The sequence below is a fragment of the Chryseobacterium contaminans genome, assembly GCF_001684955.1.
Classification (GTDB): Bacteria; Bacteroidota; Bacteroidia; order Flavobacteriales; family Weeksellaceae; genus Chryseobacterium; species Chryseobacterium contaminans.
In genome coordinates, this window is the sequence record NZ_MAYF01000124.1 from 1 (window position 1) to 46,041 (window position 46,041).

Annotated in this window: 46 protein-coding genes and 5 tRNA genes; 8 read left to right on the forward strand and 43 right to left on the reverse strand. The window is 36.0% G+C overall.

Annotated features, from left to right (window positions below; translation table 11 throughout):
* Positions 1-1,414, forward strand: a 1,414-nt coding sequence (locus tag BBH99_RS08895) for a GH3 auxin-responsive promoter family protein (protein WP_066694761.1), incomplete at its 5' end; no start/stop codon positions are given.
* Between the two features lie 197 nt (positions 1,415-1,611).
* On the opposite strand, the gene BBH99_RS08900 is transcribed toward BBH99_RS08895, so the two are convergent.
* From BBH99_RS08900 to BBH99_RS08960, 13 genes are all read right to left on the reverse strand, one after another.
* Positions 1,612-2,058, reverse strand: coding sequence for a hypothetical protein (locus BBH99_RS08900; protein ID WP_066694763.1), 447 nt, complete (start codon positions 2,056-2,058; stop codon positions 1,612-1,614).
* Positions 2,059-2,087: 29 nt separating this feature from the next.
* A complete protein-coding gene (locus BBH99_RS08905; protein WP_066694765.1) occupies positions 2,088-2,453 on the reverse strand; it encodes a hypothetical protein in 366 nt (121 codons plus the stop codon).
* 4 nt (positions 2,454-2,457) lie between these two features.
* A complete protein-coding gene (locus BBH99_RS08910) occupies positions 2,458-3,429 on the reverse strand; it encodes an endonuclease/exonuclease/phosphatase family protein (RefSeq protein ID WP_066694834.1) in 972 nt (323 codons plus the stop codon).
* A 73-nt stretch (positions 3,430-3,502) separates the two neighbouring features.
* Complete coding sequence (locus BBH99_RS08915) at positions 3,503-4,504, reverse strand: endonuclease/exonuclease/phosphatase family protein (protein ID WP_066694767.1); 1,002 nt, start codon at positions 4,502-4,504, stop codon at positions 3,503-3,505.
* Positions 4,505-4,513: 9 nt separating this feature from the next.
* Positions 4,514-5,272 carry a rhomboid family intramembrane serine protease gene (locus BBH99_RS08920; protein ID WP_066694769.1) on the reverse strand — a complete coding sequence of 253 codons (759 nt, stop codon included), beginning with the start codon at positions 5,270-5,272 and terminating at the stop codon, positions 4,514-4,516.
* A 5-nt stretch (positions 5,273-5,277) separates the two neighbouring features.
* Positions 5,278-7,074: a DNA mismatch repair endonuclease MutL gene (gene mutL / locus BBH99_RS08925; protein WP_066694771.1), complete on the reverse strand. Its 1,797-nt coding sequence runs from the start codon at positions 7,072-7,074 to the stop codon at positions 5,278-5,280.
* A gap of 247 nt (positions 7,075-7,321) precedes the next feature.
* Positions 7,322-8,149 (reverse strand): YoaK family protein, encoded by an 828-nt coding sequence (locus BBH99_RS08930; RefSeq protein ID WP_066694772.1) that lies wholly within the window; start codon positions 8,147-8,149, stop codon positions 7,322-7,324.
* A 35-nt stretch (positions 8,150-8,184) separates the two neighbouring features.
* Positions 8,185-8,679: a hypothetical protein gene (locus tag BBH99_RS08935; protein WP_066694773.1), complete on the reverse strand. Its 495-nt coding sequence runs from the start codon at positions 8,677-8,679 to the stop codon at positions 8,185-8,187.
* Between the two features lie 204 nt (positions 8,680-8,883).
* Positions 8,884-10,284 (reverse strand): sensor histidine kinase, encoded by a 1,401-nt coding sequence (locus tag BBH99_RS08940; RefSeq protein WP_066694774.1) that lies wholly within the window; start codon positions 10,282-10,284, stop codon positions 8,884-8,886.
* A gap of 3 nt (positions 10,285-10,287) precedes the next feature.
* Positions 10,288-10,995, reverse strand: a complete 708-nt coding sequence (locus BBH99_RS08945) for a response regulator transcription factor (protein ID WP_066694776.1) — start codon at positions 10,993-10,995, stop codon at positions 10,288-10,290.
* 166 nt (positions 10,996-11,161) lie between these two features.
* The gene (locus BBH99_RS08950) at positions 11,162-11,641 is read right to left on the reverse strand and encodes a GNAT family N-acetyltransferase (protein ID WP_066694778.1); all 480 of its coding nucleotides are present in this window, start codon (positions 11,639-11,641) and stop codon (positions 11,162-11,164) included.
* Positions 11,642-11,654: 13 nt separating this feature from the next.
* Positions 11,655-13,070 (reverse strand): aminotransferase-like domain-containing protein, encoded by a 1,416-nt coding sequence (locus BBH99_RS08955; protein WP_066694779.1) that lies wholly within the window; start codon positions 13,068-13,070, stop codon positions 11,655-11,657.
* Between the two features lie 43 nt (positions 13,071-13,113).
* Positions 13,114-13,479 (reverse strand): hypothetical protein, encoded by a 366-nt coding sequence (locus BBH99_RS08960; RefSeq protein ID WP_066694783.1) that lies wholly within the window; start codon positions 13,477-13,479, stop codon positions 13,114-13,116.
* Positions 13,480-13,662: 183 nt separating this feature from the next.
* Here BBH99_RS08960 and BBH99_RS08965 point away from each other — a divergent pair, with 183 nt between their 5' ends.
* The gene (locus BBH99_RS08965; RefSeq protein WP_066694785.1) at positions 13,663-14,265 is read left to right on the forward strand and encodes a helix-turn-helix domain-containing protein; all 603 of its coding nucleotides are present in this window, start codon (positions 13,663-13,665) and stop codon (positions 14,263-14,265) included.
* A gap of 62 nt (positions 14,266-14,327) precedes the next feature.
* Here BBH99_RS08965 and BBH99_RS08970 read toward each other — a convergent pair whose 3' ends face one another.
* A complete protein-coding gene (locus BBH99_RS08970; protein ID WP_123873087.1) occupies positions 14,328-15,203 on the reverse strand; it encodes a hypothetical protein in 876 nt (291 codons plus the stop codon).
* A 328-nt stretch (positions 15,204-15,531) separates the two neighbouring features.
* Between BBH99_RS08970 and BBH99_RS08975 the strand changes: the two genes are divergently transcribed.
* A complete protein-coding gene (locus BBH99_RS08975; protein ID WP_066694789.1) occupies positions 15,532-17,235 on the forward strand; it encodes a tetratricopeptide repeat protein in 1,704 nt (567 codons plus the stop codon).
* Between the two features lie 110 nt (positions 17,236-17,345).
* On the opposite strand, the gene BBH99_RS08980 is transcribed toward BBH99_RS08975, so the two are convergent.
* The 5 genes from BBH99_RS08980 to BBH99_RS09000 form a co-directional block, all read right to left on the reverse strand.
* Positions 17,346-17,429, reverse strand: a tRNA-Leu gene (locus BBH99_RS08980).
* Positions 17,430-17,476: 47 nt separating this feature from the next.
* Positions 17,477-17,561: transfer RNA gene (locus BBH99_RS08985), tRNA-Leu, on the reverse strand.
* Positions 17,562-17,682: 121 nt separating this feature from the next.
* Positions 17,683-17,766, reverse strand: a tRNA-Leu gene (locus tag BBH99_RS08990).
* A gap of 6 nt (positions 17,767-17,772) precedes the next feature.
* Positions 17,773-17,848: transfer RNA gene (locus BBH99_RS08995), tRNA-Gly, on the reverse strand.
* 4 nt (positions 17,849-17,852) lie between these two features.
* Positions 17,853-17,934: transfer RNA gene (locus tag BBH99_RS09000), tRNA-Leu, on the reverse strand.
* A 178-nt stretch (positions 17,935-18,112) separates the two neighbouring features.
* On the opposite strand from BBH99_RS09000, the gene BBH99_RS09005 reads away from it, so the two are divergent.
* The 3 genes from BBH99_RS09005 (at position 18,113) to BBH99_RS09015 (ending at position 20,073) form a co-directional block, all read left to right on the forward strand.
* On the forward strand, positions 18,113-18,490 hold the full coding sequence (locus tag BBH99_RS09005) for a DUF3127 domain-containing protein (protein ID WP_066694836.1): 378 nt from the start codon (positions 18,113-18,115) through the stop codon (positions 18,488-18,490).
* A 64-nt stretch (positions 18,491-18,554) separates the two neighbouring features.
* Positions 18,555-19,208: a leucyl/phenylalanyl-tRNA--protein transferase gene (gene aat, locus BBH99_RS09010; RefSeq protein ID WP_066694791.1), complete on the forward strand. Its 654-nt coding sequence runs from the start codon at positions 18,555-18,557 to the stop codon at positions 19,206-19,208.
* Positions 19,195-20,073 (forward strand): DMT family transporter, encoded by an 879-nt coding sequence (locus BBH99_RS09015; protein ID WP_066694793.1) that lies wholly within the window; start codon positions 19,195-19,197, stop codon positions 20,071-20,073. Before aat ends, BBH99_RS09015 begins: the two co-directional genes overlap by 14 nt.
* 169 nt (positions 20,074-20,242) lie before the next feature.
* Here BBH99_RS09015 and BBH99_RS09020 read toward each other — a convergent pair whose 3' ends face one another.
* From BBH99_RS09020 to BBH99_RS09055, 8 genes are all read right to left on the reverse strand, one after another.
* The gene (locus tag BBH99_RS09020; protein WP_066694795.1) at positions 20,243-21,625 is read right to left on the reverse strand and encodes a tetratricopeptide repeat protein; all 1,383 of its coding nucleotides are present in this window, start codon (positions 21,623-21,625) and stop codon (positions 20,243-20,245) included.
* 209 nt (positions 21,626-21,834) lie between these two features.
* A complete protein-coding gene (locus BBH99_RS09025; RefSeq protein WP_066694797.1) occupies positions 21,835-22,806 on the reverse strand; it encodes a quinone oxidoreductase family protein in 972 nt (323 codons plus the stop codon).
* Between the two features lie 359 nt (positions 22,807-23,165).
* Entirely contained in the window at positions 23,166-23,747 is a 582-nt protein-coding gene (locus tag BBH99_RS09030; RefSeq protein WP_066694798.1) for a Crp/Fnr family transcriptional regulator, read from the reverse strand.
* A gap of 43 nt (positions 23,748-23,790) precedes the next feature.
* Positions 23,791-25,173: a phosphoglucosamine mutase gene (glmM, locus tag BBH99_RS09035; RefSeq protein WP_066694800.1), complete on the reverse strand. Its 1,383-nt coding sequence runs from the start codon at positions 25,171-25,173 to the stop codon at positions 23,791-23,793.
* Between the two features lie 70 nt (positions 25,174-25,243).
* The gene (locus BBH99_RS09040) at positions 25,244-26,257 is read right to left on the reverse strand and encodes a DUF4421 family protein (RefSeq protein WP_066694802.1); all 1,014 of its coding nucleotides are present in this window, start codon (positions 26,255-26,257) and stop codon (positions 25,244-25,246) included.
* A gap of 218 nt (positions 26,258-26,475) precedes the next feature.
* Entirely contained in the window at positions 26,476-28,509 is a 2,034-nt protein-coding gene (gene feoB, locus BBH99_RS09045) for a ferrous iron transport protein B (RefSeq protein ID WP_066694804.1), read from the reverse strand.
* Positions 28,509-28,763, reverse strand: coding sequence for a FeoA family protein (locus BBH99_RS09050; protein ID WP_073299998.1), 255 nt, complete (start codon positions 28,761-28,763; stop codon positions 28,509-28,511). The genes feoB and BBH99_RS09050 overlap by 1 nt, the downstream gene beginning before the upstream one ends.
* A gap of 134 nt (positions 28,764-28,897) precedes the next feature.
* Positions 28,898-29,797 (reverse strand): GLPGLI family protein, encoded by a 900-nt coding sequence (locus BBH99_RS09055; RefSeq protein WP_066694806.1) that lies wholly within the window; start codon positions 29,795-29,797, stop codon positions 28,898-28,900.
* A 168-nt stretch (positions 29,798-29,965) separates the two neighbouring features.
* Here BBH99_RS09055 and BBH99_RS09060 point away from each other — a divergent pair, with 168 nt between their 5' ends.
* The gene (locus BBH99_RS09060; protein WP_066694807.1) at positions 29,966-30,463 is read left to right on the forward strand and encodes a DinB family protein; all 498 of its coding nucleotides are present in this window, start codon (positions 29,966-29,968) and stop codon (positions 30,461-30,463) included.
* 52 nt (positions 30,464-30,515) lie between these two features.
* Here the strand turns inward: BBH99_RS09060 and BBH99_RS09065 are convergent, their stop codons facing one another.
* The gene (locus tag BBH99_RS09065; protein ID WP_066694808.1) at positions 30,516-33,227 is read right to left on the reverse strand and encodes a Plug and carboxypeptidase regulatory-like domain-containing protein; all 2,712 of its coding nucleotides are present in this window, start codon (positions 33,225-33,227) and stop codon (positions 30,516-30,518) included.
* Positions 33,228-33,866: 639 nt separating this feature from the next.
* Between BBH99_RS09065 and BBH99_RS09070 the strand changes: the two genes are divergently transcribed.
* A complete protein-coding gene (locus BBH99_RS09070; protein ID WP_066694809.1) occupies positions 33,867-34,748 on the forward strand; it encodes a cupin-like domain-containing protein in 882 nt (293 codons plus the stop codon).
* A 60-nt stretch (positions 34,749-34,808) separates the two neighbouring features.
* Here BBH99_RS09070 and BBH99_RS09075 read toward each other — a convergent pair whose 3' ends face one another.
* From BBH99_RS09075 to BBH99_RS09145, 15 genes are all read right to left on the reverse strand, one after another.
* On the reverse strand, positions 34,809-36,533 hold the full coding sequence (locus BBH99_RS09075; protein ID WP_066694810.1) for a M14 family metallopeptidase: 1,725 nt from the start codon (positions 36,531-36,533) through the stop codon (positions 34,809-34,811).
* A gap of 107 nt (positions 36,534-36,640) precedes the next feature.
* Positions 36,641-36,898 (reverse strand): hypothetical protein, encoded by a 258-nt coding sequence (locus BBH99_RS09080; protein ID WP_066694812.1) that lies wholly within the window; start codon positions 36,896-36,898, stop codon positions 36,641-36,643.
* 49 nt (positions 36,899-36,947) lie between these two features.
* Complete coding sequence (locus BBH99_RS09085) at positions 36,948-37,676, reverse strand: metallophosphoesterase (protein WP_066694814.1); 729 nt, start codon at positions 37,674-37,676, stop codon at positions 36,948-36,950.
* A gap of 77 nt (positions 37,677-37,753) precedes the next feature.
* Positions 37,754-38,296 carry an RNA 2'-phosphotransferase gene (locus tag BBH99_RS09090; protein WP_066694816.1) on the reverse strand — a complete coding sequence of 181 codons (543 nt, stop codon included), beginning with the start codon at positions 38,294-38,296 and terminating at the stop codon, positions 37,754-37,756.
* The gene (locus BBH99_RS09095) at positions 38,293-39,402 is read right to left on the reverse strand and encodes a hypothetical protein (RefSeq protein ID WP_066694817.1); all 1,110 of its coding nucleotides are present in this window, start codon (positions 39,400-39,402) and stop codon (positions 38,293-38,295) included. Before BBH99_RS09095 ends, BBH99_RS09090 begins: the two co-directional genes overlap by 4 nt.
* 18 nt (positions 39,403-39,420) lie before the next feature.
* The gene (locus BBH99_RS09100) at positions 39,421-39,900 is read right to left on the reverse strand and encodes a hypothetical protein (RefSeq protein WP_123873089.1); all 480 of its coding nucleotides are present in this window, start codon (positions 39,898-39,900) and stop codon (positions 39,421-39,423) included.
* A gap of 4 nt (positions 39,901-39,904) precedes the next feature.
* Positions 39,905-40,843 carry an ADP-ribosylglycohydrolase family protein gene (locus tag BBH99_RS09105; protein WP_066694820.1) on the reverse strand — a complete coding sequence of 313 codons (939 nt, stop codon included), beginning with the start codon at positions 40,841-40,843 and terminating at the stop codon, positions 39,905-39,907.
* Complete coding sequence (locus BBH99_RS09110; RefSeq protein ID WP_066694821.1) at positions 40,843-41,529, reverse strand: SIR2 family NAD-dependent protein deacylase; 687 nt, start codon at positions 41,527-41,529, stop codon at positions 40,843-40,845. The genes BBH99_RS09105 and BBH99_RS09110 overlap by 1 nt, the downstream gene beginning before the upstream one ends.
* Before the next feature lie 63 nt (positions 41,530-41,592).
* Positions 41,593-42,108, reverse strand: a complete 516-nt coding sequence (locus BBH99_RS09115) for an O-acetyl-ADP-ribose deacetylase (RefSeq protein ID WP_066694823.1) — start codon at positions 42,106-42,108, stop codon at positions 41,593-41,595.
* Between the two features lie 77 nt (positions 42,109-42,185).
* The gene (locus BBH99_RS09120; protein ID WP_066694842.1) at positions 42,186-42,596 is read right to left on the reverse strand and encodes an ADP-ribosylation/crystallin J1; all 411 of its coding nucleotides are present in this window, start codon (positions 42,594-42,596) and stop codon (positions 42,186-42,188) included.
* A 10-nt stretch (positions 42,597-42,606) separates the two neighbouring features.
* Complete coding sequence (locus BBH99_RS09125; RefSeq protein ID WP_066694825.1) at positions 42,607-43,200, reverse strand: DUF4291 domain-containing protein; 594 nt, start codon at positions 43,198-43,200, stop codon at positions 42,607-42,609.
* A gap of 6 nt (positions 43,201-43,206) precedes the next feature.
* The gene (locus BBH99_RS09130; RefSeq protein WP_066694843.1) at positions 43,207-43,683 is read right to left on the reverse strand and encodes a macro domain-containing protein; all 477 of its coding nucleotides are present in this window, start codon (positions 43,681-43,683) and stop codon (positions 43,207-43,209) included.
* 78 nt (positions 43,684-43,761) lie between these two features.
* Positions 43,762-44,832 (reverse strand): adenylosuccinate synthetase, encoded by a 1,071-nt coding sequence (locus tag BBH99_RS09135; protein ID WP_066694827.1) that lies wholly within the window; start codon positions 44,830-44,832, stop codon positions 43,762-43,764.
* A 45-nt stretch (positions 44,833-44,877) separates the two neighbouring features.
* Entirely contained in the window at positions 44,878-45,732 is an 855-nt protein-coding gene (locus BBH99_RS09140; protein ID WP_066694829.1) for a hypothetical protein, read from the reverse strand.
* Between the two features lie 2 nt (positions 45,733-45,734).
* Positions 45,735-46,041 (reverse strand): hypothetical protein (locus BBH99_RS09145; RefSeq protein ID WP_066694832.1); only part of this gene is annotated, 307 nt, incomplete at its 5' end.

Sequence of the window (46,041 nt, forward strand, 5' to 3'; positions counted from 1 at the left end):
AGGTATACTCTTTTCCCAGTTGTTTCATGCGGAGGATACGGAATATGGTAAACTGCATGGATTCAATTCTATTTCAAGTTATCAGGACTTTAAAAATAAAGTTCCTATTGTTACTTATGAAGAAATGGAACCTTATATTGAAAAAGCAAGACAGGGACAAAAGGATGTCAGCTGGCCGGGGCTTATCAGACATTTTGCCAAGTCTTCCGGAACAACTAATGCTAAAAGTAAATTCATTCCTATTTCTGCAGAAAGCCTCGAATACTGCCATATGAAGGCCGGAAAGGATATGGTTTCCATTTATGCCAATAATCACCCGGAAAACCAGCTTTTTAATTATAAAAATTTACGTTTAGGAGGAAGTTCTGAGCTATACGCGGATTTTAATACAAAATTTGGCGACTTATCCGCTATTTTAATTGATAACCTGCCGTTTTGGGTAGAAATCACCACCACTCCAAGCAAAAAGGTTTCTTTAATGGGAGAATGGGAAAGCAAGCTTAAAGCCATTACTTCAGAAGTAAAGAATGAAGATGTGGGAAGCATCCTTGGAGTTCCAAGCTGGATGATGGTTCTTCTACAAAAGGTATTGAATGAGACCAATGTTGAAAATATTTCAGAGCTATGGCCTAATCTGGAGGTATTTTTTCACGGTGGAATCAGTTTCAAACCCTACAGAGAGCAATACCGTAAGATCATCGGAAAAAGCATCAATTACTACGAAATATATAATGCTTCCGAAGGCTTCTTTGGGATACAGGACAGATCCAACAGTGATGAAATGCTTCTGATGCTTGATTATGGTATATTTTACGAATTTATACCAATGGATCAGTTCCATTTTTCAAATCCTAAAGTGGTAAGCCTTGAAGATGTGGAAATCGGAAAAAATTATGCTATGGTTATTACTACCAATGGCGGATTATGGAGATATCTGATTGGTGATACGGTAATATTTACATCTACCAATCCTTTCAGAATTAAGATAACGGGAAGAACGAAGCATTACATCAATGCTTTCGGGGAAGAATTAATGATTACCAATGTAGAATCTGCCTTGTCAAAAGCCTGTGAGCTCACCGGTGCTCAGATTACAGATTTTACCGGTGCTCCGGTCTTCATGAAAGAAAATGAAAGCGGCGCCCATGAATGGATTTTTGAATTCAGCCAGCATCCTGATAATCTGGACAGCTTTATTGATGCTTTTGACCAGCATTTAAAGAAAATTAATTCGGATTATGAAGCGAAAAGATACAATAATATAACGCTTAGGAGGCCAATTGTACATATTGCTAAAAACAATCTCTTTTATCACTGGCTTGAATCCAAAGGAAAGCTTGGCGGCCAGAATAAGGTTCCAAGATTAAGCAATGACCGGGAATATATTGACCCGTTATTAGAACTTAATAAATAGAAGAAAGGAAGCTAGAGGATGGAAGATGGAGGTTCTTGCAGTCTTTAGACAACTTATATTTTCTTTTGAAATGCGTGTAGAAGGATTTAAATTACAATGACTATAATTAGAAGGCGAGAAGGCACTTCCAGCTTCCCTCTTCTGACTTCCAACCATAAAACAAAAACCCGCAGTTGAAATCAACTACGGGTTTTATTTTATTTACTTAAATCTTCTTTTAATTTTTTAGCAGCGTCCTCTACTTTTGCGGCTCCTTTTCTGGCTGCATCTTTTGCATCTTTACCAGCTTCTTGAGCTCCCGCTTTAATATCTTTACCCACTTTATTAGCTTCGTTTTTAATATCCTGCCCTGCTTTGTTAAGATCCTGTTTTGTTTTATCTGCAGTAGCATCAATTTTATCTTTAGCCTTCTGAGCAGCATTGTCTATCTTATCTCCGGCCTGGTCTAATTTTTCATCAACTTTTGCCTTAGCGTCGTTAACTTTTGCAGAATCAACCATTTGAGGAGATGTTTCTGTAACAGTAGTTGTGGTAGTAGTTACAGATCCATCTGCATTTTCAACCTGTTCTGTTTTTGTTGTAGATTTTGTGCAGGCAACAGTAAATAGAGAGATCGCTATTGCCGCAAGAATTTGTTTTTTCATATTGTATATTTTTAAAAAATGTTTTGGCTTTATTCTGTTTTGGTTTCGGCAGAAGATACTGTTTCTACTGGTGTTTTCTTCTTCTTTTCAGCATCTGCGGCCTTCTTTTCTTCCTCTTCTTTCTTTTTCTTTTCTTTATCAAGCTCTGCTTTTATTTTCTGCTCTTCTTCCAGGGCTTTTTTAGCCTGTTTTACTGAGTCCAGATACTGAGGTGAAGACATTCTGATCTTACGGGCAATATCAACAGTAACAGCTCCATTAGAGAAAGAGTCAACAGCAGTTGTATCATAATGTACTTTCACGTCCTGTTCAGCTCCAAATCCCGGAGATTCCTTCTTGGAACAAGCCGTTAAAAGAAGTGCAAAAATGAAAATTGCAGACAATAAATTTTTCATGGAACTAATTTAGCAGAAATTCTGCAATTACAGGATAGTGATCCGATAATTTCACAGACTGATCAACTTTATAGCTTAATGGAATAATGGATTTTGAACTGAAAATATAATCAATTCTTAAAGGAATTTTATAATCGTGAAAACTGGAAGCACTTCCCTTTCCTGCAGTTAAAAAAGCATCCTGAAGGTCTTTTCCTAAGCTGTAATATTCATAAGAATTGGGTACAGAATTAAAATCTCCGGCTACAATAACGGGATAAGGTGAAAAGTCAATTGCTTTTCTGATTTTTTTAATCTGGTCTTCATGAGCCTGAAAAGTAGGAATCATATGAGAAAGAAGTGTAGATACATTTCCTATTCCCATTGCATCCAACTTTGTAAACATTGTTTTCTGAAGTCGGAAAGGCTCCAGATAAACATTTACTATTCTGATGATCTTTCCATTGATATCTACATCTGCATAGAAAGAATTTCCTCTAGAGTTGTCTTCTATGATCTCTGCCTGTCTTAGGATTTTATGCTTAGTTTTAAGAATTACGGAAGGGTATTTTACCAGATCCTGTCTTAAAGCACGGTTAGTGTCTTTTTCCTGTACCAGAATAATATCCGGATCCTGCTCTTTGATATAGTTTTTTACTTTATCCCATCCGTAATCACCATATTTTACATTAAAAGTCAGGACTTTAATATCCCGTATTGTTTTTTCTTTATCTGTTTTAGGGGAAAAATTAACCCATCTTCTGATTGGATTGTAAAAAAGTAATGTTCCCAACGCAAAAGCAATAGCGATTTTATTTTTTTTGAAAACCCATACTAAGGTAAGAAGAATGTGGGCGGATATCAGATAGGGGAAACCAAGAGAAAGTAAATTAAGGTTCCCTAAAATATTAGGGGGAACCCATGCATTTCCCAATGTGCAGAGCAATAAAACAGCAACAGCGATATGTATAAATAGTAATATCTGATTCGACTTCATGAAAAACATTCTTGGTACCCGTTTTTTTAAGCAAAAACCCTACCAAGCAGCCAAATTTTAACTATTTTTATGATTATTTATCCTTCAAAGAAAACTTTGTGATGACAGGATAATGATCTGAAATACTGACAGAACGGTCAACATCATAAGAAACAGCTTCCAATGATTTTGAGGAAAAAACATAATCGATTCTTATGGGGAATTTATAATCATGAAAACTGGTTGCGCTTCCTTTTCCGGTACTCATAAATGCATCTTCAAGATCTTCTGATAAATGATAATATTCGTAAGAATTGGGTACAGAGTTAAAATCTCCGGCAACAATAACAGGATATGGAGAATTTTCTAAACTCTCACGAATTTTCTTCACCTGATCCTGATGTATTTTGAACGTAGGAATTAATTTTTTTACAACACCTTTTACTTTTTGCTCATTAGCTTCAGAGTTTCCATCAAGCTTTATCATCTTCTTTTCGAACTGAAACGGATAAAGATAGATATCAACAAATCTGTAGGTTTTGCCTTTTATTTCAATATCTGCCTGAAGAGCACTCTGCAATTCCATACTTTCATCTTCAGAAAAAAATAATTTTTCATTGGATAGGTTATGTTTTGTCAGAATGGTTAAAATCCCATTTGATTTGGTTCTGTTATAGCCCTTAAGCATTGGATATTCCATACCGCCATCTTCCTGTAAAAGGATAACATCAGCATCCTGGGCTTTGAGGTAATTTTGAACCTCATCTTTGCCCATAAGCCCCGCTTTTATATTGAAAGACACAATCTTTATATCACTGGAACTTTCTTTCTTTTCAGAGGAAAAATTAACCCACCGCTTAACAGGATTAATAAATGCCAGCCCAATAAACATGAATACAAATGCTCTTTTCTTCCAGCTTAATACCCAAAATACCGTTAAAACAATATACAGGACAATAAGAACAGGAAACCCCAAAGAAAGCAGATTAAACCACGGAAATATTTTAGGTGGGATATAGGCATTCAATAGAGAACCCAATAATAGGAACAAAATTCCTACATGTAGGATCAGCAGTATAAGGCGGAAAATCTTCACAGAAAATGATTAATTGAATCTATATAAATGTTTTTTCCATATTCTTGCCAATAGCCATCCTACTAAGGCTCCACCAACATGAGCCAGATGAGCAACGCTTCCTCCATTTCCGGAAACCCCCAAATAAACAGAAATTACTACAATAATTGGTAACAAGTACTTTACTTTAATAGGAACCGGAATAAACATGATTCCAATTTTAGCATCAGGATATAAGGTTGCAAATGCCGCTACCACCCCAAAAATAGCACCAGAAGCACCCATCATCGGAGATTTTAATAATGCATAATACTGATTAGACAACTCAACTCCTTCTTGTGTCGTTGCGCTGATTCTCAAATCTCCTAAATAATCAATCCCTGCTTTTGAGTAAATTTCAGATGCGCTTAATCCTAAACTTTGTAAACCAGAAATGATTTGCTGTGCTTCCACAAAGTTCCATAGATTAAATAGGAAAAATGACCCTAATCCGCTGGCAAAATATAATAATATGTATTTTTTTTCACCTAAAACCTGTTCTAAAACCGGCCCAAAACTAAATAGCGTAAACATATTGAATAAAATATGCATAAACCCACCCGGTTCTCTGAACGGAGCATGCATAAACATATGTGTAATGATCTGCCACGATTTAAAGTTGGGAGAAAAAGGATAGAATCCTGAAAGTGTATTGTATAAACTTGGATAATATAAAAAATTAGCGATCAAGTAAACTACAATATTAATAATGATAATATTCCTTGTAATGGGTGGTATATTGTTAAACATATTTTTTAAAATTTGTTTTTAAAATCATTAAACGGAACTTCATAGAAACATCTTTTTCCATCTGGTAAAAATTCAGGGAAACCTAGTGCTGTAAAGTCTTTGATGACCTGTTCCGCATCTTTTTTATAAATAAAGTCAAATCTTGACTTCGATTGCATTTTACTCCATTGGTTATGATAGTACTGCATAAATTCGTCTTCTGTCTTATAATCCAGGATCTCAAAAAGGTTTTCCAGGAAATTCATCGCCTGTGTTTCTTTCAGTCCTTCCGGAAGTGAATCTATTCTCAACACGCTTTCATGAGCAATTTTCATGTCAAACCCAAGCTCAGGAAGATATTTTTTGATGGATTCATATTTACTTTTCTCAATCTCATTCATATGATACTCAAGAGAGAACAGTAAAGCATGGCTATTTGTGCTTGTATTTGATCTTCTGGTGGTTTTGTTGTTTTCTGCAACCAATAATCTGTGCATTCTTCCCAAATCAAGCATTAAGGTAACATCTCCTTTGTTGAACAGCCAGTATCCGTTGGGTAACCTCATTAGATCCTCATCAAAGTCTTCATCTTCAAACAGATTAATCTTCGAAGGCTCCGCAGTGATATTCTGATGATACATTTCTGTAAGATTCTGAATTTCTTCAGGATGTACTACATTTTTTTCTTCCAAAAACGGATTATAATCCCTGTCTACAATAATTTCAGGCATTTTGATAACGCCGCCTCCGCCACCATTGCTTTTGCTTGGGATGGGTTTGTTCATCATTTCATCCAATTCCGGATCTCTGTCAAAATCAAGACTTGGAGAAACATTATAGATTCCAAGTGATCTTTTGATGGTAGAACGGAGTAAAGCGAAAATAAGGTGTTCATCTTCAAACTTCACTTCTGTTTTCTGTGGATGAATATTGACATCTATTTTCCCCGGATCAAGTTCAAGATACAAGAAAAATGAGGGAACATATCCCGGTTGAAGCAGCCCTTCAAATGCCTCTTGTACTGCTTTATTGAAGTATGGGCTTTTAAAATATCTTCCGTTTACAAAAAGGAATTGCTCGCCTCTTGCTTTTTTGGCGCCTTCAGGTTTAGCAACAAATCCATGAAGTTTACACCAGATAATATCTTCTTTGATTGGAATCAGAAGCGGCTGTAATTTTCTTCCGAAAACATCTACAATACGCTGCATCTGGCTTCCCTTTCTTAATCTGAAAACGGCTTCATCATCATGAAATAGTGAGAATTCCAATCCTTCATGAGCTAATGCAACACGCTGAAATTCATCAATAACGTGTCTGAATTCAATATTGTTGTTTTTCAGGAATTTTCTTCTGGCAGGAACATTATAAAAAAGATTCTTCACCAGGAAGTTTGATCCTTCTGCAGTCTGAACCGGGTCCTGAAACTGAAAAACACCTCCTTCAATATAGATGTTCGTTCCAATGGAAGCCTCTTTTTGCTTTGTTCTCAGCTCAACCTGTGAAACGGCTGCAATAGAAGCCAATGCTTCCCCACGGAACCCTTTTGTTGCGATCTTAAAAATATCTTCTGTTCCTCTGATCTTAGAGGTAGCATGTCTTTCAAATGCCAGTCTGGCATCTGTTTCGGACATACCTTTTCCGTCATCTACTACCTGGATAAGGTTTTTGCCGGCATCCCTGATAATCAGTTCAATCTTCGTTGCATCTGCATCTATAGCGTTTTCCAAAAGTTCCTTCACGATGGACGCAGGTCTCTGCACCACCTCTCCTGCCGCAATTTGGTTGGCTACATGATCCGGTAAAAGCTGAATAATATCTGACATAAAAACGTAAATCAACTTACAAAAATAGTCAATGAAAACGGGAATTAAAACATTAAAAACGGGAATTAATATTTAATTATCAACATTTCAACAATACAGCTTTCTGCAAATTCTGCTCCAAACTGTTTGTGGTATCAGCTTTTAATAAAGAACAATCCCCCATTGTTTTTTTACCAATAGAGGATTGAACCAGCTAGTTTATACAAAAAATTAATAGTGATATTTACCCTGCAGCAGGTATCTAATCCTAGTCTTCAAAGACCAGTTTTCTATTCTTTTTACTTTTAGGAATCCCATGGATCTTTTCATACAGATAGGCCAAAAGATTCGGTTTTTTATAAATCCTGTTGTATCTGTATTTTGTATTAAAGTGTCTTACATGAATTTTATAGGCATCATATCCAATAACAATCATCAGACATACACTGATTACATAGAATACTCTAAATTCCAGATAATAGTAAGTTAATCCTGAGAATACAGCGCCTAACACATACGCCACCATAATACTCATGAGCAATTTTGCCCTTCCTATTAACTCCCCGTTTTTCCTGTATTTTTTTTGAGTAAACATGGAAACCAGGATTCCTAAATCGGTGGTTGTTCCCGTAAGATGGGTGGTTTTCACGGAGAAGTTGGAAATACTTGCCGTTAAACCATTCTGCAATCCTGTTGCGAAAAGCATTATGGCTACTAAAACTTCTGTTTCCGCCAACGTTTTCTGATAATACAATTGTCCGTATACTCCTACTCCAAACAAACATATTATTTCCAGAACAAGAGGCAATGCGTGAGCAAAATACTTGCTCTTCTTATTGAAATTAATCACAATGAAGTTAGACAGGAAGCTTCCGAAGAAGAACAGGAAGATCCAGCTGCCCATTACAGCTACCTGAGACCAGTTTCCTTTACTGATTTCTGCCGCTAAAATCGCATAGTGACCTGTTACATTGGATGTAAAAGAGAGAAATATAAGTAGGGATGCAATATTTATAGTACCTGCCGTGAAGGCAGTCAGCGTCCCCAACCTGATATTGTCTCCCAATGTTCTGCTGTTACTATAATTTCTTAACATTTTTAATCTTTTTTAAATTATGATGATGGTGATAATTAGACCTCAACAAAGATTTCCGCCAGTCTTCCTCTTTCCGGAAGCTTTTCTTTAATTTCAAGGGCAATTTCCCCGGATTGAAGCGCTTTGCATTTTTTGATATAAGGCACAAGGTCAAATTTTCCTTTTCCTTTACTTTTAATGGCTGTAGAATAGTAAGCCTCTTCAATATTATTCGCTTCTACATATTGGTTGAAGGTTCTCTGAAAACTTCCTGTAAAGATGTCGCAGATAATTTTATTAACTAAATGAGGATACTTGTTTTTAATGATTTCATAGCCATCGCAGAACTCTGCAGGTCTGATCTTGTTGAAAATAGTTGTCTTAGTATTAAATAAAAGATCTCTGATAGAATCTCCTGAATCATATCCTGAAACCAGAAGGATATTGTACTGATTCTGATCTTCGGAAGCATCTTTTTCTCTCAGTACTTTTTTCAATATGTTTAATGACTCAAGAGAATAATCTGTTGCAATTAAAATTGTTTTAGCCATGTTCTTATTATTTTGTATTGTGTTTATCTTTTTTGATGATACAAAATTAGAATGGCCAGATTAGAAGGTCTTTGGAACGGAATTAAAATGTCATTAAAGAGATTAAAATGAGATTAGAAAATTGTTAACGGATATTAATATTGAGAACAAAAGAGGTTCAAAAAGCCATTGAGAAGCAGCCACAGCACATTGAAAACTTAACAATTAAGCTTCTTTCTGCGTGCTGTAAAAGTTAGGAAAACGCATCTGCACTGTAGTTCCCTGATTTTCATTGGAGGTCACAATCAGTTCACCATGATGCATTCTTACGATATTTCTTGCTAATGGAAGCCCTATTCCGTAGCCTTCATAGTTATTGGTATTGGAAGCTCTGAAAAAAGGGTCATAGATTTTGTTCATTTCCTGCTGCGGAATTCCAATCCCGTTGTCTTTTACAATGATATAAACGTCCGCATCAGTAGCACCAAGGGAAACTTTCACCTGCTGAAAATTAGAATATTTACAGCCATTGCTGATGATATTGGCAACAGCCAGATGCAGAAGCTGCTCATTACCCTGAACTTTTAACTTTTTAGGATTATCAGGAAGCATACTGATATCAAGATAGATATTGTTTCTGGAATCAATTTTTCTCAGGGTTTCAATAACATCCCAGAGCAGCTGATCCATTCTTACTTTATCCATTTTCTGGATCTTGCCATCGAATCCGGTTTGGGCAATCATTAAAAGGGCTTTGATCTTTTTATCAAGCTTTTCAGCTTCATCCAGAATAATTTCCAGCGTTTCTTTATACTCATCCGGTGTTCTGCTGATGGAAAGGGCAACGTCCGCCTCTCCCATAATAGAAGTTAAGGGCGTTCTCAGCTCATGCGAAACATTTCCAATCAAATGATTCTGGGTCTCAAAAGAGGTTTCAATGCGGTTGAGCATATCATTGAAGGTATCTACCAGCTCATTCAATTCTTTATTGTCCGGCTGAGATTCTAATCGGAGGTGAAGATTTTCAGAACTGATCTCTTTTACCTTCCCTGTAATTTTAAGAATAGGTTTAAAGAGGGTCTTCGACAGGTAAAATGAGAAAATCATACTGAAGAATAACGAAAGCACAATACAGGTAAGCAATGTTCTTTTCAGGAAACCAAGGTAATAGATCACATAATGGTTTTTGGCTGAAGCAATGGCAATATAGTCTTTATCATCATACTTAAAGCTTTGACCAATATAATAGAATTCTTTATCGTTATAATTATCTTCTCCTTTTTTAAGAATATTTTTAAAGAAATAATCCGGGATATGAACTTCCTGAGAGATTTTTCTAAAGTTAGAATCTGTTGGAACGGCAAAAACATAGTCTTTTTCCATGGGAAGCTCTTCATCATTCAGACTGCTGAGAATATAATTTTCCGGAAGATCCAGATGATCTTTGCTTTTTTCTATCTGAACAATGGTAGCCGTACGGATCTTTAAAAGCTCATAGAACCTTTGGTGAGAAAAGTTAACAATTGAAAAATAAACCAAACCACTGAACAGCAATATAATGGCGGTAAAAACCAACATTAAAAGCACCATCGTTTTGGTCTGATTTGTAATCACTTTGTTAAACATTCATTATGCTTTTTTCAGAACGTATCCCATACCTATCACAGTGTGAATCAATTTATTATCATCTCTGTCATCCAGCTTCTTTCTGAGATAATTCACGTAAACATCTACCACATTGGTTCCCAATTCATAGTTTACTCCCCAGACTGCATCAAGAATTTCAGCTCTGGAAATCACTTTTTCAGGATTATTAAGGAAGTAAAGCAATAATTTGTATTCTGTAGAAGTAAGAGTAATTTCTTCTCCGGCTCTGGTTACTTTTTTAGTATAATCATTTACCATTAAATCCGAGAACTGAAATATATGTTCATTATCCGGCTCCGGCTCAATAATTTCCTGGGGAACATTATTGTGGCTTCTTCTCAGTAAAGACTTTACACGGGCTACCAATTCAATAAACTTGAAAGGTTTCACCAAGTAATCATCTCCACCACTTTCCAGCCCCAGAACAATATTTTCAGAAGTTCCCAAAGCTGTTAAGAACAAAATAGGAACACTCTGGTTGGTTTTCCTGATCTCCTTACAGACATCCAGTCCGTTCATTTCCGGAAGCATAATATCTAAAATCACCAAATCGAAATCATTGGCTTGCACCAATTGTACACCGGTACGACCGTCAAAGGCCACGGAAATTTCATACCCGTTTTCCTGAAGTCCTTTTTTAATGAAAGACACTACACTGGTTTCGTCTTCGATGAGAATTATTTTTTTCATACATGAAATAAGGAGTTTTACAAAAATAGGGAAATTTTATTGGGATGGGCAAACGTTGAATGTTGAAGAAGATTTCCTCTTATTTATTCAGTTTTTATTATCCTTTCTGTCCTTATCTTAATCGTACCGCTCTCTTATCCTAAAGTAATATTTCTTTATTATTCTCTTATAACTTCAATTCCATCTGTACATCCACACGATCGTAGCCCGGATTGGTAATAGGAATATGTTTAAACCCTAATTTTTCATATAGCTTTATAGCAGGAACCAATATGGAATTGGTCTCCAGAAATACTTTTTCTGCTTTCAGTTCTCTGGCTTTTTCAACAAGAGTATTACCCAACAGGTAACCGATCTTCTTTCCTTGTGCTTTAGGGCTTACCGCCATTTTTGACAGTTCAAAAGCAAGAGGTTCTTCGTGAGCCCTTACCAGAGCGCATGTTCCTACTGCTTCACCATTTAATAAAGCGAAAGCAATATACCCGCCTTTGTTAATAATCTCCTCCTCGGGATGGTCCAGCAACTTATAATCACTGGGTTCCATAACAAAAAATGTTTTGATCCATTCTTCATTTAAAGCCCTGAAGGCTTCTTTATACTGAGATTCGTAGGCTATAATTTGTACTTCATTATTCTTATCGTTCATCGCTTCAGGTTTATTATATTCTGTTTTTTATCATTTTCCCCAGTTTTTCCAGATCGCTTTCTACACGATCTGTCCATTCCAGGGCATAGTTTAATCGCATACAGTTTTGGTACTGATTATATTGTGAAAACATTCTTCCCGGAGCAAAATTTACTTTCTGGCTGACGGCTTCATCATACAAATCTTCAGTACAGATTCTTTTATCAAGTTCCAACCATAGCATAAATCCGCCTTTTGGTTCAGAAACTTTAGTGTTATCAGGAAAATATTGCGTTACAGATTTTTGAATCTGCAGATAATTGGCATACAGTTTCTTTCTGAACATTCTCAAATGATGATCATAACGGCCATGCTCAAGAAAATCAGCAATCACATCTGAAAATAAGGACGGGCTTGATACGGTCTGCACCAGTTTCTGTCGGATAATCTTTTCTTTAAATTTTCCAGGTGCTACCCAACCTACCCGATAACCAGGAGCTAACGTCTTGGATACTGAGCCTACCCACATTACAATTCCCGCTTCATCATAAAACTTACAAGGTTTTGGTCTTCCGGCCCCGAAATAGATATTTCCGTAGACATCATCTTCCACCAAAGGTACATTATGTTCAGTAAGCATCCTTACCAGCTCCTTCTTATTCTCATCCGGCATTTGAAAACCTAGCGGATTATTATAATTCACTACAAAACAGCAGGCAGAAAGCTTAGGAAGCACTTTTTTTAAGGCATCCAGATCTACTCCTGTAATAGGATGGGTAGGAATTTCCACAGCTTTCAAACCTAACAGCTGGATCGCCTGAAGAATCCCAAAATAAACCGGGCTTTCTACTGCTACAGAGTCTCCAGGCTTGGTAACTGCCATCAGGCAATTGTAAACCCCGTTCATAGCGCCGGAAGTAATCACCAGATCATCTTCAGTAATTTTCCCTTCCATTACTATAGACCACTTGGCAATTTCTCTACGGAGCTTTTCACTTCCCTGTACAGGTTCATAATTCGTTCCACTGTCATGTTTGCCTTTTATCACATTAATCATGCATTTCTTCATCTGGGCAACGGGAAGTAGGCTTTTCCCAGGAATTCCGAGGGCAAACTGAGTAACATCTGTTCCTGCAATGGAGCCAAATACTTTCCCTATAAGATCTTCCGGACTGTTTTTCCCTTCTGAAACTTTCATTTTTGCTACAGAGGGCAATGCTAATTTTCGTTGTGAGGTCTGGCTTACATAATATCCATATTTGGGCCTTGATTCTACCAGAGAACGGCTTTCAAGTTCCATATAAGCCTGTTTTACAGTATTTAAACTAACATTATATAGTTTTTGAGCGCTTCTTAATGATGGCAATCTGTCTCCAAACTGCAGCGTATCACTTTTGATCTGCTCCGTGACAGAATTGGCAATTTTAAGGTAAAGAACATCTTTAGACATCGATCACTGTTTTAAGTAAATGTACAACTTTATCCCTTTGGGGTTATTGGTTTAGCCAGCTAACCATCCTATAGATGCTATTCTTCAGCTGTTCCGGATTACGGAAGTTAGGAGTATTTTTATTTTTAAAATAATGTTCTGCCCGGGAAATAAAACATTTCTTTTCAGAATGCTGTACATCGGATTTATTATAAATATTAAAAGTAATTCCTCCATTTTCACTTATAACCAGACTTGCAAAGGCAATAACTTCAGATTTCTTTTTAGCCAGCAGGAAAGGAATACCAAAATCTGGGTTCACTTTACCTGTCTTCTGTATCTGCAGAAAGAGATTTTTTAGCACCAACATGTCTGAAATATAGACTTCTTCACATTGAAACTGTTCCTGATATTGAACTTTGGTTTCCATAGTATTCTTCTTAACAAAACAAAATTATGGAGTCTCTGAGTCTGGATACAGATACAGAAGTATAGAATATTACGGATACAGATATTCTTAACCTATTCTTTATAAATAGTATAAAATTCCGGCTGCTATTCCCTTTATCACTCTTTTCAAAACCTCTATCTTTGCATAAAAGACGAAAGGGAGATGAGTTTCTTTGGAACGAACATTAAGAAAATAAGACAGGTTAAAGGTTTGAGCCAAAAGACATTTGCTGATTTACTCGACTTAAACAGAGGAGTGATAAGCTCTTATGAAGAAGGTCGTGCAGAGCCAAAGATTGAGACCATACTCAAGGTGGCTAGCCATTTTAATCTTGAACTCGACCAGTTGCTAACTGAAGATCTTCATGAAAATCAATTAACTGGTATTTCAGGCGTTAACCAACTTATGCTTTTCCCTGAACCAGAGGAAGAAACAATGCCTCCAAAGACAAATAATGCTCAGAATAATGCTATCCTCCAAAAAATATTAGCGTCTGTAGATCTGGTCTATGAATTTACCACAGAAAAACGGCTGCTTTCCCCCTATCATTATGGTGATATCCTGTTTCTGAATAAAGCTGATCTTAAAAAGGACCCAAGTCATCATTTATTGGTATATACTCATGGAAATTTAGAATATGCAGCCAATACTGAAAGCCGGGACCTTTATAAAATTGTAGGGCACGTTTCCACTACAGAAAAGAATGTTTTCAACAATATTTTTGAAAGGCTGGAAAAGCTGGAAAGAGGATGCAATAAATTATAAAAACGAAAGTTCACTGCAAAGACTGCAGAGAACTTTGTTATAAAAATCTAAATCTGAGTTTACTAAAGTCTGGTAAAAACCATTCTTCGTACAAAAGAAGTCATTGTAGGAGTGCCACATCCGTTACACATCACCAAACTTCCTGTAATAGTATCCCCCTGTTTCAGATTAAGAACTACAGAATCATACGCTCCCGCTCTTTGGGATGCAGAAATATTCAGCAGTACCATTGTATAATACTGCTGGGATTGTGCTACTCCATTTTTAAGAATTGACATTAAGCGGTGTGCTGATACATTCGTGGCTGTATGGTACCCGCTTTCCATAAACTCAATCTTGTAATATCCCGATTTCGGGCAGGTCCATGTATCCGTTGTAAGATTAAAGTCTGCTCCACCGTTGGTACTGAAATCTACATTGGTAAAATTAGCCTTATATGTTGTTCCCTGATTATGTGTTTCTGCAGTTGAAGAAGATACAGCACAAATATAGCTGGTATCAGCTTTAGACAGCATAACCAGTTCATAAGTGACTCCTGTAGAAGTATTATTATCTGTTTTTACCAATAAAGCAGACTCTCCCGGCAATATTGACACATTCTGAACATTATCAATAAGTTCCGTTCCATTAGCATCAATGGTAAGCGTATACATCTGCGAAGTATTTTTAATATAATAGGTTCTGCCTTTTCTTTCTACCCCTGTAGTAGAATCAGGAAGTGTGGCTGTACCATCTGCTGTTCCGGCCCAGGAAACATAAAAATCGTTTTCACCAATATTATAGGTATTGGCGGTAATATTTCCATAAGCTGCAGCAAAAGAGCCATCCACTGTAAGTTTTGATCCCGGCACCGAAGTCCCAATCCCTACATTACCACTTTGAGCATATAAGTAGCCCATTCCACTTAGCATGCTAAGGGTTATCAAAATAGATTTCATACATTCTTATTTTTTTTAATTATTCATTTGCTTTCTCCATAATATCTTCAGGCAGTCCGAGAATAGTTATTGAATTTCCGGCTCCGGTAATTATGGATAATCAAAAGTAAATCGTCATTAAAAAAAATTATAAAAAGAAGGTATTAATTAACATTAATAAATTTCTTGATTTACAGATTAAATCATTAATTTTAAAAATACAAACAAATGATTTTCAATAAAATAAATATTTAAATATGTTAATTTATATTCAAAGAGAAATATTAAGTATTTTTTATTTCTTTAAAATAAAAATCAGATATAATGTTCCTTAAAAACGTCCTTGCCTATGAAATTAATTCTATTTTTTTTATTCTGTTCTACTATAATCACCTCCTGTGAAACATCAGAAAAGGGTAACGATTATCTTAATACTGTCGTTGATGAAATTTCTCTTCTTAAGAAGGAGAATCCTGAAAAAGTGAAAGAAGTGTATGAAAGGGAGTACAGGAAATATAACCAAAGTAATAAAAAGGTGTTCCTTTTAAGCAGCAAATATGCTGAACTCGCTTTATCAAGTGACGAAAGGCTTAAACAGATTCCTATGATATATGAGCTACTGCGGTTAAACAACAACAGGTATGAATTTATTGATGTCATAGGCAATTATAACCTGGCGCTGCAATTTGAGACCAGCTCTCCGGAATGGTCTTTAAAATGCGTTGATAATGCAATAGATTACAGTGAAAAAAGTAATAAAAAATATTTTCTACCCCATCTTTACCATTTTAAAGGACGGTTATTATATAATAAAAACGATACGAAGAATGCCCTGATCTATTTTAATAAGGCTCTGCACTCATATAATCCTCAAAAAGATATATTATACGTTTCTTCCATGTATAATAACATCGGAATGTGCTATGATAAAATGAAAAACCCCAACAGCGCTATCCGTGAAACTTATAAAGCCATCAATCTCCTGGAAAAAAACCGGATTCCCAATAATGCTGAACTGGTTTTTATAAACTATATGAAAGGCGGGCTTGCCGACTATTTCATGCAAATCAAAAATTATGAAAAAGCAGAAACTCTTTTAGCTGAAAAACTGAATTTCTCACTTCATAACGATAATTACCGCATGGCTCTTTATGCAGGAAAGGGACTTATTGATCTTTATAAAAATACCCTTCATCAACCTGAAAAAACAGCAAATATCATTTCGGCATTAAACCTTCTTGAACCCAATTTAAAAAAAGCAGCAGACAGAATTGAACTGTATGAACTTACACAGGAATACTATTCTGGTAAAAATGATATTGAAAATTTTAAAAAAGTTTCCAAAAAACTGGTTGAGGCAAATAAGGATCGCAATAACCAGATTAGCAAAGAGCTAAAGATCAATTTTGATATTGCAGATAATTATATCATCAAAAATGTAAATACTGAGAATAATTATTATAAAAGAAACAATTACTTACTGTTATTTTCTTTTATTCTTTTATGTCTTATCTTTTTGATTATCATTATAAATCTTATTAAATCCAGAAAGAAAAGAGAAGAACTTGCGAAAAAAGAAAAGGTAATTTCAGACACTCAGCATAAAATTCTGGAACAGGATATAGAACTTCAAAAAGAGAAAATCAGGAATCTTCATCTGAATCTGAATTTAAAAACAGAAACAGAGCGGGCATTTCTTGAAAATCTGAAGAAGATAAAAAAATCCAAAAATATTGATACTGAAGAGGTTTTAAAAGATCTTCAATTCAAAATCAATAATCTGATTATGATTGACAGGAAAAGCAACGACCTTGTTAATGAAAGTTCACTCGAAAACAAATTATTCATGGAAAGGCTCTCTGAAGAATTTCCTCTTCTTACTAATCAGGAGCTCAAACTGTGTGTTTATTTTAAACTGAACCTGGCTGCAAAGGAAATATCACTTCTTGAAAAATTCACCGTTGGCAGCATAAGGGTTTATAAGGCGAAGGTGAAGGCCAAACTTGGATTAGATAAGGAAACTGATCTTAGTGAGTTTTTAAACAGGTTTTAAAGCAAGAAATAAAGCAGGGGCTTTCTCGCCTGTGATACAAATCCTTTTTTAAGCCTTTGATAAAATATAAAAACAAAAAACCCTCCGTATTCAAAATACAGAGGGTTTTGTACCCCAGACGGGACTTGAACCCGTACGTCCTTGCGGACACAGGATTTTAAGTCCTGCGTGTCTACCAGTTCCACCACCAGGGCCGGTGTGTGGTACAAAAAAAGGATTTGCTTTCAAATCCTTTTTTGTATGGTGCGGATGAAGGGACTCGAACCCCCACGCCTCACGGCACCAGATCCTAAGTCTGGCGTGGCTACCAATTACACCACATCCGCTGGTTACATTGCTCTGCAAATGCAGATACAATCGATAATTCTTACAAATATAAAAAAATTATTTAAAAGATCTCTCTCTATTAAAACAAAAAACCCTCCGTAGCAAATACAGAGGGCTTTGTACCCCAGACGGGACTTGAACCCGTACGTCCTTGCGGACACAGGATTTTAAGTCCTGCGTGTCTACCAGTTCCACCACCAGGGCATGGTGTGGAGCGAAAAACGGGATTCGAACCCGCGACCCCAACCTTGGCAAGGTTGTGCTCTACCAGCTGAGCTATTTTCGCATAGTGCGGATGAAGGGACTCGAACCCCCACGCCTCACGGCACCAGATCCTAAGTCTGGCGTGGCTACCAATTACACCACATCCGCTGGTTTTTTGTATTGTAAGTTTTAAAGAGCTTGCTTCGTTTTTGTGAGTGCAAATATAGGACAATTTCCTTTATCTCCAAACTTTTTCTGGAAAAAAATTAAAATTTCCAGATTTTTTTTCAGCAGCACCTATTATTACATTTCATTTTCTTACTTTTACAACGTTAATAATTACGATATGGAATTACAAGGAACGGTAAAGAAACTTTTTGAAACTCAAACTTTTGCAAGTGGATTTCAAAAAAGAGAATTGGTTATTTTAACCCAGGAACAGTATCCACAGCCGATAAACATAGAATTTTTATCTGATAAAATTAGTTTGTTAGATAACCTTAAAGAAGGTGAAAATGTAAAGATAGGAATCAATATCAGAGGTAGAGAATGGGTTTCTCCACAAGGGGAAACTAAGTACTTCAACTCTATTACAGGATGGAGAGTAGAGAAAGTTTTTGATAACGGATCAGAACCTACTCAGGCTATGCCACAACAATCAGCAACTCCTGTTTCTAACGAGAATCCGTTTGCCGGAGACGATGATGACGATTTACCTTTCTAATTAAAGAGTTAAAATCATATATAAATCCTGCTTTCTTATAAAGTGGGATTTTTTTTCTAAAAAAATGGTCCGACTAGACGAAAACGAGATTTCATTCCCTGATCCTGAGGTATATGATGGACATGACGGGCTTATTGCCTATGGTGGAGATCTATCTATAGAACGCATTTGGTTCGCTTATCAATTGGGAATTTTCCCCTGGTATAATCCGGGAGAGGAGATTTTATGGTGGTGTCCTGATCCAAGATTTGTTTTGGTACCGGATGAAATAAAAGTTTCCAAATCAATGAGAAAGATATTAAACAGAAATGTTTTTACTTTTTCGGAGAACAAAAACTTCAGAGAGGTCATTAAAAACTGTCAGCAAACTGTGCGTAAAGGACAATCCGGAACCTGGCTTTCTGATGAACTGATGGAGTCTTTCATCAAACTTCATGAATATGGCCTGGCCAGAAGCATTGAAGTATGGCAGGATGAGAAACTTGTAGGTGGTTTTTACGGTTTGCAGATTGGAAATGTTTTCTGTGGTGAAAGTATGTTCGCGAAAGTCAGTAATGCCTCAAAAGCAGGATTTATTCACTTTGTGGAAAGCAACAAAAACAATATTGAACTAATTGACTGCCAATCTCATACAGAACACCTGGAAAGCCTTGGTGCCAAAATGATTCCTAAGAAAGAATTTTTAAAAATCTTACACGACAACAATGAACGCAGATAAAGAAAAATGGCTTCTTCTGGCAACTCTAAGCATTATTTGGGGGTCTTCTTTTATTTTGATCAAAAAATCTCTGGACCATTTCAATCCGTATCAGGTAGGATCATTAAGGGTTCTTATTGCCGGAATTATTTTACTTCCGATTGCTGTTTCCAATTATAAGCTTTTCCCGAAAAAACATATAAAGTGGCTTATTCTGGCTGCATTTACCGGAAATTTTATTCCTATGTTCCTTTTCCCGATTGCAGAAAAGGAAGTTTCCAGCAGTATTGCAGGAATTATCAACTCTATGATGCCTATATTCGTGATTATTGTAGGCGCTTTGGTATGGAAGTTTGAAACAACGAAAAAACAAATCATAGGAACCCTCATAAGCTTTACCGGAGTCTGTATACTTGCTTTGGGAGGTGGTAGCAGCGGAGAATTGAAAATGATCCCGATTTTACTACTATTACTGGCCACTTTATGTTATGCCATGAGCACAACAACTGTGAAGTCAAAACTTATGGACGTTTCTTCCGTTGTTTTATCTTCTTTTATTTTTTCTTTTGTTTTATTTTTTCCGTCTATTATTGCTCTTACCAGTACAGGATTCTTTTCTGAATTTACTTTTTCCAAAGACAATATGCTGGGGCTAATGTTCGTAAGTTTACTTTCTATATTCGGAACCGGGCTTGCTATGACCATGAATTACAGGCTATTAAAAGTTTCCTCACCTCTTTTTGCTTCCACAGTTACTCTTATAATGCCTATTGTTGCTATTATCTGGGGAATCATTGATGGTGAAAAACTAACGGTTCTGCAATTTATAGGAGCAGGAATTATTATTGGCGGATTAATCTTTTTAAGAAGCAATCCGAAAAAATAATTTTAAAGGCTGGAAGCTGGAAGAATGAAGCTGGAAATTACTTTTTAGTGTATATCTAATTCTAGCTTTAATGATTAAATAACCGTGTTATCTATCGCTTGCAGCTAAATATTTTATCAATAAAAAAAACCTGCATTTCTGCAGGCTTTCAACTTATTTAGGGTTACGTTTAGTTCTTTTTCTTTACTTTACTTACCTTCACCTTTTTTACTTCTTCTTTGATAAACGGATATTTCTTTTGCATATCTTTTACCAGAGACGGATCTAGTTCTAAAGCTTTCTGAAGTGATTCTATTCCTTTCTCCTGATCTTTCAGATTAAAAAAACAGTTGCTTAACTGATAATATAATTCTGCTCTGTTATGATGCCTAATCGCTGCATTCAAAACAGTAACCGCTTCTTCATATTCCCCTACAAGCATTAAAACTTCGGAATAAGCATACCAGTTGTAAAATCTTGACGGTTCAGCATCTACCAGTTTTTTAAGACAGGAAAGACTTTCTTCAAATTTCCCTGAATCAATGAACAGGAATGCCAATCTTTTCTGATAATCAAGATTATTTTCATTCAGCTGTGTTGCTTCTTTAGCAAAATGAAGGGCTTCAGACATCCCTCCCATTTCTTCGTATAAATAAGACTGCTCCATCATGGCCAGATAAAACTGAGGATCTTCTCTCAGTGATTTCTGAAATGAATTTAAAGCTAAAATAGGTTGTTTCAGAGCTTTATAACACAATCCGATTTTATAGTAGGTGAATGCTTTGGTATATTCAAGCTCAAGCATTTCCTCATAAGTATCAATGGCTTTCTGATATTGTCCTAAAGCTTCATAACAAGCTGCTTTATTAGCATATACTCCTACAGAATTTGAATTAATGGCTAATAAATAGTCGTATCCTTTTATAGCTTCATCGAAATTCTTTCTGTTGAAGTAGAACTGTCCGTATTCAAACCAAGCCGTTTCGGAATAAGGGAATTCGTCCAAATATTCATTAAGAAAGGCAATAGCTTCCTCACTCTTATTCAGATCACTGAAACACACCATTGCGTTTTCCAGCGAATATTCATCGGCAGGATCTTCTTTAAGTGCTTTCCTGTAATGTTTAAGAGCGTTAAAAGGGTCTCCCAGGTTTACATATTCATCTGCAATAAAGTTGTGAAGGAAGTTTTCTTCTTCCTCCAGCGTAAGGGCTTTTTTACAGATTTCAATGGATTTTCTAGGGTTACCCAGGTTCGAATAATACTTGGCGTAGCAAACTAAAAAGTCTGTATTTTCCATAGAGGAACCTTTCAGTTCGTCTATAAGCTCTTTCGCCGTATTATATTCTTCCCACTCCAGAAGAATTTCAAGTCTTTTGATCTTGATATCTAATGAATTGGGGTGAAGCTTTAGTCCATAATTAACAGCTATATCAGCGTAATTAAAATCACCCAGCTCCAAATAATAAACAATGATATCTTCCAACTCCTCAGTATCGAAGTAGAATTCGTCATTGTTTTCCATCATTTCTTCGAACTTTTTTACAAGTTCATTTCCAAAATACTCTTCCAATAGTGTCCTCTTCGTCAGCCCAATGCCTGAATTTCCTTACAGACCTCGGCAAACTTTATTAATTAATAATATATCTGAAACTGATATTCAAATATTTATGCAAAGTTGCAACTTTTTTTTGAATTAACCATTTCATAAATTTCTATTATAAAAATAGTAAAAAAAGAAAACCGATAAAAGGATTGTGGATAAAAAAACGGAAATTGGGGTTAAATTCTTACTACCAGCCTTTTTCCGGTTTGTAGCTCAGCATTCCATACTGCTTCGATATTTTTTATATCAACATTTTCTGTTTCTATTTTTATTTTTCCCTCTATGGCAGCCTGAAACATTTCGGGAATGATTTCTGAAAATAAAAGAGCTGATTCTTCTTTGGTCCAGCTTCCAAGTCCTGATCCTGAAATCTGAATATCTGTTGCTCTGAGAATCTGTGAGGATAATTGGATCGTATCACCGCTCATCCCGCCAATTGTAATCAGTTTCGTCTTATGGGAAAATGTTCCGTCACCTTTAAATGCTGTTAAAATCATTTCTACAGAGTGTCCCCAGATATAATCGATAATAATATCAACGGGGTTTGCTTTATGGATTTCTTTTATTTGTTTTTTAAAATCTTCATCACTTAATTGCAGAGAAACAGCCTCATCAGCTCCCAGTTCAAGGAGTGCCTGCAGAGATTCTTCGTTTCTTCCGGTAACAATAATCTTTGAGGCTCCATACACTTTCGCAATCTGAACGGCAATTCTTCCCGTAATTCCTGTGGCTCCATTGACAAGAACAACACTTCCGGGTTTTATATCTGCCTTGAACTTTAATGCCAGCGCAGAGCCCATTACTGCATTAGGAAGAGCTGCAGCTACAGAAAAATCCAGGTCTTCAGGAATAGGCACCATCATTTGTGAATTGGCGATTGCTTTTTCAGCAACAGTACCTTTTTTACTGAAAAAATAAACTTTCGATCCGTTTTCAAGATAACCAACACCATCCGAACCTACAATTGCTGGCTGATGAGCTTCGTTTTCCGTAGAATAGTGCTTTCCACTGGCTCTTGCTTTATCAAGGTTTTTGATGGATGCTGCTTTTACAGTTACTAAGACTTCATTTTTATTTGATATTTCCGGTTCTGGAAAATCTGCGTATTGAGGAGATCTCCCTTTTTCAAATACTACTGCTGCTTTCATTGTTTTATATTTTTGTACAAAATTATGAGGTGGAGGGCTGAGCAGGCGATAACATTTGTTATCAATTAGGAGGGAAGATGGAAGCGGGAGGATGGAAGTTATTGTAAGCTGTTAATACTACTGAAAGGATTAAAACGCAAGGTTCGCAAGATGATTATTTTGCCGTCTTATTTTCGGGTGCAAGAGCACTTCGTTCAGCTAAGAATGCGTTTCATTCCTGAGTGAAACACCTTTGCGAACGTTTTTTAAAGCATTATTTTGAAAATTCTTAGCGTCTGTTACAATAAAAATAATTTATTTGGACAGCAGCTGTGTATCGACTGCCAGAAACTTCCGTCTTCCAGCCTCCATCTTCCAGCTTAAGAAAGATTTTCTTTCAATATTTTACTCTTTATCCTGCTGAGATGTACTGTTGTTATTCCAAGATAGGAAGCAATATAATGCTGGGGAACTCTTTTGATGATTTCAGGTTTTTGCTGAGTGAGCTGAATATACCTTTGCTGTGGAGTATCTTTTATAAAGGAAAAGAAATGTTTCATGTAATCGAAGATTCTCTCAAAAAGAGCATCCATAAAAAAGGTCCTGAGTTCGGGATGCTCATATACGTCTTCCAGAAAGGCTTCTACATCCGGTTTTTTAATTTTATATAAAATACATGGTTCCACCGTTTCAAAGGAAACCATACTGGGAAGTCCTTTTTTAAAGCTTTCGAGAGAGGAAAACATAGTATTTTCAAGAAAAAACTGAAATGTCACATCTTTACCGTCATTGTTATACCAGGCTCTTACAATTCCTTTTTCCAGATAGAATGCGTTATTTGAAACTTCTCCTTCATTCAAAAGCAGGGTTCTGGCAGGCACTTCCATCCGTTCAAAATTTCCTATGAATTTTCTCCATTTCTCTTTAGGAAAGGGAAATCTGTTCTTGATATGTTCAAACATCGGGTAAAAAAAAGAACGGAGCGAGTCCGTTCTTATGATTTATTTAAATTAAACTTTTAATCTTAGCAATAATATCATCTCCTAATTTATCTGCTTCTTCCTGAGATTTAGCTTCAGTATAAATTCTGATGATTGGTTCTGTATTGGATTTTCTAAGGTGAACCCAGTTGTTTTCAAAGTCTATTTTAACACCGTCAACGGTAGAAACTTCTTCATTTTCATATTCTTTCTCCATTTTGCTCAGGATTGCGTCTACATCAATCTCCGGAGTAAGTTCTATTTTCTTTTTCCCCATGAAATAGCTTGGATAACCAGCTCTTAATTCGGAAACTGTTTTATTTTCTTTTGCCAGATGGGTCAGGAATAGAGCGACTCCCACTAACGAGTCTCTTCCGTAGTGAAGATCAGGATAAATAATTCCCCCGTTTCCTTCACCTCCAATTACTGCATTTTTCTCTTTCATTAAAGTAACCACGTTTACTTCTCCTACAGCACTTGCAAAGTATTCTGAATTGTGAGACCGGGCAACATCTCTCAAGGCACGGCTTGAAGAAAGGTTAGATACAGCTACTCCATTTTTATGTTTTAACAGATAATCTGCAACGGCTACCAGTGTGTATTCTTCGCCAAACATTTCTCCTTTTTCATCAATCAGCGCTAATCTGTCTACATCCGGATCTACTACTACTCCTAAATCTGCGTTTTCTTTTTTAACCAGTTCGCAGATGTCTCCTAAATGTTCTTTTAAAGGTTCTGGATTGTGTGGAAAATGACCTGTTGGTTCGCAGTATAATTTAATGGTTTCACAACCTAATTTATCTAACAACATTGGAATGGCGATTCCTCCTGTAGAATTTACAGCGTCTAATACCACTTTGAAGTTTTTAGCTTTAATGGCTTCCACATCTACCATTGGTAAATCAAGAATCTGTTGAATATGGATATCAAAAGCATCGTCCCTGGTTTCGTATTTTCCAAGATCATCTACTTCTGCATAGTTGAAATCTTCACTTTCTGCCAAAGCAAGAACTTCTGCACCGTTTTCACCGCTGATGAACTCTCCTTTTTCGTTTAAAAGTTTAAGGGCATTCCATTGTTTTGGGTTGTGGGATGCGGTAAGGATAATTCCTCCGTCTGCTTTCAATTCAGGAACCATTACTTCAACAGTAGGTGTTGTAGAAAGACCTAAATCAATCACATTGATTCCTAGCCCTTGTAACGTTGCCGTAACCAGCGAAGAAACCATCTGTCCTGAGATTCTTGCATCTCTTCCAATGATAAGGGTTAAGTCTTTTTTATTTTTATTATTCTGAAGCCATGTCCCGAATGCGGAAGCGAATTTTACCACATCAAGAGGGGTTAGGTTATCATTTACTTTTCCCCCAATGGTTCCGCGAATTCCCGAAATAGATTTTATTAACGACATTCTGTTTTTATTTCTTATTGATTAGTGTAATAATTTATGCGAAACAAAGATACTTAAAAAGACAATCATCTTATAAAACGGGAATCTTTTTTTGAATTTTATCATAGGTATTCTCTACAACTCTCGGAGGGGCAAAGCGATAGCCTATGTATAGTAAGCCATACAGACTGTTATTCTGTACTGCGCGGTCTCTATTCTGATTGTAGGTATATGCACTGAAATTCATTCTTCCACCAAATAAAAACCTATCGGTATTGTATCCGATATTAAGGCCGCCTTCCATTCTTAAGGTTATATATTGGGCATTTTTTATTGTACCATCACCCCGAACATCTCTATAAGTTGAAAATTTTCCACCCAGCCCAAGTGCCAGATAAGGAGAGATATTTACATTCTTTCCCAGCACCCAGTTATAGAAATAGCCCATATTGGCTCCGATTTTATATTGGGTTTCTTTCAGGTTCTGTTCAGCAACTTTGTCTCTGAAAATGGTAAGGTCATAATCCAGGAATGGAACCCAGCTACCGCTACTTTTCTTTTGCCATTCCCCTTGAGTATAGATACTTCTTGCAGAGAAATTTTCATTAAGGATATAGGCTGTAGAACCTCCAAAACTTTGTACTCTTAAGTTGGGAAACTGTAGATAAGGCGCTCCTTCTTTCCAGTCTGGAAAGTTCTCTTTCATATTTTCAATATAAAATCCTTTGACATTCTTATAGTAAAGGGTCTGAATTAATCTTCTGGGAAAGAATCTGACGCTGAAGTCTGTATAAGAGCTGTTCCCTTTCAGATCATTGTCTTCATTTTCCTGAAAAAACTTGGGAGCAAATGATAATGTAGCACTGATAATCCTATAATCGATGGAAAGGGAAACTTTCGTTTTATTATTGATGGAGAATATTTGTTGCTTCTCATTTTCTCCTTCACCTTCTTTAACAATATAGCTTTCAATATTGGTATCCAGATTGGCACGGATCATCACCTGGTTTTCGTAAGACTTAATGTTTGCGGTATCCTGCTGTGCATTGACCTTAATGGCCAATAAAGCAAACAATACAACAATTCCTACTCTTATAAGACTCAATCTGAATATTTTAAATTAAAAAAATGAAAATACTACATTTTTTTCAATTATCCGTTGAAATCTATGTTAAGAGCACCCGCAATCTTTATCACAAGCAGATCTTTTGGAGCTGAATTTCTTAGGGGCAAAATTCTTTTTAAGTACTTTGAATAAAGAGTAGCAGGCAAATGCTACTATTAATGCAATCAGTACATATTGAAAAATTAATGAAGAATCCATTACTTTAAAATTTGATATACTATCATCGACACAAAATATGCCAAACCTGTCATCATCGCCACCTGAAAGCCGGTCCATTTCCAGCTTTTGGTTTCTCTATAAACTACTGCCAGTGTAGAAACACACTGCATTGCAAACGCGTAGAAAAGAAGCACCGATATTCCGGTTGCGAAGCTGAAGACTTTTTCTCCGTTAGGCTTCACATCTCTTCTCATTTTATCAATCACTTTTACTTCCGGAGCATCATCTTCAAGGCTATAAAGCGTTGACATGGTTCCTACAAATACCTCTCTGGCTACAAAGCTCGTCAGAATCCCTACACCCATTTTCCAGTCGTAGCCCAGCGGAGCAATTATCGGTTCTATTCCTTTCCCCATTTTAGCAAGGTAAGAATGATCCAGGTGAACATCTGCGGCAACCAATTCATCAGGTTTTTGTTTAGGTCCAAAATAACTTAAAACCCAGATAATAATACTTACAATGAAGATTATTTTACCGGCTCCGGTAATGAAATCCCAAACTTTACCCAAAACCATTTTAAAATCGTAGCCGAAAAGTGGTTTTTTATAGGCCGGCAGGTCCATTACCAGATAAGTTTTTCCTTTATCTTTAATAAATCTTTTAAGAATTGATGCTGATAATAAAGCGACTAAGAATCCCAGCAAATACATTCCCATCAGCACCAGAGCCTTATATTTTATTCCTAAGAATGATCCTTCTGAAATAATCAGCCCGATAATGATACTGTACACCGGAAGCCTTGCAGAGCATGTCATGAATGGTGTAACCAATATCGTCAGCAATCTTTCTTTAACGTTCTCAATATTTCTTGTGGAAATAACGGCTGGAATTGCACAAGCAGTTCCTGAAACAAGGGGAACAATACTTTTCCCATTCAGTCCAAAAGGGCGAAGAAGCCTGTCCATCAGGAAGACCACTCTTGCCATGTATCCGGAATCTTCCAATAAATAAAGGAAATACAGTAGAATCCCGATCTGTGGTGCAAAAACTACAATTCCTCCGATTCCCGGAACAATTCCGTTGGAGATCAGTGAATTGACGGGCCCTTCCGGAAGATGCTCACTGGTAAAACCTGATAACCATGAGAAAAATTCTTCAATCCAGTTCATCGGATATTCTGCCAGAAAGAAAACACTTTGGAAGATCATCAATAAGATCAACATAAAAACCACATAGCCCCAGAATTTATGTACCAAAACTTTATCCAGTTTTTCTGTCAATAATTCTTTGAACTGCGGTTTCTTGGAGATCACGTTCTCCAGTATCTTATCTACATTCTGATACCTTCTAACGGTTTCCTGAACCTGTAATCTTTTAGGGACCAAACTTTTAGATTCAGGCTCATTGATCTTATCCGTTACAGATTCAATTCTTCCAAGATCTGTTCCCAAAGAAAGGCTCATCCATGCTTTATACTCATTATCATACCCTTTGTGAGACACAATCTTTTGAATGAAATCTCTGTGCTCATTTGGAGTTTCAAAGGATACTTTATCTGTTTTTACAAACTCGTTGTTGTAAACAGCCTCTCTCACTTCGTTGATTCCGATCTGTTCCTTGGCATTGGTCTGGATAATTTTAATTCCTAATGCCTCAGAAAATTTTTGAATATCTATTGTAATTCCTCTTCTTTCTGCCTGATCAATCTGATTGACAATCAGAATCATCGGGATTCCAAGATCCTGAATCTGCTGGAATAGAAGAAGACCTCTTTTTAAGCTTAATGCTTCAAGAATATAAACAACTCCTGCGTAGCTGTTCTGCTCATCCAGAAGGTATTTTGAGAAAATAGCTTCGTCTTCTGAACTTGGATAAACGCTGTAGGAACCGGGAAGGTCAATTACTTCAACGTCCTCATTTTTATGGGTGTAGTTTCCGGAATGGCTTGCAACGGTAACACCAGCATAGTTTCCGGTTTTCTGCTTTTTATTACAAAGTGCATTAAAAACCGTTGATTTCCCTACGTTAGGATTCCCAACTAAAAGTATCTGTTTTTTCTTGTTTGCCTGCATTAATTCAATTCTTCAACAATAATATAATCTCCTTCTTCCTCACGAAGAGCAATCCGGCTTTTCTCTGCTCCGAACTCCACATACATCGGTCCATTAAACGGAGCCTGGTATAAAATCCTGAAGGAAGTCTCCGGAAGAAGCCCCATTTCAATGATTTTATTGGGCATTTTCAGATGGTCATTATCATATCCCAATATCTTTCCCATTTTATTTTTAGGAAATCCACTTAATTTATGTAATTCTTTCTCTTTCAAAGCCCTGATTTTTTGTAGTGCAAATATACGCTATTTAAATTTAATCTAAATAACGTTTCGATGATAAAAAAATCAACCCAAATACATTACTGTACCTGGGTTGATTCGGAATATAATTTAGTTGATATGAATGCTTATTTTTTCTTTTTATCTGAAGAAGTTTCTGCCTTTTCGATAGGATTATCATTGGCATTAAAATAATCCTTGGCCATTTTTTCCTGTTTTTTAAGATTCTCTCCGATCGTTACGTCCGAGCCCGGCATTTTCATATTCATCATTTCCGGACTTACCTTTTGACGAATTTCAGCCATTGGATCTTCCTTAAAGCTTGCATAGGCCTTATCAAATTTTTCTTTGGTAGTAGGTTTTACAGTATTGGAAACACCATATTTTGCATTGATCTTATCTGAATAGGATAGTTCATCATAGTTTGCGATCTTCTTATTACCGCTTAACACCCAAGAATAATTTTTCTCAGTGTCTTCAATTTTAACGATTAATCCCGGAAGACCATAGAATCTATATGGACCATCCTGAAAAGGAATATCTGAGCTAAACCAGGCAGTCCATGTTCTGCCTCCATATTCTGTAGTCGCTTTTTGGGTATTATACTCTCCTACTTTCTGTTTTTCCGGCAGAATATTCCAGGTGAACTTTACAGGATCATCGTATCCGAATAAATTCATGCTTACTCTATCAAGATACTGCACTTTCATTTCAGGATATGTTTTTACAATCTTGTAAGCAAACTTAGGCATTCTGATAAGCTTTGAAATATCTTTCCAGGTTTTTGTTTTTTCCATTTCCTCTACTGTAAGCTTGATAATGGAATCCTGTGAAGGAAGGGTATAGTCCTGATAAATAGATTTTTTGGGAGTAATATCCAAAATAGTAATCAGTTTATCCAGCCTGGCAGAATCTTTTTTAGGCTTAAAGGTAAGTTCATAAAAGAATCGGTTAGCCGTTTCTTTAGTATCCTGAGCATAAGCAAAGGAAAAAAGTGCGATAAGAAATATTGAAAACAGCTTTTTCATTTCTCAAGTTTTAATAATTAGTAATCACTTTTGAAAATTTGTTACAGTTTTTATTCATTTTTTTTAAGATGAGATACTGAAGTTAATATTGATGGAAAAATTATGATTCTCTTAAAACATTTTCAACATTAAAAGTTTTAACTTTAATCCCCTCAAAAACAAAATATTATGGATACTCTATCACAATTTAAAAACGAGCTGGAAGCTGAATACCAGACGACCAGAAAATTCTTTGAAACTTATCCTGACGAAAAAAATGATTATGCTCCCCATGAAAAAAGCATGAAAATGCTGCCTCTCGCCACTCACATTGCTGAAATTTTTGAATGGCCCAATACCATGCTCCATACTTCAGAACTTGATTTTGGCAGTGGGGATTATCAGCCTAAACAACTTTCTACGCGAGCGGATCTTATTCAGGCTCTCGATCAGAATTTTAAATTGGGAAAAGAAGCTCTTGAAAATGCCAATGAAAATGACCTTAATGCAACCTGGGCATTGAAAAACAATGGCGAAGAGCTTGCAAAATGGTCTAAATACGAATCCATCCGCCATGCTCTAAACCAGATTACTCATCACAGAGCACAATTGGGTGTATACTACAGGATCAATGATATTCCCTTACCAGGAAGCTATGGCCCATCTGCTGATCATCAGGCTTTTTAATTATTCCTATATATCTCAACAAAAAACCAATCCTTCCGGATTGGTTTGTATTTTATTTAAAGTTAAATTTTACAGTAAGCATAACTTGGCTTGGGCGTAGCTGCATGGTTGCCTGCTCAATTGTTGCATCTCGTACAGTAACTTTTTCAAATACTTTTCTGTCTGCAATATTCATCCACTTCAGTTCAAAATCAATTTTTTTCTTTGCCCAGCTAAACTGGTATGATACATCGAAAAATCCATTATTAAATTTTCTATCTCCCAATTTGGAATTAATCTGGTCCCAATAAAAACCGATGGTATGATTTTCCAAAGGATAGAAGAATAAATTCAAATTGTGTGTATACCCTTCTACTTTACCTAAATTTCCTGTAAGATAAGCATTGGTTTGCTTACTCCATGTTTTAGTAGCATTAAAATCTATGCTCATCCACGAGAAATACGTATTGTTTAATTTAAACCCTAATGTATTGGCATCAGTTTTATTATCAATCAAATCTGCATTTCTTATCAATTGTGATTTTGAGAGACTATTATTAAAGCTAAATGATGCATTCGTTTTAAACTTTGGAAAATATTTTCCAATCTCTGCATAATAACTGTTACTTGTTCTTTTATTTTCACGCTCAATATATTTAATCATACTGATCCCAGATGCATTAACAACGCTTGAAGCCAGTAAATTATTTTTAGCATCACTTAGTCTATACCCTACATTGAAGAAAAGATTATTAAGTGGATTTCTGTACTCCAGTCTTACTCCTCCGTTTTTTGTAGTAGTCTGAGGGATTGGATTTTCAGGGCTCATTATACTGAATCCGCCCGGACTTGTAAGGATGTATCCTGCATAAGCGGTTTGTATATCTCCGAAATTATTATTGATTCCTCCACTTATACTTGCTTTAAAGAATGATGCAAAAGAATATTGAGCAAAAATATTCGGGGTAAATGTTACTTTATTTAAAGATTTTGATACATTTCTGAACTGATCTTCTGCTTTTATGTTATTAAAATTAACCGGAAAACTGGAAAATATACTCCATGCTTCGGATTTATAGTTAATTCCTACTGAAGCAGATGGATTCACTCTTGTGAATTTTAGATCATTTTCATAGGCCAAAGTACTGAAATCAGGATCGTTACCCTCTGTAGTTGCATCAAAATTACTCTTTAATTTATCTGTAGAGAAATCAATTCCAACTTGTGGAGTGAAAGTCCATCCTTTTGCTGAAAAACTAATGTTTGCTGAATGTGATGTATCCAGACTTTTTATTCTGAAGCTTTGTAAAGCAGTAGTTCCCGGGGTAAATTTCATGTCTGTAACATCCTCGCTTCCTTCTTTTTTATAAGGAATCAGCAAATAATTTGCGGGAGAGATCTCCAATATTTGTTTATCGTTCTGATAACTGATATAAGATTTAAAATTGACCATTTTCTCTTTCCATGGAATGATGGTACTCAAAGAGTTTTGAAATGATGAAGTTGGAGATTCTAACGCTTCGTTTCCTGATCTGAATCCGAATTTATCATTTCTTTCTGCAAAAGCCCTGTCTGCATTCCAATATTGTGAAAAGGTTGTTGTATTTTTAAAGAACCCTTTTTTAGCATTTTTAGTGAAAATTAATTCTCCTTTAAGTTTATCTGTATAAAAATTATTCAGAAATCTGGTATTAAACTGTGTTCCCTGTTGGATATCTCTCGATATCGTGTTTGATTCTCTTTCTACTGCATTATTGGTATAATTGGCATTGGCTTTGAGTTCCCATTCTTTTTTCTTATCAATATTGGTAAGGTAGTTTACTGAAAGATAATGTACACTGTTTAATAAATACCTCTTAACAGGAAGATTAGGTGCTTCTGCATTTTCAACACTCAACCAGTTATTTTGAGAAACATTGGTTCTTTTTCCTTCCCATCCGCTTCCAAAAGCAAGAATATTCCCTTCGTTTTCCACCTGTTCCCCCATATTGTTGGTTTTGTAGTTAACCACCCATTGGCTTTTCTGTCCGAAAAACATAGGCGTCAGCTTTACATTCCATAGCCAGGGATCCCCAAAACCGGAACCTACTTCTCCACGGCCGGTCATTGTTACGGAATTTTTAAGCTTAATATTGATAGCAGCCTGGTCTGAAGGCACTTTATCCTGAAGGATCTTTACAGGCTGATGATTTTCAAGGACTTCTACTTTTTGTACGGCATCTTTCGGCAGGGAGTTGTTGATCGTCCCATAACCACCTTCCATAAGGTCTTTGCCGTTAACATAGAATTTATTGATGGCATTTCCCTGATATTTGATGGTTCCATCTGTACTGACTTCTATTCCCGGAATTTTTTTCATGACATCGGCCAGCGTTCTGTCGTTTTTACTGTTGAAAGCTTTAAGATCATAAGAAATGGTATCACCTCTTGCGGTGATCATTTTGGTTTTCAACTGTACTTCCTTAATTTCTGTAGCTTCAGACTGCATTTTAAAATTCAGGGTCTGATCGCTGTTGCTGATTTGCCTGGTAAGAGGTTTCTGGTTGAAAGCTTTTACTTTAAGATCCACATTCGGTTCAGGAGAGGTAAAAGTAACCTTATATTCTCCTTTGGAATTGGTAATTCCGTAAGCAAGAATGGCATCTTTTCCGGGTTCTTCTATCGTTACACTCGCACTTGGTATTCCTACCCCGTCATCATCTGTAATTTTTCCGGAAATTGTTTTCTGTGCAAAGGTAAATACCGTTATAAAGAGCGCCAGAAATAAGGAAATATTTTTTTTCATATTCACTATTTGAATAATTAGTTAACCATTACAGTTATTCGTTACATTTTATTTAAAGATATATTTTGAGATAAAAAGTTAAATATTATCACTATAAAAACAGTTATTGTTTCCTTTTAGAAGAAAAACTTAATACTATTCATAAAACTGAACCTGCCTAAGTAATTAAATATCACAAGATATTGAATAATATAAAAAAATAACAAAATGATAATCAATGATTTAAACTAAAATATTAAAAATATGAATATTTATTTTTAAATAAAAAATATTCTCATGTGGTTTGTTTTCAAAAATAAAAATTAAAAATATTTCTCCAAACATTGAATTCAAATAATATAACTCTCTATTATTCTTTAATTTATCCGTTTTTAGTAAAAAAAATCTGTAAAATAAAAGTAATACCTTCGCATCAGAATGGATTTTTATTCATCTATTTTGTGTTTTTGCCCTGTAATTCTATTGCAGGGTATTTTTTGTATTCATAAGAAAAACGGAAAGATGGGCAGACAATTTTAAATGTTTATACTTTTTATTTAGACTAAATAATAAAATCTGATTTGAATCATAGATTAAAATAAAATTAAACGCTGGTACATAAATATTTATTTAATAATTTTGTAACATAAAATTTACAAAATGGGAATTATTTTAAAGCCTATAGATGTTGTAGATGATATTTCTAAAGAAGAATTCTACGAAAAATATCTAAAGCCAAGAAGGCCCGTTGTCATCAAAAATATGGCAAAAAAGTGGCCTGCTTATCAGAAATGGACAATGGAATATATGAAGGAGGTTGTAGGAGATGTGGAAGTCCCGTTATATGACAGCTCAAAGGCAGATCCTTCTGCTCCCATCAATGCTTCTGCAGCCAAAATGAAATTCGGGGATTATATAGATCTTATTCAGAGAGAGCCTACTGATCTTAGAATTTTCCTTTTTGACCCGATAAAATATGCCCCGAAACTTCTGGAAGATTATATTTCTCCTAAAGAACTGATGGGAGGTTTCCTTGATAAATATCCGAATATGTTCTTCGGCGGAAAGGGATCTGTAACTTTCCTTCATTTCGATATTGATATGGCGCACATTTTCCACACACACTTCAACGGAAGAAAGCATATTCTTCTTTTTGATTATAAGTGGAGAGAAAGATTGTACCAGATTCCTTATGCAACTTATGCTTTGGAGGATTATGATATTGAGAATCCTGATTTCACGAAGTTTCCGGCACTGGATGGAGTGGAGGGTATTGAATGCTTCCTTGAGCATGGTGATACTCTTTTCATGCCTACAGGATGGTGGCACTGGATGAAATACCTTGACGGATCTTTCTCTATCTCTTTAAGAGCCTGGGATAAATCATGGGCAGTAAAAGCACATTCTTTGTGGAACCTTACAGTTCAGCGTAAATTTGACGATATTATGAAGTCTAATTTCAAAAAGAAATACATGGACTGGAAAGAGAAAGTAGCTATCAAACGAGCTGAAATCGCTTTAAAAAGAGGCTTACCTAGATAAATAAAAAAGACGTTTCAATGAAACGTCTTTTTTTTAGCTTAACTATTTATTTTCAACTACTTACAATACTCTATATACAGGATACTGTCTGAAAGTTTTTTCTTCAAAATAAGGAGAATGCCTGTATACCCAATCCAGCTGGGCTTCACCATCTTCTGACAGCTTTTTGTCTGATTTCTTTGCTGACTCAAAAGCTTCTTTAAGTTTTGAGTCTTTTTTCAACAGCTCAGCAGCGGTATCTTCAAAAATATAAGCTGAATAGTATTCTTTCTGAGCCAGAATACCATCGAAAAAGTTCCAGTTAAAGAAAGAGTCTAATGCCTCTGGTTCAAGGGTTTCTATAATATATTTCACCCCAGGCTGGTTGGTAGAAACAATATAGTCTCCGGCTGCAAAGGTCTGGTCTTTTTTAGAAGCGTCAACTGTGGTCTCATAATGCAGATAATGTCCTTCGTAAGGATTTTTTACGGTTTTAAAGTCTTTGATCTTATAAGATTCTACAGCAATAGTGCTATCCTTCTGAATTGGCTTCATCTGGATCCCGTTTCTTTTAAGTTGTTCAATAACTCTGTATTGAGCCTGTGGGATCACATAGTATTTAGGGATGGTAATATATCCTGTAGGAACTGCTGTGGTAAAAAGCTTGATGTTTTTTGTAAAAGGCTTATTCCTGTCATAGTAAAGTCTTGGTTTTCCTGATATTTCGCTTGGCTTGTAATTACCTTCAAAACCTTTAAAATCCATGGTGGTGTACTTCGTAGAGTCTATTTTCCATCTGATTCCATATTGTTTTCCTGCCTCATACTGCTTAAGATTTTCTATACGAAGCTTCTTTATTTTCTGATAGTCTTTATCCAGGTTTTGCAAATTTACTAACATGTATTTGTAAGTAGCGTCAACTCTCTTATTATAAGGCTTCAACATGTGAGTCTCCGGAACTGTTCCTAACGAATTAAACAAAGTGGTATACCCTGTAGAATATCTTGGAGAGTCTTCAAATGAAGCGAAACCAACCTCCGGGATATCACCGTGAATGTTGACGTAAGGGGTACTTTCATAGCCTAATTTCCTCATATCCTCAAGGTTTTTAGCCTGATATTCGTTGTAAAAGTAGTTCCCTAATGTATTCCCTAAGCGCTCTTTAAAGGTTGAGATATAGGTAAAAGTATATTGATAATCTGCACCATTGCTAACATGGTTATCAATGAAAACATCCGGTTTCAGCCATTGATAGATTTCCTGGAAGCTTCTGGCGTTTTTAGAATCTGCTTTAATGAAATCCCTGTTCAGATCATAGTTTCTTACGTTTCCTCTGAACCCGTACTGTTCCGGGCCATTCTGATTGGCTCTTGAATGGGAGCCTCTGTTCAGCATTCCGCTGATATTATAAGCTGAAATAGCAGCAATGATGAAGTTTTGCGGAGTTTTGATCTTCTTGGTTGCCAAATCTCTCATCAGCATCATGGTGGCATCAATTCCGTCAGGTTCTCCCGGATGAATGCCATTGTTGACAAAGAGAATGGCTTTATCTTTTCTCAGTTTTTCAAGATCTTTTTCAGGGAAAGGATTGTAAACAACCACATAGATGGGTTTTCCGTTGTCATCTTCTCCTTTTTTAAGATATTGAATAGTATTGAAGTTTTTAGCCAGATCCTGGTAATACGTATTCATTTCATCATAAGTAACAGTTTGGTTACCATTTCCTTTTTCAAAAGGGGTCTGAAATGTTTTTTGCCCAAAAACCAGGGATGAACTCAGAATAAGCAGCAGATATTTCAGTTTCATTATTAACATATTTTCGGGATTTAAAATTAGTCAATAAGATCCTGCCAGAAAAACAAAATAGAGATCAATATCTTAATTTTTCTGCTTTTTATTCAATTCCAATCAAGTTAAAGGTTCCTTGATTTAATTTCTTTATTCGCCAGGTTTAAATTGATGAGTAATGGGATCATCGTTACAGGCATTACAATGAATGGAGTAAATGCTACAAAGGGAAATCCTTTAGCTCCTTTAATGACCAGAATTGAGATGAAGGCGATGATTCCCAGTGCAAAAACAACTCCGAAACCAACAGAGACTCCTTTAAGTGTATTTCTTTTTTTAATCAGCTCTTCATCTGTTAATATTTCGTAAATATTTTTCTTCATTGGAATATGATTTTATGTTATGAAATGTATATTATTTGTTCGGTATATCTCAATTTCGCCCTTTTTCGTCTGGATATAGGGATGGAAGCGGATCGCTTTGCCAGAATTCATTGGTATCAATATCCATGATGGATAATGCTCCCGTAAAGGCTGCGCCGGTATCCATATTCCAGATATTGGCTTTATTAGTAGGAATTTTACTTCCAATATCCAACGTTGGAGTATGTCCGATAAATATTTCTTTGTAAAGAAGCAGTCTTTTAGGATATAATAAAGAATTTTTTGCCAATTTTTTATCCATGGCTACGGCTGTTTCCCAAAGGGTTCTGTCCCAACGGTAATTGCTGGAATACACTTCTTTTTCCGGGCCGTGCATGGAAGAATATCCGGCATGAATAAACAACCGGTTCTGGTCATCAACATGGTAGCTTTTCATACGCTGGAAAAACTCTAGATGGATTTCCTGATCTTCCTGAGAATAGTTTTCATAGCTATCTACCGTACTTTTCCCTCCGTTGGAAAGCCAGACACCAGGCCCTTCTCCACGGGCTAACCAGTCTTCACACCAGACATCATGATTTCCTTTGATAAAAATACAGTCCTGCTTTTCGGAAAGCCCTATTAAAGACTGAATGACCTGGGAAGATTCGCTCCAACCGTCTACATAATCTCCAAGAAAAATTAATCTGTCATCCAGGGTAACCTCAGCCCTTTCAAGCACCTGCTGCAATGCCTTGGCCCCGCCGTGAATATCTCCTATTACTAATGTCCTGTTCATTTCATGTTTTAGTTGGCGAAAAGATAAGCCATTATCTTTAAAATAATGGCTTTTTTAGTTCGATACTGTTGTTTTTATCATTTTGAAATGTATTGAGGATCTACAAACTCTGTAAGCCAGACTCCGTTGGCTGATTGGAAGAAAGCGACTCCGTCTTCATACATTTTCCCGGTCCTGATGGTCAGAATTATAGGTTTACCGTGTCTCATCCCCACCTTTGTAGCGGTCTCTTTATCAGCACTTAAGTGTACATGTTGTCGGGTTCTTTTTTCAATTCCTTTTGCCATAATGGAAGAGATATTGGTCTCTGCGGTTCCATGATACAGGAAATCAGGAGGCTGTATAGCTTCCAGGGATAAATCTATATTGATAGAATGTCCCTGACTGGCTCTGATCTTCGTTTTATCTTCATTAAAGGCAAATCTCTTTTTGTTATTGGTTTCAACTACCTCATCTAATTCTTCCAGAGAAAAATGCACTCTTTTTTTCGCTGATTTTGCTCTCAACTCTTCTACATCTGCCCAGCCGTTTTCATCCAGTTTTAGGCCGATCGTCTCGGGTTGGTGCCTCAAAATAAGGCTTAAAAATTTACTTATTCTTTTTGTTTCTATTTCGTTCATAATTTGTTTTTTAATTTTTTAATAAGTCTGCTAATCATAAAATAATCCTGTTTCAAATGATTATAAACAGAGAGCTCATCTCCTGATAATCCTTCCAATATTCTTTTTTGCTCATACATACAATGCTCAAAATCTTCATCACTTACACAGAGATCCATTTGATCTTCAAGTTTCAAATATTCACTGATGACGGCTTCACCAAGATTATACGAAAGCAGTCTCTCCTTTATATAATTAGACCAAGCCAAATCTTCATCATATTTTTCTTTACGCAATACTTCAATTTTCTTTTTACTTTCATCCGTTATAATGTAATGATTGAGTGTGCGCCATAACAAATCCTCAATAATACCTTCTCCAAACTCTCCTCTATTGACAGTATATCCCGGATCATAAATGTTCAGATACTTCAGGAAGTCTTCGTTTTTATTTGGGTAAATGAATACATTTCGAAGATACATTCCTAAGCCAAAAAAAACTCCCATATCATTAAGTTTTGAAGCTAATGATTCATTCCTGATATCTAGGATCCTATCTTCACTCAATTCTTCATAAATCAAAAAATCAACAGCTTCTTCTACTGTGTTTATTTTTGATATCTTCTCCTCACAATATTTTGCATGGGTCTTCTCTTCTTCAATCAATTTTTCAAGCTCTTCTTCATTTTCTTCTCCAATAGGAACTGAAGGATTGTAAACCTCTCGAAAATAATCATAAGAGATAATATCTCTGCTGTTTGTTTCCAAATATTCCTTTAGCCTGCTTTCAGAAAATCTTTTTTCTTTTTCCAAAACCTCAAGGGTTTCTTTTCCAATTTCTTCACTATCTCCAAAAAAATCAACAATTTTTATTCTATCAACAAGTAAAACATTGAAAAGTGGTATTTGATCAGTTTTTATTATCAATTCTCCGTCATTCAGTATTTTAAAATTATTGACTGTATTCTCTTCGATCTCACAATTGATAAGAAACATTCCATGATCCGGAATCTGATCAGGTATAGAAGCAGTATAGAAAAGCAAGGGAATATCAGAAATAAATTCTTTAAAAGATGTTCTTCCTATTTCCAGCAATTCTTTTTCTGAAGTAAATTTATATAGAGTCATCAATGGTTTTTGTTTTAATTAAGCATTATAATATTCCGGGGAAAAAGTGACTGTAAATCCTGTTGTTTTACTGATCTCATCTGCATATTGATCAAAATAATAGGTATCTGGTGATATTGAAAGCATTACAAATGGATTATTATGAAGATAGAGGAATAGGTCAGATTCTCCTGGTCCTTTGCCTTTCAGTATATTCTGAATTTCAATTCCATTGATTTTATTCAGAGGAACTAATAAAGTCTTCTTATGATCTGAAAGACCCAGCAGGCTGTTTTGATTGTCTATCCAAAGTAAGGTACTATCCTTTATCCTATCCAGAATTTCAAACGGGGTTTCATATGCATAATCCGGTGAATAATGAACACTGCTGTTTCCTATTTCCAACGCTTTATTGATGTCAATTCTTCCTTTATATTTCTTTAAAGGAAAATTCAAAATGTCATTTTCTGGATTATATTTGGAAAACATATTGGTTAACATTTTTAGAAAAGACTTCATTAGCTTATGAGTATTTATTGTCTAACTTTTCACATAATTTTTCAATATCATTCTTTCTAACAAGTTCGTCAATCCATTCCTGAGGAATATTTTCAAAACCATAATAGATTCCCGCCAATCCACCAGTAATAGCTCCTGTTGTATCTGTATCTTCACCCAGATTTACCGCTTTCAATACAGCTTCTGAATAATTTTCTGAGTTTAAAAAACACCATAAAGAGGCTTCCAGACTATGAAGAACATAACCACTTGCTCTGATTTCATCTTCGGGATAGCTTGAAATATCATTTTTTAGAATCCTTTGAAACAGTTCAACCTCAATTGGATTAAAACCTTGTAAATCTGCATATTCCAAAACCATATTTTGCATATATTCATAAGATTCAGCTTTATTTTTTCCTTTTATTAACTGAATCGCAAATATTACATAGATAAAACAGGCAAAAACAGATCTGAAATGACCATGGGTAATGGATGAAACTTCCTTTACAGTCTGATATAGCTTCTGAATATCCTCTTCATTTTCAAGATAAAAAGCTAAGGGAAGAATTCTCATTAAAGAACCATTCCCATTATCTTCTTCAAAAATATTTCCTGAAAACCTGGCACTTTCTCCTTTGATTAGCCTTGCAATAGAGTGTCTTGTAGTTTCTCCAATATCGAAAAGTCTTCCGTGGGCAGTCCAATGCCCATCTTTCACCCATTGTACAAAGCTTTGTCCGATCTTTTCCAGATCATAGCCTTTTGTAAGTTCTTCTGCAAGACAAAGTGTAAGAGAGCTGTCATCACTCCACGTTCCCTTGGGCTGATTCCAGGACATATATTCCAGCATCTTATTTACAGGGAATCGCTTTAAATAATCTCTATCTTTAAACTCTACAGGAACTCCGAGGGCATCACCAATGCATACTCCCATAATTCCACCTTTTATTTTATTTTCCATCAGGCAAGATTTACCAGTTTATCAAATAAAAGTTTCATTCCCTGTGTTGCTGTTTCTTTCATCACTACAGCTCTTTGTCCGTAACCAAAACCTGTTTCATTAGGATTGATAACGATTAAAAGACAATCATCTTTAATATCATGGATGAGTCCGGCAGCAGGATAAACCTGTAAAGAGGTTCCGATCACCACCAAAATATCTGATTCTTTTACGATTTCTCTGGCATCCTGGTATAAAGGAACATCTTCCCCGAACCAAACAATAAATGGTCTTAACTGAGCGCCATCTTCAGCCTTATCACCTATATTGATATCATCTTTTTGATCATAGATCAGTCTTTTATTGTTACAGGAACATGATTTGAACAACTCTCCGTGAATGTGAAGGATCTTTGTGGAACCAGCTCTTTCATGCAGATCATCAATATTTTGAGTAATGATCTGAACATCAAAGTATTTTTCCAGCTCTGCCAATAATTTATGGGCTTCATTAGGTTGTACTTCATGAAGCTGGCGTCTTCTCTGGTTGTAGAATTCCAACACCAAAGCTCTGTCTTTTCTCCATCCTTCCGGACTGGCTACATCGGTTACATTATGATTTTCCCAAAGACCGTCTCCGTCTCTGAAGGTTTGTATTCCGCTTTCTGCACTGATTCCTGCTCCGCTTAATATGGTTAGTTTTTTCATTGGTTTTAAATTTTGTTTTGTACACTTTATATTTGCCTCATTAATGCACGAATATAATTGATTCTAAAAGGAAGGATTTAAAAGCTTTTTATAAATTTCTTCATTCTCTTCATCGAAACAGACAAAAATAACTTTCTCTATGATATCTGAATGAAACTTTCTTACTTCATGAACAGCTATTTTTCCTGCCAGTTCTTTCGGAAATTTATAAATTCCAGTGCTAATATTAGGAAAAGCTATAGTTTTAATGCCAAGATTTTCTGCCAGTTGTAAAGAGTTTCTATAACAATCTGATAAAAGTTTTGAACTTTTTTCTTCATCTCCATTCCAAACTGGTCCTACTGTATGAATAACATATTGTGCAGGAAGATTTCCTGCTGTTGTTACTACGGCTTCTCCTGTACCACATTTACCTTGTCTGTTTCTTATTACTCTGCATTCTTCCAGAATCCGTGGTCCTCCAGCACGATGAATGGCTCCATCTACACCTCCTCCACCCAATAAGGAAGAATTAGCTGCATTAACAATGACCTCTGCATGGATTTTTGTGATGTCTCCTTTTATAACTTCAATTTTCATTATATTTCTTCAAATGGTTCTAGCATTTTCCCTTTCTTTACATGAACATTTTTTACCATCTTATGGATTCGTAGCGGTTATTTTAAAGCATTCACCAGGCTTTCTATTTTTGTATTTGAAGATCCTTTAAAGTCGTTTCCTACAAATACTTTGATCACTTCTATGTTACCTACAATAGCCTGATTAAATGCATCCAACTCTTCTGAAGGAACCCACAGCTCATTATGATTTCTTGCACCTACATTCTGTGCCGGATATTGATGGGCTGCTTCTTCTGAGACATCAAAACGGGTTACAAAACCAAGATAGTTTCCAAACTCATCCTTTGTATTCCATTTCTCAGCAATTTCTGAAGCATAGTCTTCATCCAGTACCGGATAAAAGATGGGCTGCCATTCCAGTCTTGGCGGGAACTTTTTATATCCGTTCTCAATAATAATAACCATTTCCTTCTCTCCTACCGGTCTGTACAATCTTGTTGTTTTCATTTTGTTCATTTTAATTTTCTGATCCAATCCTCTGAGCAATCTCATAGGATAACGGATATATTTTTTCTATAGGCAACAGCTTCTTTGCTTTATTAAATTCTCCCTGTTTGGTAAGGCTTAAAATCTTTTTTACCAGAGGAGAATAATCTTCTATTTTAACAATCCAGTCTTCATTAAATTCTTCTATCAGATAGCGACTGATTCCCACCTGAATAGAGCGATATTCCAGTTTGTTTCCTTTGATATTTCTTTCCGGATCCCATTGTACATATACTTTCGCATTTTCAAACTCTTCTTCCCAAACTTTTGGATTAGGATAGACTCTTTTTTCAGGAGAGGTTAAAACAGCCAGCACCAGTGCTTTTTCCCAGGCTTCCCTCTTAATATGAATAGCAAGAGTACATTCCTGATTGGGTTTCTGCCCATAATTGCTTCGTTCCATCATCCAAAGGAAAGAAGGTTTAATCCACGTCATTCTACTGAATGAAAAAGGAGCACTGAACTTCTGATTTTCTACTGCTGCTTTTGCAATGGCTTTATTGTAAGCTTGGTAGACCACAATGGTATCTCGGGTATAATCTGCTCTTATTTCAAATTCTTTCATCACTTATTAATCAAAATCATAGACATACACTTCAATATTCTTGTTCAGTAAGGTTCTTTCTATGATAGGTTCTATCTGTTCCCATTTTCCGCCAGCCAACCCACACCCGATTCTCGGCATATGAATGCTTGCATTAAGCTCTAAGGCTTTGTTGGCTAATGTTTCCAGACATTTTTCAATGGCTTCATAGCGAACGGGAATTCCGTTGCTTCCGGTTTTCATCCCTTTCTGGCCGATCATATTGGCTACATATATGTATTCTTCTACCTTTACGATCTGGATTTCGCCTAATCCAAAATTATTTTCGCTTCTGAAACGATGCCAGTTCCTGTATTCTTTTTCCGGTTCTTTCCACCTTTTGGAAACGGTCAGTACAAAGCCTTTTCCCCAGCCTCCCAGATCATTACAGATATGAGCGATGATTTTTATTCCTTTTGCCTGTGGAACGGTAGCATCTCCTTTTAAATAGTGTATCGTTTTCATTGTTTTTTCAAATTGCATTATTTACCTCATCATTCTATTCTCACCTTAAATATAAGATTAAAACCTCTGTATCCAGTATTAAATCAGCATTTTAAAATCTTTTGAATAAGGAGAAAAAGATCCGAAAATAGCATCAAATTTTATTTCCAGTTTATCAAACTTAAATTCCTCATCAATCTGATCCAGGCAGGTTACTATTAAATTCTTTTTTGTTGAATTTACATACGCTCCATCCAGTTTTAAGGCATAATTCAGTAGTTTATAATCCAGATCACCGAATCTTAGGTTTTTCTGAAATTCATTAAAGGTACAGGTTTCCTCTTCATTGTTTTTCAGCAGCATCTCTTTTTCATTGCTCATCCATCCATTTCCGTGGCGTGTGGCGTAGCTTCTGGTCACATAATACATCTCAATATCTTCAATATGAAGTCTTTTACAGATCTCATACGCATTTTTTGAAGTGGTATGCGCATAGGTCACATTCGGAAAAACACCGTGATCCATATCTAATAAAATGCCCTGACTGCCTTCAAAAATGAGGTTTTCAAATGAGTTCAGATAGCTGTAATCATCAATTTTCCAATCTATTTGTTCAATAACTTCTAAAAAGGGATTGATCTGTTCATTAATCTGATCTTCATCCATAAAACCATAGTAATAAGCAATACCTTTCAGCTTTTCTACCAACATTTCTTTTGGTGCTATAAGATCAATCGCGAATAGCTTATAAGGGCTTTCATTTCTTTTCATGGTGGCTCCTACTCCTTTTCCGCAGGTTCCGTGTTCCAGATTTTTGAAACTGTTCCTGTTTTGCCAGACATCAAAAGGCGTTGTCACTTTGGCTAAGGGATGAATATGAAGTTCTGTATTTCCGTTTTTTGCTTTTAATTCTTCCCTTTCATTGAATAGAAATTGAGGATGAATCGTGCTATGTTCCGTAAAATAAGACGGCAACCCACGAAGCGCTCCGCTTGCAAAACTGGAATGAACGTGCTTTCTATCATCGATCATTACAGTATGAGCAGCCTGCTGTCCTCCTGAAAACCTAATCACTACAGACTCAGGATTTTGCTGAGCCAGAAAATCTGTAGTAATTCCTTTTCCTTCATCTCCGAAACCTAATCCTATAACTATTTGCGCCTTTTTCATGTCTGAAATTTTTTAAAGTTATTGCCCTATCGGCAAATTTGTATTTTAAAGCATCTGTACGTTGTCTAATCCTTTCTGGTTTGGTATTTCAAAGGTTTTATCTTTAAACTTTTCACAGATAATCCTTTTGATCACTTCCGGAATATCTCTGTGATCTTCTATTGATATACAATTTTGCCCCAATAGCTCTTTCCAGCCTCTGTCTGCTCTTACTGCCTGATCGGAATGTAAAACACTGATGTGATACACTTCATATCGTTTCTTAGCCTCTTCCAACAATTCATAGTGAGTATAAGTTTGCTGCCCTGAACCCATGATTTCCCTGATGGCTGATGCCGGAAGCACTTTCAGACAAGGTTCGTCTCCTACCGTAAACAATAAGCCTTTCTGGTTTCTTTTTTCAAAGGCATCTGTTCTGGTGTGGAATGCTGCAAAATACCATGCTAAAAGATAGCTTTCGCCAGCGTTTCCACCGCCTCCGGATTCAATATAAGTTCTGGTAAGCCACATATCTAATTCTTCATCTCCAGATTCAAACTGCCCTACCTGAAGCGGATAGCTATCACATTCATGATCTCCTATTCCCAGGAAAAGCAGTGCCGGATCAGGAACTCCACCCTGGATAATGCCACCCATCAGTTTTGGTAAGCCTTCTTTGATGAGTTCGTAAGGAATATGTCCCATACTTCCCGTTACATCCAATCCCAGGATAATTGGAACTGAATTAGGATGTACTTCAGAGTCTCTGGATTCTCTAAATGAAATTCCATGAGGAATCATTGATGGATGTGCCTGTCTTTTGGCATTCTGTGTGAAAATTTCACCTGCAGATTTTGTTTTGTAACCTGCTTTGCTTGCTCTGTCGTAACGAGCGTCTATATCATATCTTGTACTTCCCATGACTAAAATGTTTTTCCGAATAAATATTCAAATCTCTTTTGAGTAACTTCTAACTGAATATTCAGGTTTCTGATTGTTAATGATAATTCCATGTCTTTCTGAACGAATGCTTCGGGATTAAAATCCGCAAAAGTCAAACTGTTTCTGTCCAAAGGACTGATGTCTATAAGTCCTTCCTGCTCACGCTCAAGTCTTTTTATTTTCAACCCGATGTCTTCTACCTTACGCCTGTAGATCAATTCTGAATCTTCTCCGATCGTTCGCGCACGGTCTTCTCTGATCTGATCATTATTTCTTTGTAATGATTCG

What these genes read in the sequence shown, in the direction of transcription:
- BBH99_RS09115 (WP_066694823.1), bottom strand. Translation starts at nt 42,108, where the DNA reads ATGAAAATTGAAGTTATAAAAGGAGACATCACAAAAATCCATGCAGAG.
- BBH99_RS09075 (WP_066694810.1), bottom strand. Translation starts at nt 36,533, where the DNA reads ATGAAACTGAAATATCTGCTGCTTATTCTGAGTTCATCCCTGGTTTTT.
- BBH99_RS09060 (WP_066694807.1), top strand. Translation starts at nt 29,966, where the DNA reads ATGGATACTCTATCACAATTTAAAAACGAGCTGGAAGCTGAATACCAG.
- BBH99_RS09095 (WP_066694817.1), bottom strand. Translation starts at nt 39,402, where the DNA reads ATGACTCTATATAAATTTACTTCAGAAAAAGAATTGCTGGAAATAGGA.
- BBH99_RS09005 (WP_066694836.1), top strand. Translation starts at nt 18,113, where the DNA reads ATGGAATTACAAGGAACGGTAAAGAAACTTTTTGAAACTCAAACTTTT.
- BBH99_RS09065 (WP_066694808.1), bottom strand. Translation starts at nt 33,227, where the DNA reads ATGAAAAAAAATATTTCCTTATTTCTGGCGCTCTTTATAACGGTATTT.
- aat (WP_066694791.1), top strand. Translation starts at nt 18,555, where the DNA reads ATGGTCCGACTAGACGAAAACGAGATTTCATTCCCTGATCCTGAGGTA.
- BBH99_RS08950 (WP_066694778.1), bottom strand. Translation starts at nt 11,641, where the DNA reads ATGAACGATAAGAATAATGAAGTACAAATTATAGCCTACGAATCTCAG.
- BBH99_RS09015 (WP_066694793.1), top strand. Translation starts at nt 19,195, where the DNA reads ATGAACGCAGATAAAGAAAAATGGCTTCTTCTGGCAACTCTAAGCATT.
- BBH99_RS08900 (WP_066694763.1), bottom strand. Translation starts at nt 2,058, where the DNA reads ATGAAAAAACAAATTCTTGCGGCAATAGCGATCTCTCTATTTACTGTT.
- BBH99_RS08955 (WP_066694779.1), bottom strand. Translation starts at nt 13,070, where the DNA reads ATGTCTAAAGATGTTCTTTACCTTAAAATTGCCAATTCTGTCACGGAG.
- glmM (WP_066694800.1), bottom strand. Translation starts at nt 25,173, where the DNA reads ATGTCGTTAATAAAATCTATTTCGGGAATTCGCGGAACCATTGGGGGA.
- BBH99_RS09030 (WP_066694798.1), bottom strand. Translation starts at nt 23,747, where the DNA reads ATGTTTGAACATATCAAGAACAGATTTCCCTTTCCTAAAGAGAAATGG.
- mutL (WP_066694771.1), bottom strand. Translation starts at nt 7,074, where the DNA reads ATGTCAGATATTATTCAGCTTTTACCGGATCATGTAGCCAACCAAATT.
- BBH99_RS09125 (WP_066694825.1), bottom strand. Translation starts at nt 43,200, where the DNA reads ATGAAAGAATTTGAAATAAGAGCAGATTATACCCGAGATACCATTGTG.
- BBH99_RS08970 (WP_123873087.1), bottom strand. Translation starts at nt 15,203, where the DNA reads ATGAAATCTATTTTGATAACCCTTAGCATGCTAAGTGGAATGGGCTAC.
- BBH99_RS09105 (WP_066694820.1), bottom strand. Translation starts at nt 40,843, where the DNA reads ATGGAAAATAAAATAAAAGGTGGAATTATGGGAGTATGCATTGGTGAT.
- BBH99_RS08920 (WP_066694769.1), bottom strand. Translation starts at nt 5,272, where the DNA reads ATGTTTAACAATATACCACCCATTACAAGGAATATTATCATTATTAAT.
- BBH99_RS09110 (WP_066694821.1), bottom strand. Translation starts at nt 41,529, where the DNA reads ATGAAAAAACTAACCATATTAAGCGGAGCAGGAATCAGTGCAGAAAGC.
- BBH99_RS08905 (WP_066694765.1), bottom strand. Translation starts at nt 2,453, where the DNA reads ATGAAAAATTTATTGTCTGCAATTTTCATTTTTGCACTTCTTTTAACG.
- BBH99_RS08975 (WP_066694789.1), top strand. Translation starts at nt 15,532, where the DNA reads ATGAAATTAATTCTATTTTTTTTATTCTGTTCTACTATAATCACCTCC.
- BBH99_RS09080 (WP_066694812.1), bottom strand. Translation starts at nt 36,898, where the DNA reads ATGAAGAAAAATATTTACGAAATATTAACAGATGAAGAGCTGATTAAA.
- BBH99_RS09130 (WP_066694843.1), bottom strand. Translation starts at nt 43,683, where the DNA reads ATGAAAACGATACACTATTTAAAAGGAGATGCTACCGTTCCACAGGCA.
- BBH99_RS09055 (WP_066694806.1), bottom strand. Translation starts at nt 29,797, where the DNA reads ATGAAAAAGCTGTTTTCAATATTTCTTATCGCACTTTTTTCCTTTGCT.
- BBH99_RS09025 (WP_066694797.1), bottom strand. Translation starts at nt 22,806, where the DNA reads ATGAAAGCAGCAGTAGTATTTGAAAAAGGGAGATCTCCTCAATACGCA.
- BBH99_RS08960 (WP_066694783.1), bottom strand. Translation starts at nt 13,479, where the DNA reads ATGGAAACCAAAGTTCAATATCAGGAACAGTTTCAATGTGAAGAAGTC.
- BBH99_RS09100 (WP_123873089.1), bottom strand. Translation starts at nt 39,900, where the DNA reads ATGAAGTCTTTTCTAAAAATGTTAACCAATATGTTTTCCAAATATAAT.
- BBH99_RS09090 (WP_066694816.1), bottom strand. Translation starts at nt 38,296, where the DNA reads ATGAACGAAATAGAAACAAAAAGAATAAGTAAATTTTTAAGCCTTATT.
- BBH99_RS09070 (WP_066694809.1), top strand. Translation starts at nt 33,867, where the DNA reads ATGGGAATTATTTTAAAGCCTATAGATGTTGTAGATGATATTTCTAAA.
- BBH99_RS08910 (WP_066694834.1), bottom strand. Translation starts at nt 3,429, where the DNA reads ATGAAGTCGAATCAGATATTACTATTTATACATATCGCTGTTGCTGTT.
- BBH99_RS08940 (WP_066694774.1), bottom strand. Translation starts at nt 10,284, where the DNA reads ATGTTTAACAAAGTGATTACAAATCAGACCAAAACGATGGTGCTTTTA.
- feoB (WP_066694804.1), bottom strand. Translation starts at nt 28,509, where the DNA reads ATGCAGGCAAACAAGAAAAAACAGATACTTTTAGTTGGGAATCCTAAC.
- BBH99_RS09120 (WP_066694842.1), bottom strand. Translation starts at nt 42,596, where the DNA reads ATGAAAACAACAAGATTGTACAGACCGGTAGGAGAGAAGGAAATGGTT.
- BBH99_RS08945 (WP_066694776.1), bottom strand. Translation starts at nt 10,995, where the DNA reads ATGAAAAAAATAATTCTCATCGAAGACGAAACCAGTGTAGTGTCTTTC.
- BBH99_RS08935 (WP_066694773.1), bottom strand. Translation starts at nt 8,679, where the DNA reads ATGGCTAAAACAATTTTAATTGCAACAGATTATTCTCTTGAGTCATTA.
- BBH99_RS08965 (WP_066694785.1), top strand. Translation starts at nt 13,663, where the DNA reads ATGAGTTTCTTTGGAACGAACATTAAGAAAATAAGACAGGTTAAAGGT.
- BBH99_RS08930 (WP_066694772.1), bottom strand. Translation starts at nt 8,149, where the DNA reads ATGTTAAGAAATTATAGTAACAGCAGAACATTGGGAGACAATATCAGG.
- BBH99_RS09135 (WP_066694827.1), bottom strand. Translation starts at nt 44,832, where the DNA reads ATGAAAAAGGCGCAAATAGTTATAGGATTAGGTTTCGGAGATGAAGGA.
- BBH99_RS09140 (WP_066694829.1), bottom strand. Translation starts at nt 45,732, where the DNA reads ATGGGAAGTACAAGATATGATATAGACGCTCGTTACGACAGAGCAAGC.
- BBH99_RS09085 (WP_066694814.1), bottom strand. Translation starts at nt 37,676, where the DNA reads ATGAACAGGACATTAGTAATAGGAGATATTCACGGCGGGGCCAAGGCA.